The organism is Bartonella sp. PS17NMGDW, from assembly GCF_042193555.1.
Lineage (GTDB): Bacteria > Pseudomonadota > Alphaproteobacteria > Rhizobiales > Rhizobiaceae > Bartonella > Bartonella grahamii.
Map to the genome: position 1 here is coordinate 57,672 of NZ_JBHILY010000006.1, position 57,671 is coordinate 115,342.

Genomic DNA, 57,671 nt, shown 5'->3' on the forward strand with positions numbered 1-57,671 from the left:
ATTGATCGCTCTATCTTTGCAGCTTGTTTAATTTTAATGGGTATTGGCATTATGCTATCTTTTGCTGCCAGCCCTATTATTGCAAAAAAAATCGGAATTGCTGATAGTTTTTATTTTGTTCGGTGGCATATCATTTTTAGCATTTCAGCATTTTTTACGATGGTTACCATTTCTTTTTTTTCGCTTTCTAATATTCGTCGTTTATGTGCTCTTTTGCTCATTGTAACGCTTGCTCTTATGGTTGCAACCTTATTTTTTGGTCCAGAATTAAAGGGAGCACGGAGGTGGATTCAGCTATTTGGTTTTTCTGTACAGGCTTCAGAGTTTATGAAGCCAGCTTTTGTGGTTATGTCTGCTTGGCTTTTTTCAGAACAGATACGCAGGAGGGGAATTCTGGGTTATACGTTAGCGATTCTACTTTATGCCATTTGTTGTGTGCTTCTGGTTTTGCAGCCTGATATTGGACAAACAGTTTTAATAAGTGCAACATGGGGGGGGCTGTTTTTTATTGCTGGTGTACCTCTTACCATTATTTTTCTCTTTCTCATTTTAGGCGTTGTAGGAATTATTTTAGCTTATCTTTTTCTGCATCATGTGCGCGAGCGTATCAATGGTTTTTTGACAGGTGAAGGGGATACGTTTCAAGTGGATGTAGGACGTGAGGCTATTTTGAATGGTGGTTGGTTTGGGCAAGGTCCTGGGGAGGGAACAGTAAAACGTATCATTCCTGATAGCCATACAGATTTTGTGTTTTCCGTCGCTGCTGAAGAATATGGTATTATCCTTTGTTTATTAATTATGATGCTTTTTGGCTTTATCGTTATGCGTTCATTGTATATAGCCATGAATACACGTGATTCCTTTATACGTCTTGGTATTACTGGCATAGCAATGATGATTGGCTTTCAATCAGCGATTAATATGGCCGTTAATCTTCACTTAATTCCTCCAAAAGGCATGACATTGCCTTTTATTTCTTATGGTGGTTCTTCGATGGTGGCGATTGCGTTTTCAATGGGCATTTTGCTCAGTTTAACACGTCGTTGGCCAGAAGCACGCCTTTCAGCTTTTTCTTCCTCTTCTGTCTTGGATACCCCTTATGAATGATAAAAAAGTTATTGTTTTGGTGGCTGGTGGTACAGGTGGACATCTTTTTCCTGCTGAAGCCCTTTCTGTTGAATTAAGGCAGCGTGGATATGATGTTCATTTAATAACAGATGAAAGAGCACGACCTTTTGTTCAGTGTTTTGATGAAGAGCATATTCATATCGTTTCATCGGCAACATTTATACGACGCCATCCTTTTGCTCTGATAAAGACATTTTGGTCTTTGCTAAGGGGTATGGGGCAATCGTTGGCGTTGTTTTATAAATTACGTCCTGCTCTTGTTGGAGGATTTGGGGGGTATCCTAGCTTTCCTCCTCTTTTTATTGCGGCCCTAACGAGGCGTGTAACATTTATTCATGAACAAAATGCTATTATGGGGCGTGCCAATCGGGTGTTGGCAATTTTTGTGCGTGCAATCGCTGGTGGTTTGTTGTCGCCAAATGGCGCTTATGCTCGTAAAATACTTTTGACGGGGAATCCTGTCCGTGAGGCTGTGCTGAAGGCGGCCAAAATTCCTTATCATCCCTCAACTGGTGAAGAGCCATTTCATTTTTTGATTTTTGGAGGTAGCCAAGGGGCTTCTGCTTTTTCACATATTGTTCCAGAAGCTATTGCTTTATTCGATGATAAGAACCGTAAACGTTTACGAATTGTGCAGCAAGTTCGAGGGGAAGCAGAAGGGTTAATCAAAATCTATCGTGATATGGGCGTACAAGCAGAGGTAGCTCCTTTTTTTGATGATATGGCTGAACGTATGGCACATGCCCATTTTATTTTGTCGCGTGCTGGGGCTTCATCTGTTTGTGAGATAGCGGTGATTGGTAGACCTGCTTTGCTTGTTCCCTATCCCCATGCTTTAGATCATGATCAGGCTGCCAATGCAGCTCTGCTTGCTCGTGTAGGTGGTGCGCAAATTGTATCAGAAAAAGATTTAAATGCACAAAAGCTTTTTTCTCTTTTAATGCACGCTTGTTGTGCGCCCCATTTATTGGAAAAACAAGCGCTTGCTGCAAAAAAAGTTGGGCAACCTCATGCAACCCGTTGCCTTGCTGATATGGCTGAATCCTTAATTGCAGGGCGATTGTTGTCAGATATAAAAGAGGAGCTTTTAAATGAAAATGCCACTTGATATAGGCGTTATCCATTTTATCGGAATCGGGGGGATCGGTATGAGTGGAATTGCGGAGGTTTTTTATAATCTTGGCTATAAAGTTCAAGGGTCAGATCAAGTTGAAAGTACAAATGTTGAACGTTTGCGGAAAAAAGGAATTAACGTTCATATAGGTCATTGTGCTGAAAACTTAGGGAATGCAGAGGTTGTTGTTTTTTCTACTGCCGTTAAAAAAACAAATCCTGAGTATATTGCTGCAAAGGAAAGACATTTGCCGCTTGTTAGACGTGCAGAAATGCTGGCGGAGCTGATGCGGTTTCGGCGTGCAATTGCGGTGGGTGGTACACATGGTAAAACAACAACCACATCAATGGTCGCAGCCCTTCTTGATGCCGGTCATTTTGATCCAGTGGTAATTAATGGTGGTATTATTAATGCTTATGGTACGAATTCTCGTACAGGAGATGGCGATTGGATGATTGTTGAAGCTGATGAGAGTGATGGTACATTTTTAAAGCTGCCTGCTGATATTGCTGTTATTACTAATATTGACGCTGAGCATTTGGATCATTATGGAAGTTTTGATGCTGTGCGTGACGCTTTTCGGCAATTCGTAGAAAATGTTCCTTTTTATGGTTTTGCTGTTTTGTGCCTTGATCATCCAGAGGTTCAGTCATTGGCGGGCCGTATTGATGATCGTTGGGTGATCACTTATGGTGCAAATCCACAAGCGGATGTTCGTTTTCTTAATCTTTCGATGGATGGTCAAAAAACGCATTTTGATGTTCTTGTTCGCTCACGCAAAACAGGAAGAAAGATTGAGTTGAAAAATTTGCTTTTGCCCATGGCAGGACAGCATAATGTTGCTAATGCAACGGCGGCTATTGCTATTGCGCATGAACTTGGCATTTCAAATGAAGCTATAAAAAGGGGCTTAGCAGAATTTGGCGGAGTAAAACGGCGTTTTACGCGAACAGGAAGTTGGCGGGGTATTGAAATATTTGATGATTATGGACATCATCCTGTTGAAATAAAGGCTGTTTTGCGTGCAGCACGTGAGAGTGCAAAAGGGCGTGTTATTGCCATTGCACAACCCCATCGGTATTCACGTTTGTATCATTTATTTGATGATTTTGCTGCTTGTTTTAATGATGCAGATACAGTGTTGATTACGCCTGTTTATGCGGCTGGTGAAGAGCCTATTGTAGGATTTGGTTCTCAAGAATTGGTAGAGCATATTAAAATGGTGGGTCATCGTGATGTGCGCTTGATACATAGTCTGGAAGATGTCGTGTCTCTTGTCTCAAAACTTGCTCAGGCAGAGGATTATGTTGTTTTTCTTGGTGCTGGCAATATCACACAATGGGCTTGTGCGTTGCCTCATCAGTTAGCGGTATTGGATGGTCATGATAAATTTTCAGCACATTGATGGTGAGGCGCTATTGGCGCAATTGCAACCGCTGTTGGGTGGCGTGAGAGGCAAACTTACACCTAATGTTGAAATGCGTAAAGTAACGTGGTTTCGCACGGGCGGGTTGGCAGAGCTTTTTTATCAGCCTGTTGATGAGGCAGATTTAGCAGTTTTTCTGCAAAATCTTCCTGAATCTATCCCTGTAACAATTGTGGGAATTGGTTCTAATCTTCTGGTGCGTGATGGGGGCGTTCCTGGTGTTGTGATTCGTCTTTCGCCAAAAAATTTTGGGCAAGTGCAGCAAGTTTCTCCAAAAGGCTTTTTAGTTGGTGCTGGTACGGCGGATAAACATTTAGCTGCTGCCGCTTTAAAGGCAGAAGTTGCAGGTTTTCATTTTTATCATGGTATTCCTGGTGCTCTTGGAGGAGCTCTCAAAATGAACGCGGGTGCGAATGGTGTTGAAACCGCAGCGCGTGTTGTCGAGGTCTATGCGCTGGATCGTAAAGGACAACGTCATATCTTGAGTTTGAAAGATATGCATTATTCCTATCGCCATTGTGATATTCCTAAAGATTTTATTTTTACAGCTGCTTTATTGGAAGGAAAACTTGGTAATAAAGATGATATTCGTGCTGCTATGGATGAAGTTTCCCTCCACAGAGAAACTGTACAACCTATTCGTGAAAAGACAGGAGGATCAACTTTCAAAAATCCTGAGAATGGATCTGCGTGGCGCGTGATTGATGAAGCAGGGTGTCGAGGTTTACGGATTGGTGGCGCTCAAATGAGTGAAATGCACTGTAATTTTATGATTAATACAGGGCAAGCAACAGGATATGATCTTGAAGCATTGGGAGAAACAGTGCGTGCGCGTGTTTTTGCAAATTCAGCCCACCTTTTACAGTGGGAAATAGAGCGTATCGGTCAATTTGAGCGTGGTCGAAGTGTTTCTCCTTTTGATCCATTTCATTGATTTATTGTTCACTAAAAAAGTGCAAATAAAAAATTGAGTCATTTCAAAGAGATAATAAAAAATTTCTATTAAGAATCAATAAATTAACAAAGAATCTCTTGCATCAGGCTTTTGAGTCTGATTCATTATGCAAAATGCTAGGTTATTGATTCGCAAGGATAAACCTTGTTTTTTCTGTATGTGGTGCTGATGTATTTTATATAGACTACATATAGTATGCGAAAGAGGGTGATTTATTATGAGAGATAAACATATAGCTGTGTTAATGGGAGGTTTTTCTTCTGAACGGTCTGTAAGTTTATCTTCAGGGGCGGCTTGTGCTGATGTTCTAGAGCTGCAGGGGTATCGCGTGAGCCGCGTGGATGTTGACGCTCATATTGCTTCTGTTCTTGAAAAGTTGCAGCCCGATATTGTCTTCAATGCATTGCATGGTCCATTTGGTGAAGATGGTCGGATTCAGGGGATTCTTGAATATTTAAAAATTCCTTATACCCATTCTGGTGTGATGGCATCCGCTTTGGCAATGGATAAGGGACGTGCAAAAATTATCGTTGAAAATGTTGGGGTTTGTGTTGCTCCTTCTCGTATCATGAGCCGCTTTGCTTTGGGACAAACACACCCCATGGAGCCTCCTTATGTAATTAAACCTGTGTGTGAAGGATCAAGTTTTGGTGTTGTTATTGTCCAGGAAAATGAAGCTGTACCGCCGCATAATATTGGGGGAGCTGAGTGGGGGTATGCCGATGAGGTGATGATTGAAAAATATATTCCTGGTCGTGAATTGACTTGTGCTGTTTTGGGGAATGAAGTGCTGGATGTGTGTGAAATTCTTCCCGATAAACACTTTCCATTCTACGATTATGACTCGAAATATAAAATGGGTGGTTCTCTTCATATTTGTCCTGCACAACTTTCACTAAATATTTACCAAAGTGTGCAAAGAATGTCTTTAGCAGCCCATCAGGCGATAGGGTGTCGAGGTGTTAGCCGTTCTGATTTTCGTTTTGATGAGAAAACGGGAGAATTGGTTTGGCTTGAAATTAATACGCAACCCGGTATGACATCGACGTCTCTTCTTCCTGATATTGCAAAAGCGAGCGGCCGTACTTACGGCGATATTGTTCAATGGATGGTGGAGGACGCATCATGTATGCGTTGAATGTTAATAAAACAAATGTTCCGATGGAGGTGCTTTCAGTGCCGGCTTTGCCACGTCTTTATCGTCGTTTTCTTCGGTTTATGTTTGAGTTTGTTTTTGTCAATATTCATATTCCACGCCATTTCGGCTCTTTTGCTGTTGTATGGTTTTTCTTGGTTACGGCTTTTTATGGACTTTCATCGAGTGGTCAGATGGCTGTGATCGTAAATACGATCATATTGGATAGTAGTTTTGTGGTCACTCATGTCGATATAAGCGGTAATAAGCGCTTAACAAAGCAGGATATTTTTAAAATTTTAAAACTTGATGTTGCGCCTTCTATATTCACTTTTGATGTTGAAAGAGCACGTTCTCTTTTGGAAAAACAGGCTTGGGTGCAATCGGCTAATGTTCAGAAAATTTATCCCAATAGAATGCGCATTTCCATCGTGGAGCGTGAACCCTATGCCATTTGGCAACATGATAGCATAGTGGATATTGTTGATAATACAGGTCGTGTCATTGTGCCCTTTAAAGGGGAAATTGTTCGGGATTTACCTCTTGTGGTGGGGCAGGGTGCGCAAAATGCTGCTAAAGGATTTATTCAAGCGCTGTCAGTTTATCCAGAAGTATATGATCGTATTCGTGCTTTTGTGCGGGTAGGTAATCGACGTTGGGATCTTGTTTTGGATAATGGAATGCGCGTTATGTTGCCTGAAAATGGTGCACTTGAAAGGCTTTCCTCTCTTATTTCGTCCGGTACAATGCAGGATCTTTTATCGCGCGATATTCTCAGTGTTGATTTACGTCTTGCTGATCGAATTACTGTTTCTTTGTCAGATGAAACGTTGGAGCGTTATAACGCTACTGTAGCAGAAGAAGAACGTATTTTAAAGGCACGAAAGGCAGGAAACCCATGATGTTGCTTAGATCACATCATCTGGGAGGGCGTAAAACACGTTTTTTAACGGTGCTTGATGTCGGTTCAAGTAAGATTGTTTGTCTTATTGCTTGTTTGCGTCCTTTGAAGCATGCGCACTATTTACATGGTCGTACACATTCTACGGAAATTCTAGGCTTTGGAGTGCAGCGTTCACGTGGTATTAAATCTGGTGTTGTCATGGATATGTTTGCAGCAGAACAATCAATAAGATTGGCTGTTGATGCGGCAGAAAAAATGGCAGGTTTGGTGGTGGATTCAGTGATTGTGAATTTTTCCTCAAGTCGATTACAAAGTGCTTTGATTAATGGAAAGGTCCATTTGAATGGTCGTGAAGTCACCAAGCGTGATATGCGTATGGCCTTTTCAGATGTTTCGCGTAAAGCTTTTGATGCTGAACGTCATGTTATGCACTCAGTTCCAGTTTCTTATGTATTGGATGGAGATAAAGGAATTTCTGACCCTGTTGGAATGGCAGGGGAAACATTTGGTGTTGACGTGCATGTGGTAACAGCAGAAACAGCTTCTTTGCGTAATTTAGAAACTTGTATTAATCGTGCACATTTGAGTGTTGAAGCAATGGTTGCTACTCCCTTTGCAAGTGGTCTTGCTGTCTTGATGAATGATGAGGCGCATTTAGGGGCTGCATGTATTGATTTTGGTGGTGGAACAACAACATTTTCAGTGTTTTTTGAGGGAAAATTTATTCATGCGGATGCTCTTGCTGTTGGGGGGCATCATGTCACTCTTGATGTTGCGCGCGGATTTTCTATGTCTTTAACAGAGGCGGAACGTTTAAAAGTTGTTTATGGTTCAGCACTTCTAACAAGCGCTGATGAGCGGCAAATGATTAATGTAGCAGAAATTGGGAATGAACAGCGTGAAACTCAATATCCTCGCGCGGTTCTTGGGCGTATCATTCGTGCGCGTGTTGAAGAAATTTTAGAAATGGTCCGTGATTGTTTAAATCGTTCTGGTTTTGGTCACATCATTGGTAAACGTGTTATTTTGACTGGGGGAGCAAGCCAGTTAACAGGATTGCCAGAAATGGCACGTACTATATTAGGAAGAAATGTTCGTATCGGGCGGCCTTTAGGTATTTCGAGGCTTCCTTCTCTTGCAAAAGGGGCGGCGTTTACATCTGCTGTTGGGTTGTTAATTTATCCGCAATTGGTGGGTTTTGAAGAAAAAACAATGCAGGCGGCAGGAAATCATTTATCGATGGGCACGCGTGGGTATTTTCAGCGTGTTGGTCAGTGGTTGCGTGAGAGTTTTTAGTTAAGTCTAGTTGGATAAATTTCATCGCTTTGGCTTGCGGTGTCTTATGAGAAGGAAAAGAAAATGACGATTAATCTGCATCGGCCAGATATCGCGGAATTGAAGCCACGCATTACCGTTTTTGGTGTTGGAGGTGGTGGCGGGAATGCCGTGAATAATATGATAAATGCTGGTCTTCAGGGAGTTGATTTTGTTGTTGCAAATACGGATGCACAGGCTTTGGCTATGTCAAAGGCTGAACGTGTTATCCAACTTGGAGCAGCTGTGACAGAGGGTTTGGGTGCTGGTGCTTTACCGGAAGTTGGACAAGCGGCGGCAGAGGAATGTATTGATGAAATTATTGATCATCTTGCAGACTCTCATATGGTTTTCATTACTGCTGGTATGGGGGGAGGAACTGGAACAGGGGCTGCTCCTGTTGTTGCTCGCGCAGCACGTGAAAAAGGTATTTTGACTGTTGGTGTTGTGACAAAGCCGTTTCAGTTTGAAGGCGCACGTCGTATGAAAACGGCAGAGGCTGGTATTGAAGAATTACAAAAGTCTGTCGATACATTGATTGTTATTCCCAATCAAAATCTTTTCCGTATTGCAAATGATAAGACAACGTTTGCTGATGCTTTTGCTATGGCTGACCAAGTGCTTTATTCTGGTGTTGCTTCCATTACGGATTTGATGATTAAAGAGGGTTTGATTAACCTTGATTTCGCTGATGTTCGCTCTGTTATGCACGAAATGGGTCGAGCTATGATGGGAACGGGTGAGGCATCTGGTGAAGGACGTGCTTTGGCTGCAGCTGAAGCTGCTATTGCAAACCCATTGTTGGATGATACCTCTATGCGTGGGGCGCGTGGTTTACTGATTTCTATTACGGGTGGTCGTGATATGACTCTTTTTGAGGTTGATGAAGCTGCTAATCGTATTCGTGAAGAAGTGGATGCTGATGCGAATGTGATTTTTGGTGCTATTGATGATGAGTCATTGGAAGGTGTTATTCGTGTTTCTGTGGTTGCCACCGGTATTGATCGTGAAGTTAGTGATGTGGTTCAGTCGTCTCATCCTCAGCTTCAAAGGCCTGCTTCTTCAATGCGCAAGAGCGATCCTGGAACGTCACACAGTTCTTTTCATGTTCAGTCATCGCCTCTGCGTTCTGAGTCAATGGTAGAAGTGATCGAATCACTTGAAATAGAGAAGGGTAAACCAACCGGAGAACAGTTCCGTCCAAAAAGTCAAATTTTTGCACATCCTGCAGAAGCAATGACGACACGAAGTGCGACGAATGCTGTTGCGTATGGTTCAAATGCTGTTCAGGAACAGAGATCAAATGTGCCTCGTATGCAAGTAGGTCGTGGTTCTCAACCGGCTATGACAGCTCCCGTGAGTATGGAGGCAACAGCGCATGTTCTTGATGAGATGACAGGGGTTGTGAAGCAAAAAGAAAAGCTAGTGCAACCAAAACAAATGCAACAAATGCAAGCACGCGCTCCAATGCGTATGCCTGAGTTAAAGGATTTTCCTCCTGTTGCTCATGGACAAAGTCAAAGAACATCTGTGACTGATCAAGGTCCTCGTAATCTTTGGCAGCGTTTGAAACAGAGTTTGACGAATCGTGAAGAAGCCGAGCCAGAAGCGAGGCTGGAGCCTGCTGTCAGATCGTCTCAGCAGGAAGAGTCTCGTGTTTACAATAAAAATTCTCAGGCGCTTTCTCAAGATGCTTCTGTTTATGTTCCACGTCGTTCTGGTGAGCTGCACCCTCAGGTACCACAAGATCAGCGTACTTTTATAAGTGAAGAAGATCAGTTGGAAATACCAGCATTTTTACGTCGTCAGGCAAATTAATTGATGAAAAATGAGGCAAAGTAAGAAAAATTATTACCTCTTTGATGATCAGTCAAAAATTATACAGTAAAATATATTGCTATTTTTTGGATAAAATACTTTGTTTTTAAAAAACCGCTTATAATAAGCGGTTTTTTTTATTATTTACTATGAATATTTTTTATAGTTTTATAAATTTTGTTAAAAGATGTAAAAGTAATTTAATAAAACAATATGATGAATTTGGTGCCAAAATATCAGTCGACTCTTAAAAAAGCAGTAACATTTAAGGGGATTGGCGTTCACAGTGGTTGTTTGTCAGTGGTAAAGGTTTGTCCAGCGGATGTTGGGTGTGGTATTATTTTTAAGCGTTGTGGATTAGACGGAACAGAGAAAATATTTCAAGCCCATGCATCGCAAACAGGAGAAACTGAATTATCAACGGTACTTGGAGATGGAGATATAAGGGTTGAAACAATTGAACATTTGATGGCAGCAATTACTGCTTATAATTTGGATAATCTTATTATTGAAGTGTCACATAATGAGATTCCTATTTTGGATGGTTCAGCGTGGCTATATTGCCAAGCTTTTGAAGATGTTGGCATTGTACAGCAAAATGCGTTACGTTCTTATTTCATTATAAAAAAACCGTTGCGGGTTGAAGGAGCTCATGGTGTTGCAGAGCTTTTGCCATTCGATGGACGTCGTTTTGATATAACGATCTCTTTTCCTTCTTCTGCTATTGGTAAGCAACATTTCAGTTTTGACCTTACCACACGAGGGTTTAGAGATGATTTGTCACGTGCGCGCACTTTTGGTTTTATCAAAGACGTGGAAAAATTAAGGCTTTCTGGAAAGGCGAGAGGCGCTTCTTTGGAAAATTCTCTTGTTATTGACCTTAATGATAAAATTTTAAATCCGGATGGTCCTTATTGGGAGAATGAATGTGTTCGGCACAAGATGCTTGATGCGATTGGTGATACTGCTTTGCTTGGGGCGCCTTTTATTGGATTATTTCGTTCTTATTGTAGTGGACATAGAATTAATGCGCAATTGGTGAAGGCTGTTTTGGCAGACGAATCACATTACGAAAAAAGCTTTTTAGATAAAGAGTAAAAAAATTGACAAGATTTTTTTATCGTTTATTTGATTTTTAAGGGGATGATTGACCTAAACTGCTAAATTGGTTATGTGGATTTTAAAGTGATATGGTATAAGACCTTTTATAACTTGTTTTTGCTACAAGGTGATATTCTGTGGAGGCCGGGAAAACTATGAAAAAATCTCATGTGTGCATTGGAAATATGACATATAGAAAATCTAACATTGTACGCAAGATATTGGGGGTGGTGCTTTTGGGAAGCACCTGTATGTTGGCGGGATGCCTCTTTAAAGAGAAAAATACTCTTGATCCATCTGCTTACGTTTTGAAAATAGAGCCACCAGATGTTTTATATAATCAGGCGCTTGCTAGCCTTGAGAGTGGGAAGCTTGGGGATGCATCGAAGAAGTTTTTGAAGATTGAAAAGCAGTATGCTTATACAGACTGGGGACGTAAATCTTTAGTTATGGGGGCTTTTACTAATTATCGACTCGGAAAGTATGATGATTCAATTAGTATGGCTCAACGCTATATTACTCTTTATCCAGGGTCGACTGACTCGGCTTATGCGTACTATATTATTGGTCTTTCTTCTTTCCGTCGGATTCCTGATGTTACGCGTGATCAACGTGATACGAAACGCGCTATTGCTGCTATGCAGCTCCTTATAGAGCGTTATCCTAATTCTGAATATGTCAAGGATGCTAAGGATAAAATACGTTTTGGGCGCGAGCAGCTGGCTGGCAAAGAAATGCAGATTGGTCGTTATTATGAAGAGGGGCGGCGCTACCTTGCGGCAAGTAGACGGTTTCGTACCGTGGTTGAAGAGTATTCCGATACAAATCAAATTGAAGAAGCGCTTTTCCGCTTGACTGAGGTTAATCTTGCTCTCGGCTTAACGGCGGAAGCACAGACGGCAGCAGCTATTTTAGGACGTAACTATCCCAAAAGTGAGTGGTATAAATTTTCTTATAATCTCTTGCAGAAGAATAAAATATCGCCACGCGAGCATAAATCTTCTTGGATCTCAAATGCTTTAGGTGGTGATAAGAAGAGGGTACGTTGATTCTCTATGCTGGTACAGCTTTCGATTCATAATATTGTTTTGATCGAAACGCTCGATATTCATTTTACGGCGGGGTTGACTGTTTTAACTGGAGAAACAGGTGCGGGGAAGTCCATTCTCCTTGATGCTTTATCACTTGCTCTAGGGGGGCGGGGTGATGCTTCGCTTGTGCGTCATGGTGCTGAGCGCGGGCAGGTCACAGCTGTTTTTGATGTGTCTGTTTCACATCCTGCACGTCAACTTATTCGTGAGAATGGTCTTGATGATGAGGGTGATATTATTTTACGACGTGTGCAATCAAGTGATGGACGCAGCCGTGTTTTTATTAATGATCAGGTGTCTAGTGTTGCATTGATGCGGAGTGTTGGCCGTTTGCTGGTTGAAATTCATGGACAACATGATGATCGTGCGCTTGTTGATGTTGCTACACATCGCCAATTATTAGATGCCTTTGGTGGTCTTGAGGATGAAGTGGAAAATTTGCGTCAGTGTTATTACACATGGCGTGAATTTGAGGAGCGTTTGCAACGGCAGCGTCTTAAAGTAGAGAGCGCTGTACGTGAGGTTGATTATCTTCGTGCGTGTATAGAAGAGCTTGAAAAGCTTGATTTTAAAGTTGGTGAAGAGGAGGCTCTTTCTCTTCGTCGTGCCGATATGCTTAAATTAGAAAAAATAGCGACGGATATTAAAGAAGCGGATGATCTTTTAACGGGTCAAAAATCACCAATCCCAGTGCTTTCTAATTTGGTGAGGCGTTTGGAGCGGAAAATTCCTGAAGCACAAGAGCTTATTGCACCAGTGGTGAAATCTATTGATGAGGCATTGCATGCACTTGCAACAGCACAAGAAGGTATTGAGACGGCAATACGAGCATTAGATTTTGAACCTGATGAATTAGAACGGATAGAAGAGCGTCTTTTTTCTCTTCGGGGTTTTGCTCGTAAATATCAAGTTTCTGCGGATGAATTGGTTCAGTTACGCGATAAGATGGATGCTGAATTGGCTGATTTTGAAGAGGCTCAGATTATATTGACACGTTTTGAAAATGAGGCAAAACAAGCACAAAAAAATTATGATATGTTAGCACAAGCGTTGTCAGTAAAACGTCAAGAGGTTGCAAAGCGCTTGTCTGAAAGCGTGATGACTGAGTTACCGGCATTGAAATTAGAGAGGGCTGAGTTTATTGTTGAAATGCAAAGTGATATCGAAAAGCGGAGTGCAGAGGGATGTGATCGCATTGAATATTGGGTGCGAACAAATCCTGGAACACGTGCTGGACCGATGCTTAGTGTGGCTTCTGGCGGTGAATTGTCTCGTTTTTTGTTGGCATTAAAAGTTGTTTTATCTGATCGAGGATCAGCACCGACGCTGATCTTTGATGAAATTGATACAGGCGTTGGGGGTGCTGTTGCAGCTGCTATTGGGCAACGGTTGCAACGCTTATCAGAACATGTCCAGGTTTTCGCTATTACGCATGCTCCACAGGTTGCATCGAAAGCGCATGGTCATTTTCTTATTTCAAAAATTGAGAGTCATGATAAAGGACGCTTTGTTACTGCTATTCATAAAATGGAAGAGCATGAACGTGCAGAAGAAATTGCTCGTATGTTGGCAGGAGAACAGATTACTGAAGAAGCGCGTGCAGCGGCTCAAAAGCTTCTAGCATGAAGGTAATTAGTCAGCGATAAAAATACTGGAAAGCTTGTATTTATTGAGATTTACTTTATGAGGAGGCGCGGAGATCATCCTTGTGGCAGTGCTCGTAATTTGGAATAGATTTTATGAACAAAGATGCAGATAAAAATCTCACAGCTGTTGAAGCAGAAAGTGAATTAGAGTGGTTGGCAAAAGAGATTGCACGTCATGATGTGCTTTATAATCGTGATGATCAGCCTGAAATTTCTGATGCAGAATATGATGCTTTGCGCCGCCGTAATGCAGAAATTGAAGCTCTTTTTCCAGAGCTTATTCGTGTTGATTCTCCTTCACATAAAATTGGGGCACCAATTTCTGAAAAGTTTGAAAAATCTGTTCATGCACAGCCAATGCTTTCACTGGATAATGCGTTTAGCTTTGAAGATGTTACTGAATTTGTTGAGCGTATTCGTCGTTTTTTACGGCTTCCAGAAACACAGGTGTTGGAAATAACAGCGGAGCCAAAAATTGATGGTTTATCTTTGTCTTTACGCTATGAAAAGGGGCGGCTTGTGGGGGCGGCAACGCGTGGGGATGGAACTGTCGGTGAAAATGTGACGGCAAATGCCCGAACCATTGCTGATATTCCACAAGTTTTGCAAGGTGATTTTCCTAATATAATTGAGGTGCGTGGTGAAGTTTATATGGGGCGGGAAGATTTCCAAGCATTAAATATCAGCCAACAAGAGAAGGGCAAGTTAACCTTTGCCAATCCTCGAAATGCGGCAGCTGGTTCACTCCGTCAGCTTGATTCACGGATAACCGCTAGCAGAAAGCTTCAGTTTTTTGCTTATGCTTGTGGTGAGGTGAGTGAAATATTGGCAGAAAGTCAAATGGAGATGATGAAAAAGCTAAAAGAATATGGCTTTGTTATCAATCCATTAACAAAAGCCTTTAAGACGTTAGAAGAAATTATTTCTTATTATCACGATATCGAAGAATGCCGTCATTCTTTAAGCTATGATATTGATGGTATTGTTTATAAGGTTAATGATTTGATGCTCCAAAAGCGCTTGGGGTTTGTTTCTCGTTCGCCGCGTTGGGCAATCGCGCATAAATTTCCAGCAGAAAAGGCGATAGCGCTTTTGAAAGATATTGACATTCAAGTTGGTCGCACGGGAGCTTTGACACCTGTTGCACGTCTTACGCCTATTACTGTTGGTGGAGTGGTGGTGACCAATGCTAGTTTGCATAATGAAGATTATATTAAGGGAATTGGTCATAAAGGAGAGCCTATTCGTGAAGGACGTGATATCCGTGTAGGCGATAGCGTGATTGTACAACGTGCTGGTGATGTGATCCCTCAAGTTATTGATGTTATTATTGAAAAACGCCCGAAAGATGCTGCTGTCTTTATTTTTCCTCATTTGTGTCCAGCTTGTGGGAGTCATGCTGTTCGTGAAGTGGGAGAAGCTGTGCGTCGCTGTACAGGGGGGCTTATTTGTCCTGCACAGGCGATTGAGCGTATTCGTCATTTTGTTGCGCGCAATGCTTTTGATATTGAGGGCTTGGGTAAAAAACAGGTAGAGTTTTTTTTCTATGCTCAAGATGAAGCGCTTTGTATTCATACACCAGCTGATATTTTTACTTTAGAACGTCGCCAAGAAAAATCTTTGATACGTTTAGAAAATATAGAAGGTTTTGGGACTGTTTCAGTTCGCAAATTGTATGATGCCATTAATGCACGTCGCGAAATTCCTTTAAGCCGTTTTTTGTTTGCATTGGGGATTCGCCATGTTGGAGAGGTGAATGCACGCCGCCTTGCGCGTACTTATAAAAATTATACAGCTTTTGAAACTGCGGCTATGGGAGCACTTATGCCACGTGATGAGATTAATACAGAAGGAAATGAGGCTTGGATAGAGCTTACCAATATCGAAGGAATTGGACCACAGGTAGGGAGCGCAATTGTTGATTTTTATCAAGAAGCGCATAATCGTGAGGTTTTGTCTGTTTTACTTGAAGAAGTAACCCCTCTTGATGAGGAGCCTATCACGACAGCTTCTTCCCCAATAGCAGAGAAGACAATTGTTTTTACAGGAACTTTGGCGCATATGTCACGCGATGAAGCAAAAGCATTGGCAGAGCGATTAGGGGCCAAAACATCTGGTTCACTTTCTAAAAAAACAGATCTTCTTGTTGCAGGACTTGGAGCGGGCTCCAAATTGGCTAAAGCTGAAGAATTAGGTGTTGAGGTTATCGATGAAGAGACTTGGCTACAGTTGATTGAGGAACATGATGTTTAGAGGGCGTTTTCTAGAAGATGCGTATGCTGTTTGTATGGTTATCTCTCTTACATTTTGGGGGGCTGGAATCAAAAAGGGGATAATAGGGGTTGTTTTTTTGCAAAAATAGAGCGCCATATATTTTGATATTTATTAAGTTATTAAAAAAACATTGAATTTAAATATTAAACTTAAACTCTTATAATTAAGAATATACAAGGTTATTGTTAGTAAAAGATATACGTTATCACTGTGAAGCAAGGTAAAAATTGTAACTAAATATGCAGAACTTTTGAATTTAAACGGCGTAATAAGCTGGTTATAATAGGCATTTTAGAAATGAGACGCGGAGGATTACAAAATATAATGAAAATTTCTATATAGCAGAATAAGGCTATAACTCATGTGAAGATGGTGGAGGATAGTTGATAAGCATTATCTGTTACAAGTGTATTCCGTTTTGTTTCAATTTGGAAAGAGCTTTTATCCTATCGGTAAAAAAACTTGAAGTATTTTATAGAAGCATTTTTTGTGATTGCTGATGGTGAATACGCACTTCTCTCTTTAAAAGAGTAGGGTATGGTGTTTTTATAAGAAGCGTTAGAAGATATTTGTGTTGCCTCATTTAAAGGGGTAGTGTTGCCTCTTTTGCCCATTTTTTATCTTCTTCATTTAAGTAAGGTGCATTCATCTGATAAACGCGCGCATGGTAATCATTGAGCCATTGCCGTTCTTCTTGTGTCAAAAGCTCTGGGAGAATGAGTTTTCGATCAATAGGGCAGAGTGTAAGTGTCTCAAACGAAAGCATTTCTATATCCCCGCCATCAATTTTTTGTTCTGGCTTTACAATTATCAAATTTTCAAGACGAATACCAAAAGCACCTTCGCGATAATATCCTGGTTCGTTTGAAAGAATCATACCGGAGATGAGTTCTTGGCATCCTTTGCGGGAAATATTTTGTGGTCCTTCATGAACAGAAAGATAAGACCCAACACCATGACCGGTGCCATGAGCATAATCAAAACCAGCCTTCCACAATGCAATGCGCGCTAGAATATCAATGTCTTGTCCGCGGGTTCCTTTTGGAAAGTAAGCCGTTGAAAGAGCAATCATACCTTTGAGGACAAGCGTGAAACAGCGCTTTTCTTCTTCTCCAATATTCCCAATTGCTACTGTACGTGTGATATCTGTCGTTCCATCACGATATTGTCCGCCTGAATCAACAAGATAAAGTTCACTCGCATTGAGTTGTTTATTTGTTTGTGTCGTTACACGATAATGAATAATGGCGCCATTTTCTCCTGCTGCTGAAATTGTATCAAAAGAAAGATCTTTGAGTTCTTCTCCCATTTCTTTTGCTGTATTTATGCGAAATTCTTCTAATTTTTGAGCAGCAGAAATTTCACTTATTGACCCTGGTGTTTGTTTATCTAACCAGGAAAAAAAACGGGTTAGGGCAACACCATCGCGTAGATGCGCTTTGCGTGCACCATTGAGTTCTGTGTCATTTTTAATGGCACGTGGTAGAGCGGCAGGATCGGTAAGTGTGATGAAAGAGCTATTGTTTTCTTCAATAACAGTTCGTAATTTTTCGCATGTTAGCTGTGGATCTAATGCAAACACTGTCCCTTTTTGAATATACTCTTTGATCTTTGGAATAAGCTGTTCTGGTTCATATAATTTTGCATAACGTTCCAGATATTGTTTCTGTTCTACACCAAGTTTTTTGCTGCTAATGAATAAGGCTGGTGTTTCGTTAAGTGGAATGAGAGCAAAACACAAGATAAAAGGTGTATTGGAAACATCACTGCCCCGTATATTGAATATCCATGCAATAGAGGAGGGATCTGTAAAAATAAAGGCATTTGCATGAGTTTTCTGTATATCTTTGTAAATCAAAGCGAGTTTTTTATCCGTATCGCACCCAGCATATTTGAGAGGGTGAATTGATAAGGCAGATTGTGGAAATGGTGGCTGATCATGCCAGAGCAGGTCAATGGGATTATGTTGAACTGCTACAAGTTTTCCACCGGCTTCTATCTCTAAAGATTTTTTCAACGTTGCTGTAGCGGCAATCGTGTGGAGCCATGGATCAAAACCAATAGAAAGTTTTTGACCATTTTTTTCAAGCCATTGTGAGGGAGGGCAAGTTATGAGATCTTCATAATCAAAAATATCAGGATCAGTTTGTTGGCGAACTTGGAGCTTATATCGCCCGTCTGTAAATATGATGGCTTTGTTTTTTAAAATCACTGCAATCCCAGCTGATCCAGTAAAGCCGGTTAGCCAGCTAAGGCGTTGAGCATGAGGAGGGACATACTCTCCTTGATGTTCATCGCACCGCGGAACAAGAAAACCATCGAGTCCAAGGCGGTCTAGTTCTTTACGAAGAGAGGCAATGCGCTCTAGAGCATAAGCAGGATTTGTTGTTGCCTCAAAAGATTGATACATAACGACGTCCTTTTCTTTTATTTTAGATGTATCGTAACCCATCCTTGCCGGTGGTATGTTTCGATGTGCTTCAGTCCTTGTTTTATATAAGTCTCCAAAACATGGGCATGTTGTTCTTCAAGAATTCCAGAGAGTATAAGTGATCCCCCTTTTTGAAGTGCTTTTACCACTTCTTGCGCAAGTTCAATAAGCGGATTAGCAAGGATATTGGCAACGATGAGATCAAAAGGGGCTCGTGATGCAATCGCATCATGGGCAAAACCTGTTGCTGTAATAGCTGTGATATATTTTTTTACGCCATTGAATTCGATATTGTGTTGTGCAACTTGAATAGCGACAGGATCAATATCGGATGCAAGAACAGTAATTGGTTTGAGCATTGCTATGCCAATGGCTAGTACACCGCTCCCAGTACCGAGATCAAGTGCATTTTGGGGATTTTCGTGTTTCATCACTTTGGCAATCATTTCTAAACAACCTGCTGTTGTTCCATGATGTCCTGTACCGAAGGCTTGATTTGCTTCAATTTCAATAGGCAAAACATTGGATGGAATGTCGCCTCTATTATGGCTTCCATGAAGAAAAAAAGGTCCAGCATGCACAGGTTTTAGTCCTTCAAGGCTTTTTTGTACCCAATCAATGTTGGGTAAAACTTCCATATTAATTTTATCAGGATCTATAGAAAGGATTTGAGCAAAATGTTTCGAAATATGCTCGTAGTTTTCTTGGTCTACATAGAGTGAAAGTTCATATACAGCATTTTGTTCATCTATCTCTGTAAGAGCAAGAGGATAACTTTCTTCGTCAAAGGCTGTGTCTATAAGGGTATAGAACCGTTCTGCTTCATTTTTAGAAGCAGTATAATAGAGGCGAATTTGTTGCGACATACTGTTCTTTCTTTTGATCGGCTTTTTTTAGTTTAAGATGAGTTTTTTTAACCGTTCAATGGCGATTTCATCTTTTAATTCGCTATCGCTTTCTTTCGTGTCATAACGGATAACGCCAGCTAATTTTCCACCTTTTTTGAGTAAAAAAATTGCTGCTGTATGGTTATATGTATAGTTTCCATCTGTTCCAGGGACTTTTTCAGCAACGATGTTAAAGGAATTGACCATTTTATGAACTTTATCAGGATCTCCACTGATCCCAATGATTTTATTGTTAAAATTACTGAGATATTCATGGAGCACTTCTGGTGTATCACGTTCAGGATCAACAGTCACAAACCATATGCCTAATTTATCGGCATTGGGTCCAAGGGCTGTAAGCCATCGATCAAGATTCATCAATGTCGTAGGGCAGATTTCAGGACACATAGTGAAGCCGAAAAAAACTATTGAGGGCTTGCTTCGAATATCAGCCTCAGTGATATTTCTTCCATTAGAATCAGTGAGTGTAAAATTATCACCTAAAGGCTTATTTGTCAGCGCATCATAAATAAAAATACCTGCAAGAAATATGATTGTCAGCCCCAAGATGCGTATTACATTTTTCATAGTTTGACTCTCTTAGATAGATCACGAAATTGTAACATCGGCAGGTTTGTTTTGCAATCTCTGTTTCATGGTTGATTTTATTGGCTTGATTGGTATGTCTTTCCATATCTATTGATGAAACATTGGTGAGGGATGCATGAATATTGAGAACGATCTTCGACTTCATGAAAGTGAGCCTCGTATCCATACGACAGCACGGCTGCATGGTTGTAAATTAGGGCGCTATGTGGAAATTAATGAACGGGTGAGTTTACGGGATGTAACCGTTGGAGATTTTTCTTATTTAGAACGTAATAGTGAGGCTATTTATAGCAATATTGGGCGTTTTTGTTCTATTGCATCTCATGTACGGATGAATGCGTTGGAGCATCCTATGGAACGCGTTTCAACGCATAAAATAACCTATCGTCCTAATGAATATTTTCGTTATATGGCACTTGATCGTTCTTTTCGCGAAAGGCGTTGTGCAAAACGTGTTATTATCGGGCATGATGTGTGGATTGGACATGGCGCGGTTATTATGCCTGGGGTGAAAGTTGGACATGGAGCAATTATTGGTGCTAACGCTGTTATAACGAAAGATGTTATGCCTTATGCGGTTGTCGCTGGTGTTCCTGCTAAACGCTTGCGGATGCGTTTTCCCGATCATGTGATTGAGTGCCTTTTAGAGATGGCTTGGTGGGATTGGTCGCTTGATAAAATTTACGACGCATTGCCTGATATGCAAAATTTACCCATTGAAGTCTTTGTTCGCAAATGGAAATGATAATCAGAATAAAACAAAATGGTCTCTTGAAAAAACTGATGTAGTTTGCTTTTAGTCAAGCTTTGTTTACAAAATTATCCAGTACACGCTTTTCTCCGGCTTTTTCAAACATTATTGTCAATTTATGATCGTCTATTGCTGTAATATGACCATAACCAAATTTTATGTGAAAAATCCGATCATTGATAGAAAAATCTGATGATTCATGAGAGATTGATTGAGTGATAATTTTCCCTTCAACCGTTTTGTTTTTTTGTGAACGCTTTTGTCTTGCTGTTGCATAGTCAGTATAACAGAAGTCGTGATGTTGAAAGGAAGATTTTCCATAACCACCATAGGATGTTTCCATTTCTACAACTTCTATATGTTTTGCTGGTAATTCATCTAGAAAACGGGAGGGGAGAGCAGGTTGCCAAAGTCCATGAATTCTACGATTAGATACAAACCATATATGCAGGTGTTTTTTTGCTCTTGTAAGTCCAACATAAGCAAGACGCCGTTCTTCTTCTAATCCTGAACGTCCACCTTCATCTAATGAGCGCTGATGGGGAAAAAGTCCTTCTTCCCAGCCAGGAAGAAAAACTGTTTCAAATTCAAGCCCTTTGGCTGAATGAAGTGTCATGATGTTGACCGCATCGGTATTTTCATTGTTTTCAGCATCCATAACCAGTGCAACATGTTCCAAAAAACTTTGAAGATTTTCAAATTGTTCCATGGAACGGATCATTTCTTTAAGATTTTCTAGACGTGTAGGAGCCTCTGGTGAGCGATCTTCTAACCACATGGTTGTATAACCAGAATCATCAAGGATAATCTCGGCAAGTTCTTTATGAGGAGTGTCTTGAAGCATATTTTGCCAGCGGCGGAAGTTTTCAATAAGGCTTCGTAACGCACTGCGTGCCTTAGGCTTTAACTCATCTGTTTCAATGATGTCAGCGGCCGCGGAAAAGAGAGGAACAGCACGTGCTCGCGCACTCTCATAAAGAATGCGCAGGGTTGCATCGCCTATGCCGCGTTTCGGTGTATTAATAACACGCTCAAAAGCTAAATCATCAGCAGGTTGGACAACAACGCGTAAATAAGCCATAGCATCACGTATTTCCATTCGTTCATAAAAACGAGGACCACCAATGACGCGGTAGTTAAGACCAAGCGTTACAAAGCGATCTTCAAATTCACGCATTTGGAATGATGCACGCACCAATATAGCCATATGATTTAATGCATGACCTGTTTGTTGTGCTTGTTCAATTTCTTCTCCGATGGCTCGGGCCTCTTCTTGCGAATCCCATGCTGAATGAACTTTTACTTTTTCTTCCTCATTCTTTATTTGTGCAGAAAAAAGGACTTTGCCCAGTCTTTCTTCATTATGAGCAATGAGATGGGAGGCGGTTTTAAGAATATGGGATGTTGAGCGATAATTGCGTTCTAGACGAATAATTTTGGCAGAAGGAAAATCTTTTTCAAAACGTAATATATTCTCGACTTTTGCACCACGCCATCCATAAATGGATTGATCATCATCGCCAACACAACAAAGATTAACATGTTGACCTTGGGGATGTTGTGCCAAAAGGCGAAGCCAAAGATATTGTGCTGTATTTGTATCTTGATATTCATCGACAAGAATATAGCGAAATTGAGAATGATATTCGCGAAGAATATCTGGATTATGTTGGAAGATAGAGATAGAATGAAGCAGAAGATCGCCAAAATCACAAGCATTAAGATCTTTTAATCGATTTTGATAACTGTGATAAAGTTCGCGTCCCATGCCGTTGCCAAAGGAATGAGAATCACTTTTTGAGATATGTTCTGGTGAAAGTCCTTGATTTTTCCAAGAATCAATCATCGTGGCAAGGTTTCGTGCGGGCCAACGCTTATCGTCTAGTCCCTGAGCTTGAATAAGCTGTTTTAAAAGTCGAAGAACATCATCGCTATCAAGAATTGTAAAGTTTCTTTTTAAACCAACAAGCTCTGCGTGACGGCGTAAAATTTTAGCACCAGTGGAGTGAAAAGTTCCAAGCCAAGGCATACCTTCAACAATTTCTCCAATAAGTTCACCAATACGTATTTTCATTTCACGTGCTGCTTTGTTGGTGAAAGTGACAGCAAGTATTTGCTGAGGAGAGGCAAGTCCAGAGCGTAAAATGTGAGAAATACGGGTTGTTAAAACGCGCGTTTTTCCTGTACCTGCACCCGCAAGAACTAAAAGAGCTCCCTCAGTATTCATAACAGCTTGTTGCTGTTCTGGATTGAGTTGTTCTAAATAGTCCGTGTTATATGATTTTTGTTCTTTTAGAGTATGGGAGAAAAAACCAGAGCTCTTCTTATCATGGTCTGGAGGGGAATCTTCTTCAAAGAAAGGTATGTTGTGATCAGAAAAATTACTCATTATATCTCTTTTGTAGTCTTTTTTTCATTGAAGTTCTAGATTAAAAAAACTTCTCTTAAAAAAGTCACAACAGCTTCAGTTGAATAAACAAAAAGAGAACGTAAAAAATAAGCATAAACATTAAAGGCGTTGGGTGAGAACGCTTTGAAGGGCATAAACGCGTAAGGAAGCCGAAAGATTGACTTGTTGTGGTCTTTTGCTATCAATATCAGTGATAATAAAGGCTAAAGATTGTCCTTTTTTGCGGGCTATATCTTTTAGAATATCTAAAAATGGTGGTTCTAAAGAGACGCTTGTTGCGTGTCCATCAACGCGAACAGATATCTTTCGTGGAATGACTTTTGACCAATCGATAGAATTATTTTCGTGCATTTTTCCACCTTTATTCGTCGTTTCGTAAACGATTTTGATCAAGAAATTTTTGCGTTTTTAAAGATTTTTGTTGCTCAAAAAATTTTTCAGTTTTTGTTCGTCCAAAACGATAACGATTTTGCTCAGCACGAAGAGATTTTTCTGTACGTTTTTTTTGTTTTCGAAATTGGCGAAGATTAATCAATTCAGTCATGAAAAAATTTACTTTTTCCGAAAAGAGTCTAAAGAGACAACATCAGCACTTTGTTTTGTATCGTTATTTGAAGATTCTTTATTTGTACTGAAATTTTGTTCTTTTGTAAGCGTATTTTCTTTTTTTTGTGTGTTTGATAAGGTAATGGGCGTAGTTGAGGTATTTTCTGAATTTTCACTTTCTCCAGAGGCAGGATTTGAGGGCAGATCAAATGCTGCTTCAAATGCTGCTATAGGATCATAAAAGACCTGAATGGAAGTAAAAGGAATCACGAGCTTTTCGGTTATTTCCCTGAAGGAGAGGGTTACTTCGAAAGCTGTTTCTGAAACACTGAGATCTCTAAACTGATGTTGTAAAACGATTGTCATTTGCTCGGGATAGCGATTTTTTAGCCGAGGAGAAATTTTAACGCCTGGGGCATTCGTCAAAAAAGTTATAAAAAAATGATGATTTCCCGGAAGACCTGCTTTGCTAACTTCCGATAAAACTTTACGGATAACTCCACGAAGCGCATCCTGAACGAGAATATCGTAACGGATTTGATCTTTAACCATCGAAGTTTATTCCTTTTATTTCACGTAGCAGAACGGGGCGTATTGATATTGTGTGATAGAATACGTTTTAAAATTAGCAATATTTTGTCTACGATGCACCTCAATAAATCGAATAAATACGAAACTCTATGGTAAATAATGTCTGATAATGTCTGAAAGATCAATCAATAACATTTAAAAAAGTGAAGGCTTCTGTTGCCAGGTGCCTCCGAACCCCGCTTAAACCTGCGATGGTTTAAGACTTAAATTGAAACATTCGCACTGCATTAAGCAGCGAGACGTGCTTCCGCATAGTTGTCATTTGCAACTACTCATTTAGTCCGATAACGGTGGTACTATGCCGAGTAAAAGAGCAATCTTTACGCCCTTGTCGATCCTATTTCGCCCCCACCAAAATATAATTTTGGCCTCTTATATTTTGGTGGAGGCGCCGGGTACCGCCCCCGGGTCCAATGAGTTTATTTCATTGTCCATTTATTACCATAGCTGGTAAACCAGCTCTTTAAATATAGATGAAGAACAGTCTTAGGAAAAGGGGGGGTTGTTAATATTTTTAATGCTCTAATTATTTATGGAGCTATATGACGCGGCTGTAAAGTATAGTCCGCTGATTTTTGGAGAGGAGATGATGCAAAATGACAAATAATCTAGCAGATATTAAATTATATGATTCAAATCCCGATGAAGCAGCAATAGAACGACTTAGCCGTCGTTTAGCTTTGGTGATGAAAAAACAAGATGCATCACTTGTTGCTACATCGGATCCAAAAGAGTTAGAGCAGGTTGAAAAATGGGTTCAAGATGTTTTAGAAGCTGATGAGAAGAGTGCTAAAATGGCTGTCTCAAAAGTGGCTGAAATGATGTCTGGAGAGCGTAGAAAAAGTCGTATGACTTTTTATTATCTAGTTGCTAAGCACCTTAATGCACTTCATAAAATTTAAACAATATTAAATTTGTGATAATGATAAAAAAGCCCAATTTCTTGGGCTTTTTCGTTGATAAAAAGGTTTAATGTTTTTCATCCTCTTGGAGGTATCCCCCTTTACGCATACTCGGGACAAAGAGAAGAGCAATGAATGCCATGATCATCACAACGGTTATATAAAAATAAAAGAGTGATTCATGACCATACTTTTTTAATCCAAGCGCAACGTATTCAGCAGAACCACCAAATAAGGCGTTGCCAATGGCATGAGAGATGCTAACGCCTAATGCGCGTATTGAAGAGGGAAACATTGCTGATTTTACGACACCAGAGATGGATGTATACATGCTCATAATGAAGAGCAAGCCAATAATGACGGAAAAGGCAACCCATATACTATGCGTATTACCGATTATCCAGAGTCCAGGAAATGTAAAGATGACAGAGAGTATACTCCAAATGATAAGTAAAGTTTTTGTTCCAATTTTATCGGCTATGATACCAGCTATGGGTTGGAATAGGATAAAAATAAATAGTACAGCTGTCATAATCGTTGTTGCGGTATGTTTATCAAAGCCGGTGGTTGTGATCAGATATTTTTGCATATAAGTTGTAAAGGTGTAAAATGTGAGTGATCCTCCTGATGCAAAGCATGCAATTACGACAACGGCTTTTGTATGCTTGGTGAGAAGTTCCTTAAGACTGCCAGAGTGTTTGTGAGAGCGGCTTTCTTTCGTGGTTGTTTCGTGGAGAGAACGACGCAGATAAATCGCAATCACTGCCCCGAAACCACCAATCACAAAAGGAATGCGCCATCCCCATGCTTTTAACTGATCTTCAGAGAGATAAGATGCTAGAATAAATATAATGAAGCTAGCAAGAAGTTGACCTGTAATAAGGGTGGCAGATTGGAAAGAAGCAAAAAGCCCACGATGTTTTTTGAGGGCAACTTCGCTCATATAAGTGGCTGCTGTACCATATTCACCACCCGCTGAAAGTCCTTGCATCATCCGAGCTAAAAGTAAAAGGATTGCTGATGTTATTCCTAAGGTTTCATAGGTGGGAAGTATGGCGATGAAAAAAGAGCCACCACACATCATAAAAATGGATATAAGCATCGAGCGTTTACGTCCATAACGATCGGCGACAAATCCTAAAAACCAAGCTCCAATAGGGCGCATAAGAAAGCCAATAAAAAAAACACCCGCGGTTTTTAACAGTGGCGTAATCGTATCACCATCGGAGGGAAAGAATTGTGATGCAAAATAAATCGATGCAAATGAGTAAACGTAAAAATCATACCATTCTACGAGATTTCCTGATGCGCTTGCTATAATAGCAAAAACGCGTTTTCTTGCATCCTGTGATGCTGAAGTTGTTTCATTTTTCATGAATTGTTCCCCTTTTGTATTTATAGTTTATATTTTCTAAACCTAATTGTTTATGATTTCCAGAAAAATTCAATTGTATTATAATAATTCTTAGGGAAACTCTTTAAGATGATTTATTAGAGTCAGGTTGTCATTCGTTTTAAGATTTTTACTTGTGTTATAGAATAAAAAGTTATCACGTTGCATTTAAAGGGAGAGAACATTGAAAAGTAGATCAAGATACCTTTAAACTTTATGAGAAGAATGCAATTATTGGCATACGGGAAGATCATAGAAGAGATGGTCTTTATGAGCAGAAAGCCTAAAAACTGAAGACATTGTATAAAGCTTAAATAATGTAAAAGGGCATTTTTGTGTCCTTACTTATCTTGTTGTATCATAACACATCATCATTTAGGAGGGTGAGGTAAGGCTCAGATAAGGTTTTCCGTATAAGGTGTTTTTTAGATATCGTGATAAATATTTAGGATAGGGCTTGCCTATAGAATCTTATCAAGTAAATTACATAAAGAAGGCAGTAACTATAGACAATTTAAGAGAAACTGTGTTGTTTGTAAGACGAATGCGGGGCGGACTTTTCGTTCTTTATTAGGGTGGAGAGGAGATCAAAAAAAGCCCAATTTCTTGGGCTTTTTTATCCAGAAAATAAGTTTAATGAAGTTTATTGTCTTTATCGAGATATCCTCCTTTATCTATATCGGGCATAAGGAGAATAGAGATGAGTGCAATGACCATCATACCAACTATGTAAAAAAAGAAAACAGATTCGTATCCCATATTTTTTAATCCAAGCGCTACATATTCAGCAGAACCGCCAAATAGTGCATTCCCAATGGCAAAAGCAAATCCAACACCAATTGCGCGGATTGAGGCTGGGAACAATTCTGCTTTTATGATACCAGCAATGGACGTATAAAAACTCATAACACAGAGTATTCCAATAATGATTAAGAGTGCTGTCCATGGATTATGGGCATTACCGATCATTTTAAGTACAGGGATGGTGCAGATAATGGATAATACCCCCCAACTAATGAGTGAAGCTCTTGCTCCAATTTTATCGGCTATGGAACCTAAAAGGGGTTGGAGTAGCACAAAAATAAAGAGGGCGGCAGTCATTATCGTTGTTGCGGTTTGTTTATCAAAGCCGGTGGTTGTGATCAGATATTTTTGCATATAAGTAGTGTATGTATAAAATGTGAGTGATCCACCAGCTGTAAAGCCAACAACCAAAAAGAAAGCTTTTTTATGATTGCGAAAAAGTTCTCGAAGACTACCAGCATGTTTTTCAGAGCGGCTTTTGTGGGTTGTTGTTTCATGGAGCAAACTACGCAGATAAATTGCAACGATTGCTCCAAAGCCACCAATCACAAAAGGAATACGCCATCCCCACGCTTTTAACTGATCTTCCGTAAGGTAAAGGGATAAAATAAATATTATAAAACTTGCGAGAAGTTGACCTGTGATCGTTGTTGCATATTGAAAAGATGCAAAGAGCCCACGACGATTTTTGGGTGCAACTTCGCTCATATAAGTTGCTGCTGTACCATATTCACCGCCAACGGAAAGTCCTTGAAACATGCGGACTAAAAGGAGGAGGAATGCTGCTGTTATTCCCAAGGTTTTATAAGTGGGAAGTATGGCAATGAGAAAAGAGCCACCACACATCATAAAAACAGAAATAAGCATTGAGCGTTTACGTCCATAACGATCCGCAATGAATCCAAAGAGCCATGCTCCAATTGGACGCATAAGAAAGCCAATAAAAAAGATTCCTGCAGTTTTTAAAAGTTGTGTAACGATATCTTCATCTTCAGGAAAAAATTGTGATGCAAAATAAACCGATGCAAAGGAGTAAGCATAAAAGTCGTACCATTCTACCAGATTTCCTGATGCACTGGATATGATAGCAAAAATACGTTTCCTTGTATCATGTGGATCTAAAGTTGTTTGATTATTCATGAAGTATTCCCCTTTTAGATCTATAACTTTTCTTCTCTTTAAAGTTGTTTACAGTTTAAGCCATAAAAATTCAATTGTATTGCGATGTTTCTTAAAAAAAGAGGGGGTGGAAGCGGCTTATTTTCATGATGTTTCCAGTTTTTATTTTTGTCATAGAACAAAAACAGTGCTCATATTTATAGGAGGATATGTTTAGATTTTTATTGTGTCTTTAACGGTGTCATCGATCATTCAGATCAGAAAGGGGTGTTGAGAGAGGATTGATTGGTGATAATAGATGCGCTTTAATGTCCATTATTAGACAAATAAGGAAACGATGTTTTGCTTATTTTTGATAAAGAAAAGAGGATATTAATTAAAGCAGATTTGATGTTTTAAAGCTAAGTGTACTGGATTTATTGGTATCATGAAAAATATAGGGTCATGGCATGAGGTACTTTATTCATCATGGTTTATATCAAAGAAGAGGATATCTCTCCTTTATGACACGAGATATGTTTATGATATGAAAGGCATGTCTATAAATTGATTTTACAGTATTATCATAATCAAGAAGCCCGAAAAATCGGGATTCTTGATTTAGTTTAGAAAATTTAATGGATACTATCACCTTGAAGATAACCCTCTTTCCGGGCATCTGGCATTAAGAGAACAGAAATGAATGCAATAATCATCATACCGGTTATATAAAAATAGAAGACAGATTCATATCCAAGATCTTTTAACCCAAGCGCGACATATTCAGCAGAACCGCCAAACAGTGCGTTGGCAATAGCATAAGAGAGCCCAACTCCTATTGCTCGTACTGAAGCGGGAAACATTTCTGATTTTACAATGCCAGAGATGGATGTATAAAAGCTCATAATGCATAGCATTCCAATAATGACTGATAAAGCAATCCATGTACTATCAGTACTACCAATCACATTAAGTCCGGGAATGGTAAAGATAATAGATAAGACACTCCAAATAAGGAGTGAAGTTCTTGTTCCAATTTTATCAGCCATAAAACCAAATGCAGGTTGAAGTAACATGAAAACAAAGAGTGCAGCAGTCATCACAGTTGTGGCTGTATGTTTATCAAAGCCGGTGGTCGTAATCAGATATTTCTGCATGTAAGTCGTATAGGTGTAGAATGTGAGCGATCCTCCAGCGGTAAAGCCGATAACTAGAAAAAAAGCTTTTCGGTGGTTGCTCAAGAGTCCCCTAATACTACCAGCTTGTGCATTAGAACGACTTTCTTTGGTCGTTGTCTCATGGAGCGTGCGGCGTAGATAAATCGCAACAATTGCTCCTAGTCCACCAATGGCAAATGGGATACGCCAGCCCCATGCTTTTAGCTGATCTTCAGTGAGATAAAGCGCTAAAATGAATATAACAAGACTGGCTAGAAGTTGACCACCAATCAGTGTGGTGTATTGGAAAGAGCTAAAAAATCCTCGGCGATTTTTGAGGGCGATTTCACTCATATAAGTTGCTGTTGTACCATATTCACCACCGACAGAAAGCCCTTGAAGCATTCTGAGTAAAAGTAGAAGAATTCCTGCTGCTACTCCAATGGTTTCATAGGTAGGGAGTAGGGCGATTAAGAACGAACCACCACACATCATAAAAACTGAGATAAGCATTGAGCGTTTGCGTCCGTAACGATCGGCAATGAAGCCAAAAAGCCATCCGCCGATTGGGCGCATAAGAAAACCAATAGCAAAGACACCAGCCGCTTTTAAAAGTTGTGTAACGACATTGCCATCTGAGGGAAAAAATTGTGATGCAAAGTAAATGGACGTAAAGGAATAAACATAAAAGTCATACCATTCTACTAGATTACCTGATGCACTGGACACGATAGCCCAGATACGTTTTCTTGTATCATGTGGTGCTAAAGTTGGTTCATTCTCCATAAATTTATCCCTTTTATGATCATACCTAACTTGTTTCTTTTAAAATTTATTTACGATTTGATTCATCAAAATGCAATCGTATAATAATGATTTCCTATAAAAGATGTTTGGGAGGAGGATTTTTTTGAATTGTATTTTTATAAATTTTGAAGTTTCTATTTCCTGTAACGTTAAGAATCAACCATAATATTTATATGAAAATCTATCTTGATCTTTTATCGCATGTTTTAAATAACGGCATTGATCGTACAGATCGAACCGGTGTGGGGACACGATCAATTTTTGGGTATCAAATGCGGTTTGATTTGCAAGCTGGCTTTCCTCTGTTAACAACGAAGAAATTGCATTTGCGCTCGATCATTTATGAGCTTTTGTGGTTTTTGAGGGGTGATACAAATATTGCATGGTTGAAGGAACATGGTGTGTCAATTTGGGATGAGTGGGCTGATGAGAAAGGGAACCTTGGTCCTGTTTATGGTTATCAGTGGCGCTCTTGGCCTGCTCCCGATGGACGGCAGATTGATCAAATCAGTCATCTTTTGACGATGATTAAAGAAACGCCTGATTCTCGTCGCTTAATTGTATCTGCTTGGAACCCCGCACTGATAGAGGAGATGGCTTTGCCTCCTTGTCATTGTTTTTTTCAATTTTATGTTGCTGATGGGAAGCTATCCTGTCAGCTTTATCAGCGTTCAGCAGATATTTTCTTAGGTGTTCCGTTTAATATTGCTTCCTATGCGTTGTTGACGATGATGATTGCCCAAGTAAGCGGACTTAAAGCGGGAGACTTTATTCATACTCTGGGTGACGCTCATCTTTATTCTAACCATTTTGAACAGGCGAGATACCAGCTGTCTCGTATACCAAATGCTTTGCCGTTGATGCTTATAAATTCAGCGGTAACAGATCTTTTTTCTTTTAAATTTGAGGATTTTGAATTGCTTAATTATGAAGCGCAGCCACATATTAAGGCACCGGTAGCAGTATGACTTTTCCAGTTTGTTTAATTGCAGCTGTTGCAGAAAATGGTGTTATAGGTCGTGAAGGTGCGATGCCTTGGCATTTATCCACGGATTTGCAACGCTTTAAAGCTTTGACTTTTGGTAACCCCATTATTATGGGGCGAAAAACATGGGATTCTCTTGGGCGTCCTTTACCAGGGCGTACAAATATTGTTATTACCCGTAATTGCGCATTCACGGCTGAAGGCGCTGTTATTGCTCATTCTTTGTCGCAAGCCTGTTCTATCGCAAAAAGTGTGGCTTCTCAAAATGGTGCAGATGTAGTTTTTATTATTGGGGGTGGTGAAATTTTTCAACAAGGGTTGCATATGGCTGATAAAATATTCCTTACAGAAGTTTTAGCTTCTATAGAAGGGGATAGTTTTTTTCCTGTTTTTGATAAAGAAAAATGGACTATTGTAGAAACACAAGATATTCCAAAAGGAGAAAAAGATAGTCATCCGACACGTTTTGTGGTTTATGAGCGGAAATAATTTTTTGTAATATGAAGTGGAAGGGGTTATCAGTTGTATTGTAATGAGGTAAGAGACACCCTATAAGATCAAGCAAATGGTTGGTGTTCGAGTAGTGGTAATCAGTTAAAGAGGTGATAATGCCCTGGACAAATCAAAATGGTGGTGGCCCGTGGAGTGGCGATAAAAACAGTGGTGACAAAAAAACACCAGCTAAGAATCTCTTTGGTTCTGGTGGCGGTAATGGTGGCGAAAATGGTCCTAATCTTAATGATATTTTGCGCAAAGGGCAGGATCAGTTTAAACAATTCGGGAGAAGCAGTTTTTCTGTTTTATTCCTTCTGCTTATTGTGTTTTTTTGGCTATACCAGTCAATTTATATTGTTCAGCAAAATGAACAAGCGGTAGAGTTGCGCTTTGGCATCCCTAAAGAAGGCATTATTGGTGATGGCTTGCATTTTCATTTTTGGCCAATTGAGACCTATATGAAAGTACCTTTAACGGAAAAAACAATTGCGATTGGTGGGAAGCCTGGTCAGGCGCAACAAAGTGATGGCTTAATGCTTTCAAGTGATCAGAACATTGTTAATGTTAATTTTTCCGTTTACTATCGCATTTCATACCCTAGTCAGTTTTTATTCAATGTGAATGATCAAGAAGGAACAGTTCGCCAAGTTGCTGAGAGTGCAATGCGTGAGGTCATTGGTTCGCGGCCGGTTGATGATGTTTTACGTGACAAGAAAGAAGAAGTTGCTAATGACGTCAGAAAGATTATTCAGTTGACTGTAGATAAATATCAACTTGGTGTTGAAATAAGCCGTGTGTCTATCAGTGAAGCTGCTCCTCCAACAAAGGTTGCTGCTGCGTTTAATTCTGTTCAGCAGGCGGAGCAGGAACGTGGAAGAATGATTGAAGAGGGGAATCGTGTGCGTTTTACGAAAATTGGTTTAGCAAATGGTGAAGCTTCACGCACACGAGAAATCGCAAAAGGTGAAAAGGCACAAATGGTTGAAGAGGCAACAGGGCGTGCGGAACGTTTTCAGGCGATAGCTCGTGAGGCTGCGATTTCACCAGAAGCTGCTCGCTACCGTCTCTATATGGAAACGATGGGGCGTATTCTTTCTTCACCAAATAAGTTGGTTTTTGATCAGGCAAATTCTCCAGCGGTGCCCTATTTACCTTTGAACGAATTGTTGCGTAGCAATTCATCAGAAAAATTGAAGGCAACATCAGCGCGTCCTGCATCGCTTTCGGATTCTCGCATTTCTGGAGGATATTAATTATGCAGCAATCTCGTTTTTTGTTTGTTTTTAGTGCTATAGTGTTTGTTTTGATGATTTTGTGGATGTCCGTTTTTATCGTCTATCCTCGTCAACAAGTAGCAATTAAGCGTTTTGGACAAATTGTTCAGGTAGAATCTAACCCTGGAATCTATTTCAAGGCGCCTTTTATAGATAAGATCATCATTGTGGATAATCGGTTGTTGCGTTACGATGTTCCTACACAATCTGTACAGGTTCGTGGTGGTGCGTATTATGAGGTGGATGCGTTCTTTATTTACCGTATTACAGATCCTAAGTTGTTTTTACAGCGCATTGCTTCTGGGCGTCCACAAATTGCGGCACGTGAAAACCTTGCACCACGGTTTATTGACGCTTTACGTGCTGTTTATGGCAAGCGAGAATTTAAAGCAGCCTTATCGGATGAACGAGGTGCGATGATGGCTGAAGTACAGAAGCAGTTTTCTGTAGATGCAGGTTCGTTGGGTATTACCATTGTTGATGTGCGTATTCGTAAAACCGATTTGACGGATGCTGTTTCAGAAGATGTTTATCGGCAAATGGCAGCTGAACGTGAAGCTGCTGCGGAAAATATCCGTGCTCGTGGTCAGCAGGAGCGAGATCGTATTGTGGCAGAAGCTAATCGTGAATATGAAGAAATCGTAGCAGCTGCAAAGCGTGATGCTGAAATTACCCGTGGTGAAGGTCAGGCTGAAAGTATTCGTCTTTTATTGAATGCGAGGGAGGCTAATCCATCTTTTTACGATTTTTGGTTGGCGATGGAACAATACAAGAATTTAGAGCATACTCCGATGGTGATTTCACCAAATGAGGATTTCTTTTTCTATTTTCGTAATCCGCCGCAGGCAAATAAATCATTCTTACCGACAATGAATACTGGCCTCAGTAAAACGGATTCAAAATCGGGAGAGAATAGATAAAATAATGGATTGCAGATACGAGATTTTGCATGAAAAGAATGATCTGTGACCATTTTCTTTTATGATAAAAGTCGTAGAGAGTATCGAGCCGTGCTGGTTTTACATAGATAAATTTAGTGGGGCTCTTTTCAGCTTTGGTTAAAGGCATGTCATGGATAGAAGTATCGTGAGTAGAAATACGTTTTTGAAGTCTTTTATCACAAGAGTTGTTTTGTGTGTGGTTTTGTTTTTATCAGGATCAGTGAATTTGTCTTGGAGCGCAGAGACAAACAAGACATTGCTTTCTGTTCCTGATTTAGCTTCTGAGCTTTTGGAGACGGTTGTGAATATTTCTACGGCACAGACTGTTGAAGGAACCGAACAGGATGAAAATACTTCGGTACCCGTTATTCCCAAAGATTCATTGCTGGAGGAATATTTTAATGATTTTTTTACACCCAAAGATGGTCAAAAAAATAGTCAATTTCAAAAGGTGCGTTCTTTGGGGTCTGGTTTTGTGATTGATGCGCAAAAAGGGATTATTGTTACAAATTATCATGTTATTGTTGATGCTGATGATATTGAAGTTAATTTTACAGATGGTACAAAACTCAAGGCGAAGCTTCTTGGCAAGGATAGCAAAACTGATTTGGCACTACTTCAAGTGGATGCGGGACGTAAAAAATTAAAAGCTGTGCGTTTTGGTGACTCAGAAAAAGCACGTATTGGTGACTGGGTTATGGCTATTGGTAATCCTTATGGTTTTGGTGGAAGTGTAACGGTTGGTATTATTTCTGCACGTAACCGTGATCTTAATGCTGGTCCCTATGATAATTTTATTCAAACAGATGCAGCAATTAATCGGGGCAATTCTGGTGGTCCGTTATTTGATAGAAATGGTGAAGTCATTGGCATTAATACAGCAATTGTTTCACCTTCTGGAGGATCTATCGGTATTGGGTTTGCTATTCCATCGGATATGGCCCTTGCTGTTATTAATCAATTGCGTGATTTTGGAGAAATAAGGCGTGGTTGGTTGGCTATTCGTATTCAGCCGGTAACAGAGGATATTGCAAAAAGTTTAAAATTGGACAATGCTGTAGGAGCATTAGTGGCTGGTAAAATAGAACAGACGGAAGAAAATAATGTAGATAATAGCCAGTTACAAACTGGAGATGTTATTCTTTCCTTTGGTAATGCAAAAATTAAGCATGCACGTGATTTGCCGCGTTTAGTTGCAGAAAGTTCAGAAGGAAAAGTGGTGGATGTTACTGTTTTACGGAATGGGCAAGAAAAAACAGTAAAAGTTAAGCTTGGACGTTTGATTGAAACAGATGCAAATGAAGATATAGAAGAAGAAGTTGATGATAAAAAAGACAATGATCTGTCGAAAAGCGTGACAATGCAATTTATGGGAATGACGCTATCTGAATTGACAGAGGATTTGCGTCATCGTTATTCAATTTCAGATAAACTTCGAGGACTAGTGGTAACATCTGTTGCACAAAATAGCGCAGCGGATAAAAAGCGTATTCGCGTTGGTGAAGTCATTATTGATATTAATCAGAGTGCTATCACAACAATCGATGAGGCTAAAAAACGTATTCATAAATTACGTGAAGCTGGACGCAAAAATGCTCTATTCATCGTAGCGCGTCCAGATGGAGAGTTACGGTTCCTAACGCTCCTAATGGATTGATACCCCAATGGATTGAGGCTTAAAAATTAATTTTTTGTTTTTTATCAGCCTTGGTATGTGGCTACTTTGTAGCTCAACCATGTGATGTCCAATATTTCTCAAGCTCATTTCATGACAAAAAGGCATGGATTGTATAATATAAAATCCGTTGGGCAGCTCTATTTTTGCATTAAATAAAAGTACAAGTTGGTACCATAATAGATTTGCTAGTTCCCAATATTGCAACAGCCTAGGCTTTGAAGTGCTGCATAAAAGATCTATGTCTTGTGTTTAAGTCAAATTTTTATCTCTGCTTTTGATGCACAAGTGAATGGTATTGATATGGCACTTTATGAGAAGGATAAAAATGAGAAAATCTTATGATATTGGGAGCTCTTATTCAGGTTGCAAAACGCTCAACTATTATAAATAAAGGGTGCAATTATTATAAATCATGTTTTCTTTAGTGAGACTTTTAGAACTTTGTGATTGTACTTTGTGTGCTATAGAGAACGTTTTTTTACTTCATTTTGAAAAAAGTTATCCTAGAGAAAAATGATATTAGACTAAATTAGTTATATATATTTATACCTTTCTTGGTGATGGATGAAAAAATAGTTATAAGAAAGAGAGCGTACAGAAGACAATTTCTGAATCTCTTATTATAAACCAGAGTAACATGCTGTTTTTATAGGAAAAAATAAAGCTGTTTGATTGTATAGGTTAAGCTCAGTATTATTTTCATAAATGATGACAAAGAATATGTTTATTTTTAATGGACTAACGGACAGAATGATTATGGCTGTAATTTATTATTGAATTATGATAGCAAAAATGCTTGGAAATTCCTTTGGTGTCGTTATTAAGTCAATTTTTTCTTTTTTTATAAGTTTCATAGGGGGCTTTGGGGGCTGTGTGTTGCAATAAGTTATTGATTGGGAGAAATTGCTATTCATGACACAGAGAACAGTTACATTAATAGCGGGACCAACGGCAAGTGGGAAGTCAGAACTTGCCTTGAAAATGGCTCAAGAAAAAAATGCTCTCATTATTAACACTGATTCAATGCAGGTTTATGATGTTTTAAATATTTTAACGGCACGGCCTACAGAGGCTGATACTGCGATTGTTCCACATTATCTTTATGGTCATGTGAGTCCTACTTTGAATTATTCAGTAGGGCAATGGTTGTGTGATGTCGAGAAGCTATTGGCTACTTTTTCTTTAAGATCAGTTATTTTTGTTGGTGGAACAGGACTTTATTTTCGTGCTCTTTTAGAGGGGATTTCGGAAATCCCTCATGTTCCAGATGTTGTGCGGCAGAAGTGGCGACTTCGGCTTGATAAAGAGGGCGTTGCAAATCTTTATCGCCAGTTGTTGCAGATTGATGCTGTTGTTGCTGAAAAAATTTCTTCGCACGATGGTCAACGTATTGTCCGTGCTTTGGAAGTTTATGATGCAACCGGTAAGACGCTCAGTTGGTGGCAGAAACAAAAAACAACACCTCTCATAGCGCCGAATTTCATCAAAAAAATTCTTCTCATGCCACCACGTCTTCTGCTTTATGAACGTATTCATAAACGCTTGGATTCTATGATTGAAAGAGGAGCTTTAGAAGAGGTGATGATTATGAAGAATCTTAAGCTTTCCCCTTCATTACCAGCAATGAAGGCTATTGGTATACCTGAATTTATGGCTTATTTGGATGGATATAGAAGCTTTGAGAATGCTCTTGAAGCGGTGAAAACACAAACGAGGAGATACGCAAAAAGACAAATGACATGGTTTCGTAATCAATTTGATGAAGAATGGATGCTTACTTTTTGATAAAAGAGCTAGAGCTTTGCAAAGAAACTTATCGAAAGATAAAAGATAATTCGTGAGAAAGAATTTTTTAGAAAATATAATTTTTTATTGACGAATGGTATCAATGGAATTAGAAATCTTTCTACAAGGAAATTTTTATATATTTTATACGTTGGAATAATGGGGGTGATCATACAGTATGTGTTGTGTAATGGGCTCCTTTGGGGTCTTTTTTTATGGGCTCCGTTAGGGGCTTTTTTATTGTCCTATCAAGTAGGTGAGTGGGAAAAATGAGAAATGATCCAAGAAAGCAAGAGAGTGCAGATGGAAAAATAATGTCGGGGGCTGAAATAGTGATTCAGGCTCTTATAGATCAAGGGGTTAAACATATTTTTGGTTATCCTGGTGGGGCTGTTCTGCCTATTTTTGATGTGCTCTATCACCAAGATACACTCCAGCATATTTTGGTGCGCCATGAACAAGCTGCAGGGCATGCTGCTGAAGGTTATGCACGCAGTACTGGAAAGGTAGGCGTTATGCTTGTGACTTCTGGTCCAGGCGCAACGAATGCTGTTACACCTTTGCAAGATGCTCTTATGGATTCTATACCTCTTGTTTGTTTTTCTGGTCAGGTAGCGACAACGATCATCGGAACAAATGGCTTTCAAGAAGCTGATACGGTTGGAATTACAAAGCCCTGTACGAAGCGTAATTGGCTGGTTAAAAACGTCAATGATCTTGCGGCTATTATTCATGAAGCTTTTTCTCTTGCTCAATCAGGTCGTCCTGGACCGGTTTTGATTGATATTCCTAAGGATGTTCAATTTGCTTCAGGAATTTATAGAGCACCTCAAGCGCCGACATTTATGCGTTCTTATTCAAAGCCGAAAGGGAATGCGCAGGCTATTGAAGAGGCTGTTTCTCTCTTAGTAGAAGCAAAGCGTCCTGTTATTTATTCTGGTGGTGGTGTTATTTCATCAGGGATGGAAGCTGTAAAGCTTTTGCGCGATTTAGTTCAACTGGGTGATTTTCCGATTACATCAACGCTCATGGGGCTTGGTGCTTATCCCGCTTCTGGCAAAAATTGGCTTGGAATGCTTGGGATGCATGGAACCTATGAGGCTAATATGGCCATGCATGATTGTGATGTTATGTTGGCTGTTGGTGCGCGCTTTGATGATCGTATCACAGGGCGATTGGATGCATTTGCACCTCATGCGCGTATTATCCATATTGATATTGATCCTTCTTCTATTAATAAGATCGTAAAAGTGAAAGTGCCCCTTATTGGTGATGTGGCTTGTGTTTTAGGAGATATGACGCAACTCTTAAAGATACAGAAACCAGCGTTTAACAGTGAAGTCCGTGAGGCGTGGTGGACGCAAATTAATCGCTGGAAAGCTCGTAATTCATTGGCATATATGGAAAAAAAAGATGTTATCATGCCACAATATGCTCTTGAACGACTTTATGCTCTTACTAAAGATGCATGTGCTTATATCACAACGGATGTCGGACAGCATCAGATGTGGGCAGCACAGTATTATCATTTTGATGAACCAAAACATTGGATGACTTCTGGTGGTCTTGGAACGATGGGGTATGGTCTTCCGGCGGCTATCGGTGTTCAAATAGCACATCCTGATGCGCTTGTTGTGTGTATTTCTGGTGATGCCTCCATTCAGATGAATATTCAAGAACTTGCAACAGCTATTCAGCATGATACACCAGTGAAAATTTTTATTTTAAATAATCAGTATATGGGGATGGTTCGCCAGTGGCAGCAATTGCTACATGGTAATCGTCTTTCTCATTCTTATACGGAATCTATGCCTGACTTTGTGAAATTGGCACAAGCTTATGGAGCCGTGGGAATTCATTGTTCAAAACCCGATGAACTTGATAATAAAATTCAGCAGATGATTGACTGTGATAAGCCAGTTCTTTTCGATTGTCGTGTTTATCATTTAGAAAACTGTTTTCCTATGATCCCATCGGGATGTGCTCATAATGAGATGTTATTACCCGATGAGGCAAGCGAGGAAGCTGTTGCAAATGCTGTTTCTTCCGAGGGAAAGATTCTTGTATAAAATGAATATGTTAACAAAATAGTAAAGGATGGTGATGAAGTCTTTGGAGTCTTCATCTCTGTCTCTTCTTTGTGGAGAGTTCCTATTATCCTTAGAGCTCATTTTATGATTTTCATTCTTTGTTTAAAGACATGGGGTGTATTATTATTTGTATGCGATGTTTGTTTTTTTAATTCATATGTTCACATTAATAGCTATTTCGTTGCATTTTTTAGATAATATATTGAATTGTCTGTTATAAATTAATTATGTTGTCTCATATATGAAAGATTCCATTGTGCAAGAAAAAAGCCACCGTGCTTGAAGGGGGCAACCATGCAAACCGTCATACTTGTGAAAACAATAGAAAAGTTTGTCACTATGTTTTGGTTTCGCATTATGAAATTACTCCAAATCGCTCTTTCAAGGGATTGATAGGAAAATCCCCCTAGCGGCTTGAAAGGAAGGGCAAATATAACAAAGATCAAACGCAGCCATAGAAAATCAATTGGCCACCATAGCTTATAATCAGGTAGTAATCTCACCTGATTATGCGGGGGAAATCTATATATATGAGATGTGTAGTCAATATATATAAACCGGAATAATACTCAACATCGTATCATTATCAGGACATTAACATTGAAAATCAAATATTCTTTCTTTTATTTGTTCTACATATTTATGATTCCATAAATCTGCAGACACAAACACTCTTTGAATCCACCGCATTGGATTTTCATAACTATCAAATGATCCAAAAAATTTACCTCCAGAGTGTAGAGCCATTCTGTTATCAATGTATAATAATCTTCCTAGTTGTACATCAATTCCAAAAGATACAGTCTTCATAGCTTCATAAAAATGATTTAAAGCTTCCTTAGCTTTTTTTGACTGTGGCTCTAACATGCCCAGATAAAAAACAGCGCTGATATCTGGGAATTCACCGTCCTCTCGAACTAGGAGGCACTTTACTTGTAGAGGTTACCCAATTTATCCTCTATAGAGAAAATTAATTATATATAAATTATCCCTTAAGCTACTCAAATCCTTCTCACTTAAAAGTTTTAAAGCTAGATGTGCACCAGATATTCTCGTTAACGGGCCATCAACATCATTGCGAACACCAGAAAAATATCCCTTTAGGAGATAAATTTAAACTCGTTATAAATTTTAGTGCAGTATTTTCTATATGAAAATCTAACTCAACTTCAGATCCTAATCCTGTATAATCTTTTTTATTATCCTCTAAAGGAACTAGGTTGTTTACTATATGTTCGCCTTCAAATTTAATTGAATAAGGCTCTCCGATTAATAAAGAAAACATCATAATTAAATTTTCGCTAATATAGCCACTTTTACAAGACGCATCTAAATTATAAGGATTAGGTGACGTATTAATTTGTCTATCAATTGGAAGGTTTTCAAAGCTTAAATATGCTCTAGGGGTAATAGACATCTTTTGATTCATAAGAATTGTCAATATTCTATGGGGTAGCAGCGAAAATGCTATTTTTTTAGCTTAACCGAATATTCAATACCACCGTATGGATCATAAATAACATGGTCTAAAGCCTCCCAAAGTTTGTCTCTTTCGCCATTGCTCAACTCAAAGTTAGTAAATAAGTGTCTGTAAAATCTTGGATTAATCCAAATAATGGTGGAGCAGTAATAATTGCGATTTGATTTACATACATTGCTAAACCCAGAGAAAGTCCAACGCTTTCTTTCGACGAAGAGTCTACAATATAAGCAACCCAAGGGCCATACCATCCTAATCCAAAAAAACCTAACCAAGCAGATAAAATAGTTAAATAAATTATCGATCCACTAATACCCAAAATTAATATTAAAAATCCAAAAACGACTGCAATCATGCAAAAGAAGACAGGAAAAAATCGTCCTTTTCTACAATGATCACTCCACGCTGCTAAAATAATTCTTCCTAAGGCACCAGAAGCCTGTGAAACAAAGAACAAATAAGCACTTTTATCTAAAGACAGGTGATAGATTCTATAAAAATAAATCATTATAAAAATGGTTAAAACATATTAAACTATCACAAGTGAAACGCCTGAAAAAATAATAATATACATCCACCTAAAAAAGAAACTATGCCCCCTCCAATTAAAGTGTATTCCAATAAAGTAGCCTTTTTTTAATAATGCTTGCAACAATAAATTAGGTATTTTATGCTGATTACATAAAAATCTGTCAATACGATTGGTCTTAATATGAAAGCTAAGGAATATGCTTAATTTAAGGAAATAAGCTATTATGTGTCGTGCAAATTTGATACGCTAGCGATATAAGATAAATTTTACAAACATTGGCTCATCCGGCATTAAGCGCTCTTCATAAAAGACGCTATATTTTGGCAAGCTTTTTCAAAATAATTCTCAAAGCTTTCTTCAGTCACATAGCCCAGATGCGGTGTGCAAAGAACTCTATCTGATTGCAATAATTTGCTCTCATATACCGGCTCGCTGTCATAAACATCCAGTGCAAAGTAAGTTGAATTTTCCAAACTTAGTATTTTTTCTATCGCCCCTTTTTCAACCAAAGCTGAACGCGCTGTGTTGACAAAAATAGCATGAGGTTTCATGCTCAATAGGTCATCTAATTGAATGATTTCTCTGGTTTTATCGCTTAAACGTAAATGTACGGATATAATGTCAGGACGTGTAAAAAATTCATCTTTTGAATGCGTAAAATGATAACCTAAATTTTTTGCTTCTTGCGTTGAACGTTCGCTCCCATAAACCAAAATGGACATGCCAAAAGCTTGAGCATATTGAGCAACCATTTTACCAATACGCCCAAACCCGAATATTCCAAGAGTAGCCCCTTTCATTTGGTTGCCAAATGTTGTTTGCCATCGTCCTTTTTTCATATCAGACACAGATTTACAGAGTTTTCTACGCGCAGACATAATTAAGAGCCACGCAAATTCAGCAGCAGAAGTTGGATCTCCACCACCGTCTAATATTTCAATTCCTAAGTCTCTACAAGCTTCTATATCAATATGTGAACCTATGGGGCCTGTTTGGCAGATTAATTTTAAATTTGGCAGTTTCAGGAGAAGATTTCTATCAACCATGGTCCGCTCTCTGATTAAGATAAGAATATCTATCTCTTTGAGCTTATCTTCTAAATCACATTCTTTAGCTAAATTATTTATAACAAGCACTTCATGCGATTTCATTAATTTTGTAATAGACTGTAATGTTAGGGTAGCTTTTTGATAGTCATCTGGAATTAATATTTTCAATTTAAATCTCCCGTTTCATTCATCAATATTTGAGCTCATTATTTCATTTCTAAAACAACCAAAAAGCAATCTCATCGCTGATATTTTGACATAACGCCAAGCCTATTAACAAATTATACCCCTTGATTTCATTGTTGTTTCTAGCAATAAGAATAGCATTAATCAGTTAGTTTTTATAAACTTTAAAACATTGCGACAAAAAGTTTGACTCAGTAGATGGAGAATTGCGCTTTTCTCATATTCTAGAGGACGGACCTGAAGTGCTACGCTGGACTGAAACCCATGTCCCAGTTTTCTTATAATAGACTACCAAGAAGGCCATACTTACGAACCAGATTTTATTGTCGAAACAGAAAACGCTACATATTTGTGCAAGATAAAGCGGGCTTTATATAAGCGTGATGTCTCTCTTTATTCGTTGAGATATAACTTATTTGTAGCATGAAGAGTAAATTTATTAAAATCGTGATAAGAGGGAAATAGGAAATATATAGGTGTATCATCATAGGGTTAAGTCGTTTTGTTGAGAGCTATTTCTATTTCTGCCAAAAGGTTTTTGATATATTTAATTATTATTTCGTAATAGTGGATGTACTTTATTTTTATGTGCAAGAAAGCTGAGTGATTGTGTAAAATAGTATTCATAAAATTACATTATTCTTATCCTGTTAAGGACATTTTTTCTAGCGAGGGTTTTGCAATTGCAATGCTCTTTTTCTCATTCTAAATTTTGGTTAGAAAAAGCGTATATAGGTATTATTTTAAATTTAAGACATGCATATTCCATTGTTGGTGTTACTGTTGTAAAAAATGATATTTTATTTGATAAGTATAAGGTGTTACCAAGAAGATCGATGTATAGATAAAATTTAGATTGCTACAATATCTTGAAAAAGCAATGGGTAAATAATTGATAATTGTGCTATGAAAGTTGTTAGATGGGCGTGTGTCAGCAATTCTTAATAAAAAAGTTTTTCTTGATAGTTGGTTTTTTTCAAAATAGTGCTCTTTTTATGCAAATTTTATGTTGGTAAGTCATGCAGTTTTCACCGGAACAGGATAATGCATTGAAGGCTGTTGCTGCGTGGTTGAAAGAGGGGCGTTCTCCACTTTTTCGCCTCTTTGGCTATGCGGGGACGGGTAAGACAACGCTGGCACGCTATTTTGCTGAAACAGTTGATGGTTCTGTTCAGTTTGCGGCGTTTACAGGCAAAGCGGCACAGGTTTTGCGCTCTAAAGGTGCCAGTAATGCTTGTACTATTCATTCGTTGATTTATTGTCCGCGTGGGGAAGAAGAAGTTTCCGATGAAGTTACGGGAAAGAAGTCTATTGCACCGACATTTGCATTAAATCGGAGGAGTGCAGCTGCACAAGCTAAGCTCATTATTGTCGATGAGTGCTCGATGGTAGATGAAAAATTGGCGCGTGATTTAATGAGCTTTCGGACGCCAATTCTTGTTCTTGGTGATCCAGGTCAATTGCCTCCTATATCAGGTGGAGGATTTTTTTCTAATGGAGAACCAGATTTTCTTCTTTCAGAAATTCATCGGCAAGCGCGGGATAATCCGATTATACGTCTTGCTATGGATGTGCGTGAAGGACGCGATATTGCTTATGGTGACTATGGAGAAGCGCGCGTTGTTACACGTAAAGAGGTCAATCAACAATTGGTTTTGGATGCTGATCAGGTATTGGTAGGGGTTAATCGTACGCGCTACCTTTATAATCAGCGTTTGCGTGTGTTAAAAGGATTTACAGCAGATTATCCGCAAGCAGGAGACAAGCTTGTGTGCTTGCGAAATGATCCTACTAAAGGTTTGTTGAATGGCTCTTTATGGAAGGTGATGACTTCACAGAAGGAAACAGTTAAACCAAGTATTAATCTTCTTGTGAAACCAGAAGAAAGTGAGCGTGGGGTAGCAAAGATTAAACTGTTAAAAGCAGCGTTTGAAAACCCTGATCAAGAAATTTCATGGCAATTAAAAAAGCGATATGATGATTTTGATTATGGGTATGCATTAACGGTTCATAAAGCGCAAGGTTCTCAATGGAATAACGTCGTTTTGTTTGATGAAAGTTTTGCATTTCGTGATATGTATGCGCGCTGGCTTTATACGGGAATTACGCGCGCAGCAGAACGTTTAATGATTGTTCGATAGAAAAAATATGTATATTATCTAAGTTTCAGATGGAAAATGCCTTTTTTCTATCTTGTTACACACTATAGAAAAATGGAAATGGGCATGGCGGTAAAACTTTCGGTTAATCTTAATGCTGTTGCTGTTTTGCGTAATCGACGGAATCTTCCGTGGCCAAATATCACGCATATTGGGCATATAGCGCTTGCTGCTGGAGCAGCAGGTTTGACTGTTCATCCACGCCCCGATGAAAGGCATATTCGTTTTGCGGATTTGCCAGATATATACTGTTTAATCAAGAACAATTTTCCTGCGGCTGAGTTTAATATTGAAGGTTATCCCAGTGATCAATTTTTGGATATTGCTGAAAACTACGCGGATCAGATTACCCTTGTTCCTGATGATCCAAATCAGCCAACGTCTGATCATGGTTGGAATTTTTCTCATGATGCGGAATTTTTGGCACCCGTTGTTAAGCGTTTGAAAAAAAGAAAGATTCGTGTATCACTTTTTGCTAATCCTACTATCGACGGTCTTGATATTGCTAAAGCAATAGGGGCTGATCGTGTGGAATTTTATACGGGACCTTACGGTGGTGCATTTCAGGAAAAAATAAAACAGGATCAGGAGCTCAATAAACTTGTTTTAGCAGCAAAAAAAGCCAAAGAACTGCAATTAGGTATCAATGCAGGTCACGATTTGACGATTGCTAATCTTCCTGCTCTTATCAATCGTATTCCTTGGCTTGATGAAGTTTCTATTGGCCATGGGCTCATTGCCGATGCATTAGAGTATGGAATGCGTGATACTGTTCAGCGTTTTGTTCGGTTATTATCGTAATCTTTTTCTCTCTATGAAATTGAAAGAGAAATTTTTATAAAGCTTTGCCAATTTATCTTAAAAAATAATATATGTTTAGATAACTAGCACTATTAGCGTGCATTATAAATATTCTATTGTTGCTCTGTTTATTGGTTGCTTTCTATCTTTTGTTTTTGAGTGTATGCGATGTTTTTTATTTGTACTATCTATTAGGGAGAAGAAATAGGGATTGGAAGGTATTTTCCTTGTAAAAGAGTGCGTAGGGTTTTTATGGATCAATACACAAATTTTCTTGATGTTTGAGCTCATTTTACGGGTTATCTGTAAATAGTATAATGTAAAATCATCCATGGATGATATGAAGTCTATTGCTATCATCATTTTATTGGCTAATTCAATGTTGTGGCAGTTTTTGGCATAGTGGCAGTTTTTGGCATATAAGGGTTTTGATGATATTGACTTGTAGCTTTATGAAGTAAAGAGAGTGGTGTGCAATAAATCTTAGGCGATTATAGGGGGCCTAGAAAAGGGCTCGAGCACATTAAAAGTTCTTTATAAGGCGCCATAAATGAATAACATAATGGCAGTATGGGGGTGTTCTTTTTCGCGTGAGAAGCGTGGATATTAAAGAACGTAAAAATTAAAATGTTCTCTTTATTATTCTAAAAATATTGTTGTATATGCTTTTGAATATTGTATTAAAACAATACTTGTTATTTTGTAATTTTTCTTGCTATCCGTATTGATTTGGTTCATGTTAAAAATTGTATATTTTATCTTAATTTTTAGAATATAGTTTTTTGTTGCACGATAGAAGAGTAAAATATTAGCAAATATATTTTCTTTAGAAATCTTGTTTTGCGTAATTATTCTTTTTGTAGAATAGTAGTTGAAGTTGATTTGGGGATCTGTATATGTTTTGGGTATGTTTGGGGACTACAGTTTTTTTTATGCAATATGTAAACTTTAAAAATTATTCAATTGCTATGTTCTTATAAGCGGTGTTTTTTGTCTTTATAAGTGTGTGATGCACTGAAGATAATGTTTCTTATTTAATAAAAATAATCTGAAATCCAGTTTAAATAGAAAAAGAAGGAAGTTTTTATGCTTGTTTATTATGATCGTGATGCGGATGTTAATCTTATTAAAGGGAAAAAAGTAGCCATTGTTGGTTATGGTTCTCAAGGGCGTGCGCACGCTTTAAATTTGAAAGATTCCGGTGTAAAAAATGTGCAAATAGCTTTGCGTTCAGGGTCGGAAACAGTTAAGAAAGCTATGGCAGATGGTTTTGAAGTGGTGAGTGTTGCAGAAGCAGCAAAATGGGCAGATCTCATCATGATGGCAACACCAGATGAATTGCAAGCTGATATTTACAAAGAGCATATTCATGATCATTTACGTGATGGGGCAGTGATTGCTTTTGCGCATGGTTTGAGCATTCATTTTGGCTTGATTGAACCTAAAAAACACGTTGATATCGTGATGATTGCTCCTAAAGGTCCAGGGCATACAGTTCGTCATGAATACCAACGTGGTCGTGGTGTTCCTTGCTTAATAGCGGTGGCACAAGATGCTTCAGGGCATGCTCATGATGTAGCATTGTCTTATGCATGTGGTCTTGGTGGTGGACGTGCTGGGGTGATTGAAACAACATTTAAAGAAGAGTGCGAAACTGATCTTTTTGGTGAACAAGCGGTTCTCTGTGGAGGTCTTGTTGAACTGATTCGAGCAGGTTATGAAACATTAACACAAGCAGGTTATGCACCGGAAATGGCTTATTTCGAGTGTTTACATGAAGTTAAACTGATTGTTGATCTCATGTATGAAGGGGGCATTGCAAATATGAATTATTCGATTTCTAATACAGCTGAATGGGGCGAATATATGTCTGGTCCACGCGTAATTACGGATGAAACCAGAGCAGAAATGAAACGTATATTGAAAGATATCCAAACAGGTAAATTTACATCAAATTGGATTCAAGAATATAAAGCTGGTGCTGCTCATTTTAAAAGTATGCGGCGTTTAAATGATAATCACCCTATTGAAGAAGTTGGTAAAAAACTTCGTTCTATGATGCCTTGGATAAAATCTAACGCTTTGGTTGATAAAGAGCGTAATTGAAGCTTCTATAGAGATGTTTTGTCAATAGCTTTTATAATTTTATAGATAAATATCAAAAAAGGGTAGCTTTAGTTACCCTTTTTTATATGTTTTGTGCGACATAAGCTTTATTTTTTATTTTTTTGCATAATTCTTTTTTCCAAAAAGAAAGTATAGAATTCCTAGAAATATGAACCACGCTGGAGTGTATTTTAAAGCTATGGCAGTATCAGCTTCTAATGACAATAAATAAATAATGAATGCAAAGAAGATTAGAAGAGTCCAACACATAAAAATACCTCCAGGCATTTTATAAGGAGATACGGCATGTTGGAGAGGACGGTTGCGACGATAGACAATATAGCTGATTAAAATTATAGACCATACAAATATAAACAAAATTGCTGCGATTGTGGTTACAATTGTAAAAGCACTTATGATTGTTGGTGATAGCGATAAAACTGCATAACCTAATAAGATGCATAAGCAGGAAAAGAGTAATGCATTGGCTGGAACGCGGTTGCTAGAAAGTTTTCCTAAAAATTTAGGTGCTCCCTTTTGCGCTGCGAGACCGTATATCATGCGGCTGGTAGAAAAAATACCACTATTGGCTGAAGATGCGGCAGCTGTTAGAACAACAAAGTTCATCAAACCAGCAGCGGTTGGAATACCAATAAGTGCATACATCGTTACAAATGGGCTTTTTTCTGGAATGATTTGATTCCAAGGAGTGACGGACATAATCACAATGAGAGAGAAAATATAAAAGAAAATAATACGGATTGGTATCGAATTGACAGCTTTGGGCAAAACTTCTTGTGGTTCTTTGACTTCAGCTGCAGCTGTTCCAGCGAGTTCAATGCCAACAAAAGCAAAAATAACAATTTGAAATCCGGCAAAAAATCCTGTAATGCCTCGAGGAAAGATATTTCCGCCGTTCCATATGTTGCCAAGGGAGGCAACGGTGCCGTTCGGGGAGATAAAGCCAGTAAAGATCATGTAAAATCCTACAATAATTAATACTAAAATTGCTAGGATTTTGATAAGGCCAAACCAAAATTCGAGTTCGCCAAATAGTTTTACGGCTACGAGGTTAAATATTAAAAAGGAAAGGATACCTATGAGAACAGGAATCCACGAATTGAGTTCAGGCCACCAAAAGTGCGTATAACTAACAATAGCAATAATTTCAGCAGTTCCGGTTACAATCCAGCACAACCAATATGTCCAGCCGATAAAAAATCCAACACTTGGACCAAGAAGATCGGTTGAAAAATCAATAAAAGATCGATATTGCGTATTAGAAAGCAGTAATTCTCCCATAGCACGCATTACGAAGTATATAGCGCAACCAATAATAGCATAAACTAATAAGATTGAAGGACCAGCGACGCTAATTGTTTTTCCTGATCCCATGAAGAGACCTGTTCCAATAGCTCCACCCAGGGCTATAAGTTGGATGTGGCGATTATCTAGCCCACGTTGCAATTTTTTCTTAGGTTTTTTTTCTAAATTTTGTTCATTCATTTTTGGGAAGTTCCCCTTAAGTTATTTTTAAATAAAAATTATCCTAAAAAAGGTAATCCATTCTATCGGAACACACTATGGTTAAGGAGTAAAGGAATTTTTTTCTATGACTATATGTGAACAAAGAAAAACATTATGAATTAATGGAATAATTACTTTATAAACAAGAACTAAAATATAAATTATATTATACTTTTTATGTTTTATACATATATTATAAATATTTATTATAAATAGAAAAATATTTTCATAGAATATATTTTATTGTAGATAGCTACTAAGATATATCCTGTTTAGAGCTGTATTTTTAATTTTGATAAAAAATTGAATATAAATTTTAGGAGGGCGGTTTTAGATAAAATCTTATGTTTTATTAGTAAACAATGTCAGTGAAGTTTATAGAGAATTCTTTACAGAATAGCGCGTTTCTTATCCTATAATGCAGTAAAATACTGTTGTTTAGGGTAGTGATATAAAGCATATAAAATTTTACACATTAAGTATTTTTAGAATGTAGGGGGGTATTTAGGGCGGGGTTAGCCCGTAGAGCCTTATGTAGGTGAACCATATAAAGTGGTTAGCAGCATCCCCCTTAACAAAGTTGGATTGTTTACAAACCCAGACTTGCGAGGAACCCTCGTCTTTTGATGTGTGAGGAGGAGGTTAAGTAGAAAAAGGGTAACTTTAGTTACCCTTTTTTGAGATGTTTTGTATAGATTTTATTTGTTCTTTGGAGCGATTTTTTTTCTTATAAATATAAAATACATTATACCTAAGAAAATAAACCAAAAGATACTGTATTTTAAAGCTGTTAGGGTATCATGTTCTAATGTCAACAAATAGAGCATGAAAGCAAAAAAAACTAACACGATTCCGCACATAATAACACCTCCCGGCATTTTGTAGACGGATTCAGCATGTAGATGAGGGTGATTGCGACGATATACAATATAGCTAATCAAAATGACGGACCATACGAATAAAAATGCAATCGCTGAAATGCTCGTCACAATTGTAAAAGCACTTATGATGCTTGGAGATGATGATGCAATTGTGTATCCTACTAAAATACATAGGCAGGAAAAGAACAGAGCATTGGCTGGAACATGGTATTTGGAAAGCTTCCCTAAAATTGGAGGAGCACCTTTTTGTGTTGCAAGCCCGTATATCATGCGGCTAGTCGAAAAAATACCACTATTTGCTGAAGAGGCAGCGGAGGTGAGAACAACAAAATTGACCAAACCAGCAGCTATTGGAATGCCTGCAAGCCAAAACATGGAGACAAAGGGACTTTTTTCTGGAACGATTTGATTCCAAGGTGTAACGGACATAATCACAGCGAGAGAAAGGATGTAAAAGAGTACAATACGCACTGGTATTGCATTAATTGCTTTAGGGAGAACTTTTTTAGGCTCTTTAACTTCAGCTGCCGTTGTTCCAGCAATTTCTATACCAACAAAAGAAAAAATGGCAATTTGAAATCCAGCAAAAAAACCTGTAATTCCTCGCGGGAAGATATTTCCATCGTTCCATACATGGTTAAGAGAGGCAACAGTACCATTTGGAGAGGTAAAGCCTGTAGCGATCATATAGAATCCAACAATAACTAATGCCAAAATTGCTACGACTTTGATAAGACCAAACCAGAATTCAAGTTCACCGAAAAATTTTACGGCAAGGAGGTTAAGGATTAAAAAGAAACCAATGCAAGCAAAAACAACAATCCATGGATTAAGTGTTGGCCACCAGAAATGCATATAGTTAATGATAGCAATAATATCTGCAGCTCCAGTTACAACCCAGCTTAACCAATAGTTCCAGCCCACAAAGAAAGCGACTCCCGGTCCTAGCATATCGGTTGAAAAATCAATAAGGGACCGGTATTGTGAATTAGAAAGCAATAATTCTCCCATAGCACGCATTACAAAGTATAGGGCACATCCAATAATCGCATAAACGAGTATGATGGAAGGTCCTGCCACACTAATTGTTTTTCCTGATCCCATGAAGAGACCTGTTCCAATAGCTCCACCGAGGGCTATAAGTTGTACGTGACGGTTATCCAAGCCACGTTGTAGTTTTATCTTAGGACCATCTTTTAAATTTTGTTTACAGTTCATTTTTTGGGGGTTCCCTTTAATTATTTTGAGGTTAAATTACACTAAAAAATGCATCATTCTGTATCGAAGCATGATATAAATGAGGTGTAAAGGAAAAAAACGTTTTTTATAATTTTGTGTGGATAAAGACAAGAATATGGTTTTGAAAAAAGAGGATGTTTTCCTCTTAAATAACGTAACAGATATTTGAATAGGGAGTTTTTAATTGTTATTATTCATAATGGTGAGAGTTTTAATTTTGGCTCAAATAGCGCTCAAAGGTTCTCATCTTAGTTTAAGAAACAGTTCTTAATGATAGAAATTTAAAATGATTTTTAAAATCACTTTTTTGTTTCATAAACGAAAAGAGGAATATCATAGCTTATTTTTTCTAAAGTGATGAATAAGGATTTTGTTTAGATAGTGATAACATTTTATAAAAGGTTGCGAGAAATTCACATCGTTTACACAAAAATCCTTGAGACTATGATAAAGAAATGCAGCGAATTCAGTTATACAAAGAAAAAAACTGGGGATTGTATAAGCTCTGTTAGAGGTTGAGCTATTCATCGTGAGAGACAGAATCAGGAAAAGATTGCTCTATTAGCTTTGCAATTTGTTATCAAAAGATAAAATTGTTCCTGTCGCTATATTAATCGCGCCTTTTATCCGCCGCTTTTTAAAGCGGAGCTGGCAAATGATATAAAAATGGTCGTTAAAGTAAACCATGCAAAGATGTTGAAAGAATGTATTGTGACAAGTTCAAAGCCTTTTTTAATTCCACCGCCAGAAGACAAAAATTTCGGGAAGTCCGTTATATAAAATATTGATACTTTGGGATTTAGTATTTGTGTCAAAAAACCGTCCATATAGCTGGTGAAAAGTTTTGTTTTACCAATAGCACTCTTTTCATTCGTTGATATTGTTTTGAATTTAAGCTGTGTTTTCCAGATTTAATCGATTTAAAGCCCATGTATAATAAAGTGCTGCCACCCATGAATTTTACTAAAAAAATAGTGTTTTGTTGTTGAGAATGAGCGCTGATACACTTAGGTATGGAAAATGTCTCATGCACATATGTTGCTGTACACAATCCTAAAACGTTTACAAATGCGTTCTTTCTTCCTAATCTCGTTGTCTTAGTGATGATAAGGGCCATATTCGGCCCCAGTAAGATGACTAAAATTAAGTGAGATGACTAAAAAAAATGAAACAATGAAAAAGGTCAGTATTTGATGATTCATTTTACCTTTAGCTCTGAAATTAATTGATCTTTGAGATATAATTCTATTCTGTCAAACTGAGAAAGTTTTCCTACACCCTGTGGAGTACCTGTGTATATGAGATCACCACGTCTTAGCTGAATGTAGTGACTCAAAAATGATATTATCTTCTCAAAGCTAAAGATCATATTTTGCGTATTGCCAACTTGTCTTGTTTCGCCATTCAGCTTCATTGCAAAGGTTATTGGGTTGTTTATTTTTTCCTTGTTTATGAAGTCAGAGACGTATGCGGCGCTTTTAAATCCTTTAGATAAAAGCCAAGGCAGCTTTTTTTCTTTCAGTTTTGTTTGCAAATCCCGCGCTGTGAGATCAAGACCTATTGCTATGGCATCATAGCATTCTTCTGCTTCTGCCTCCGTGACCATGAAAGCATCCTTTGAGATTTTGAGCACAATTTCAGTTTCAAAATGTATTTCTTTTGAAAAATCAGGGAGATAAATTTCATTGTCTAAAACGAGTGAACTGTTTGGCTTGCTAAAGATAACGGGTTCATCTTCAACAACATTGCCTAGTTCATGAACATGTTCAACATAATTGCGTCCAACACAGTAAATGTCATTTATCATAGGAGCCCTCCAAATTTTTTATTTTCTTTTTGTATAGGTAAGAGAGAACTTTGCAAACAACATTTTTTCTTATCTCGTGTTGTGCGTTTTCTGAACAAGAGGTATTGTGTGGGTTGATAACTAACCACGATGACAGTTCTTGGCATTATCTCTCTTTTGAAGAGTGCCCAATCTTACAGTCTTTAAGAGATAAGAAACACTGCTTTCATTTTGGTTGCTAATCGCGTGAAATTCCTTCAATACTTTAAAGGTGTTTTTGGTCGTCTACGCAGCGATCAGTAGGGGCTGAAAACCCTAAAGTTCGATCATAAAATGAGCCCACTCTGTGGGTGTCTCAGAATTCTGGGAGATTTTGCTATGTCCAAGTTCGATGAGCACTAAAAGCGAAAAAAGCTGATTCAAACTCAGTACTTTTAGGCTTCAGGAATATGAATGAGAGGGCGATCGCACCTGCACAAGCCCCCTTGTGTTTCTTTGCGGTATGTTCTGATACATAAGTTGGCAAGCGTCGTAAAACACAAGATGATGCTGTCGAGCTCGATGTCTCAGATCTCGCTCTACCAGCTACCAACTGATGCTCAAAAGCTTTGAGAAAAAGCAAGCCAATGAGATCAATGCCGTTGTGGCATCTATGGACGAAGAAGAGCTCTATGGAAAAGAGCTTTATTACCTATACATTCTCCAAAGCCGTTAAGAATGAACTTTTAGCTCCTTATAAGATTATTATTTGGGGTGTTGATGAAGAGGAAGTCAGTTAATCCATTCAACATCTGATAACAGATGAGAATTATAAACTTATTCTTGATGATAAAATCAAGATCATAGGCTGTCATCAAGCCTTTGCTAAAATAGATCTGAAGGTTGACTTGAGTGATGACCCAAATCTCATGCGTCGGGCTTTTGAAACGATAGCATAATTTTGAGAAGTAATGGGTGAAGGGGTAGGGGATGTCGATAAATCTTTCTTTGCATTAAGTAAATATAATTCGCCTTTAAATTGTGGTAAGATAATCTCTGTTGAGTAACGGTCATGCCCATTTTTATCTTACCATTTGCGTGTCTGTAATTTGCCTTCTACGTAAATCTTTGAACCTTTGTTTAGATATTGAAGTGCAATTTTTGCCAAATATGGATTAAAAATCACAACTGAATGCCATTCTGTTTTCTCTACTTTTTGATTGGTCTTTTATCTATATAGGTCTTAGAAGTTGCCATACGAAAATTGACTACCTCGGCTCTAGAATTCATTGTTTTGCTTTTGGTATTAGCAGCTAAATAGTCAATTAACATCACTTTATTTAGCATATTTGTAGCCCCATTAAATTAGCAATTTAATATGTAAAAATCTTAACATAATTCGTACTTTTTCAATCGTTTAAGTTTATTAATAATATTTTTAAAGTATTACATTACAATATTATTTGACAAATCATGCATCAAAAGACCATGTCACATAAATGGTACGGCTTTCTTGTTTCTGCTTTTAACTTTTCAGTAAATATCCTTTCATTAAGAGTCTGTATTAAACTTTTTTGTTCGATCTTCATTTTATGAAGAAATGGTGAGGCTAAATGAAACGAGAAGTGCTGCTTAGGGAATTACGTAAAGAAGCCAGAAAAAGAGGCATTCATTACAGTAAAGCTCCTGATGCAGGCAAAGGGTCACATTATTTGGTAACTTTTGGAGACAAGACAACCGTTATAAAATCTGATGACTTGACTCCACTTTATGTGAAAATAATAAAAAAGTAGTTGGGGGTATGAGCTGTTTTCTCAAAGGCTTAAATTTTTTGTTTCAAAAGTATTTTGATTATGACGAGGAGACATAAACATGGAATATACTTATCAAGCAAAACTGGAATCTGATTCAGATGGTAGTTTTATTGTAACCTTTCCAGGTGTACCAGAAGCAATAACAGCTGGAGAAAATAGAACTGAGGCATTAGAGAATGCTGTTGAATCTTTAGGGTTAGCATTACGGAGCTTGTCCTATGCGTGGTCTGCCTTTACCAATGCCACAACAGTATAAAGACCTTGTAGAGGTTAGGGTAGATGCGTGGAATGCTCTTAAACTTGCAGTAGTAGAAGCCTTTAATGAAGCGAATATCACAAAAACAGAATTGGCAATTGTTTGGGTAAAGACGCATTCTTGATCTAAATTATCCAACTAAGCTTCAAACACTAGAGAAAGCACTGAGTCTTCTTGGCAAGCAAGTCATTATTACAATCAAAGATGCAGCTTGAACTTTCTCTTCACCTAGAAAATTAGTCTCTGAAGCTAAGCAGCCCCCGATAGTTTTTTATCTCCTTGTTGATTTTATCTATGAACGTTGAGAAGAGACAACGCCATTTAATCTGAACAGTTTTATAAAATCGGAATTTTACTATGGCTTTTTAATGGAGCACTGTAGTGTGTAAATAGATATATTTATTAAACTGCGTGTACGTAACATAAGAAATAATACACAGACTAAAAGAGAATACCAAACAGCAATATCTGAGTATTAAAAAAGTACAGTATCCAATGAAAATAAAACTTGTACTCCACGTACTTAGAAATGACAGGTAAAGAAACCATTTCTTTATAACTACTTGGGAAAATTAAAACGACAAGCGCTAAACTTATTAGCTTTAAGAGTCTGTGCATGTACTGTTGTAAATCACGTGTTAATGTCTTCCAACCTGTTGTATTGCCGCATTTGTATTTTGGGTTGCTCTGTAATTCAGAAGGAATATTAGAATTGCATAAAATTGCAAAAACCGTTGTGACTATTACCAAAGAAACAAACGCAAATGTCAAAATATTCTGAATAAAGTCAATTTTTATTCCTGAAAAACATAAAAAATATAAAAGTTATAATACCAAACAAGGCTCTTAGCTGCTTATCTGTAAACATATTAATTTCCTGCGGTTTTCGATAATTTTTGATCTCTCTGTTGATCTCGTCTATAAGAGGTTTGTAATTGAGAACGCTTTTCGGAATAGACCACCATAAGCTCATGCTTTTACTTGCGCTTTGGTACTAAATCCGCATTACTTAGGTGCTTTGTAATACTGATCAGTATCAAATTTTTCACACTCTCTTGTACCGTCTTCATATTCGTAGAGGTTGTAAAAATACTCCTCTGCTCCGTTTCCTCCATGGTGCATATCCCACCGCCGTTGCAACAAACCTCTTTCGCATGGGCTGTTTACGGTTTTTTAAGAACAGATGTTTTAAAATGGATATGCTTTAATTCTAATTTTACAAATTTGTCTATTTGCCTCAAATTTGACCGTACAGAGCGTTTTATATTATAAATTTTTTATCATAAAATCTTGAATCGCTTTGTACGGTGCTTTTATGTCGATTTAAACGCACATCTAATCACAAAACGATCAGCATTTTTACTAGTTTGCTAACCTGCAATGTTTTTCATTGTTCCTCCAAGATCATTAAAATCCCTTCAAGCTTTTGCTTTTCAACCAACGTGAGTGGTCTTGAATTCTCTCTCATTGCCTTTTCTTTCAGATTTTTTTCACGGGTGTTCAAAACAGCCTTGCGTACAAGATTGGCTTTCGCCCAAAGATTGTTTTCTAAGTGATCTTGTAGCGCATGTCCTTTTGCACATGCCGCGTTAATCATTTCTCCTTTTGAGGCATTGCTTTCAAAACGATAGGATTCAAAATTGACAGTGCCACTCGTTATATTGCTGTCTACACGAGAAATTGTCCAGCCTGTCTTGGTATCTAGATCAAGGCAGAGAATGGTTTGTGTATTGATGATCATGTTCCCCCCATTAAGGCTGTTGCGTAATTTATATGTGAGCTATGACAGAGCGTGTTGTGATTGCCTGTCTTGAAAAATGTTTGTGAGAAAATACTTAAAACTACTTTTTGGCCAAATTTTTAACTGCCATTCAAGGAAAAATAAGCTTGGAAGCAGTTAATCTTCGAATTGATTCTTCTTGTTTTTGATTTATATCTTTTTGTGCATGTACTATTTCAGCTTCTTTATCTATTATTTTGTCTTTTTCATCTATCTCCATTCTATACCTCACTTACTTTTCTTCGTATTATCTTACTCCTGTTAAGAGCGTGAATGATGCTGCTGGTGTTGGAGAAATCTTAGGATTATTGATGAGGCGTTTGTTAGATGCAAATGACCTTGAAGAAGAGTTTAAGCATTACAAATCAGTTACAACAGAAGCTAAGTGAATTTTATCGAGCCCTGTTGTGAAAGCTGCTTAACGTTAAAAACATGACTCATTTCCTCATCCTTAAGGATGAGAAAATCAAGATTGACTGCCTCTCCACCCTAAAAGATGAGGAGGAGTTCAAAGTGCTAAAAAGGTACTTCAAAAAGCAGCAATGATTCGTATTTT

The 57,671-nt window shown here is 38.4% G+C and carries 47 protein-coding genes, 1 other RNA gene and 4 pseudogenes (1 of these 52 only partly in view); 28 read left to right on the forward strand and 24 right to left on the reverse strand.

The window, feature by feature from the left end; translation table 11 throughout:
- The 12 genes from ACFIJK_RS05510 to ligA all read left to right on the forward strand — a co-directional run.
- Positions 1 to 1,107 carry the 3' portion of an FtsW/RodA/SpoVE family cell cycle protein gene (locus ACFIJK_RS05510; protein WP_375626128.1) on the forward strand. Its footprint begins 48 nt before the window's first position, so 1,107 of the gene's 1,155 nt are visible here — the last part of the coding sequence; the start codon falls outside the window, past its left edge; the stop codon is at positions 1,105 to 1,107.
- Positions 1,100 to 2,236, forward strand: a complete 1,137-nt coding sequence (gene murG / locus ACFIJK_RS05515) for an undecaprenyldiphospho-muramoylpentapeptide beta-N-acetylglucosaminyltransferase (protein ID WP_375626126.1) — start codon at positions 1,100 to 1,102, stop codon at positions 2,234 to 2,236. The genes ACFIJK_RS05510 and murG overlap by 8 nt, the downstream gene beginning before the upstream one ends.
- On the forward strand, positions 2,220 to 3,647 hold the full coding sequence (gene murC / locus ACFIJK_RS05520; RefSeq protein WP_375627071.1) for a UDP-N-acetylmuramate--L-alanine ligase: 1,428 nt from the start codon (positions 2,220 to 2,222) through the stop codon (positions 3,645 to 3,647). Before murG ends, murC begins: the two co-directional genes overlap by 17 nt.
- Positions 3,625 to 4,602 carry a UDP-N-acetylmuramate dehydrogenase gene (gene murB / locus ACFIJK_RS05525; protein ID WP_375627073.1) on the forward strand — a complete coding sequence of 326 codons (978 nt, stop codon included), beginning with the start codon at positions 3,625 to 3,627 and terminating at the stop codon, positions 4,600 to 4,602. Before murC ends, murB begins: the two co-directional genes overlap by 23 nt.
- 238 nt (positions 4,603 to 4,840) lie before the next feature.
- On the forward strand, positions 4,841 to 5,761 hold the full coding sequence (locus ACFIJK_RS05530) for a D-alanine--D-alanine ligase (RefSeq protein ID WP_375627075.1): 921 nt from the start codon (positions 4,841 to 4,843) through the stop codon (positions 5,759 to 5,761).
- Complete coding sequence (locus tag ACFIJK_RS05535; RefSeq protein ID WP_375626119.1) at positions 5,749 to 6,660, forward strand: cell division protein FtsQ/DivIB; 912 nt, start codon at positions 5,749 to 5,751, stop codon at positions 6,658 to 6,660. Before ACFIJK_RS05530 ends, ACFIJK_RS05535 begins: the two co-directional genes overlap by 13 nt.
- Positions 6,657 to 7,958 (forward strand): cell division protein FtsA, encoded by a 1,302-nt coding sequence (gene ftsA / locus ACFIJK_RS05540; protein ID WP_375627078.1) that lies wholly within the window; start codon positions 6,657 to 6,659, stop codon positions 7,956 to 7,958. Before ACFIJK_RS05535 ends, ftsA begins: the two co-directional genes overlap by 4 nt.
- Positions 7,959 to 8,021: 63 nt before the next feature.
- Entirely contained in the window at positions 8,022 to 9,794 is a 1,773-nt protein-coding gene (ftsZ, locus tag ACFIJK_RS05545; RefSeq protein ID WP_375627080.1) for a cell division protein FtsZ, read from the forward strand.
- A gap of 213 nt (positions 9,795 to 10,007) precedes the next feature.
- Positions 10,008 to 10,892, forward strand: coding sequence for a UDP-3-O-acyl-N-acetylglucosamine deacetylase (gene lpxC / locus ACFIJK_RS05550; protein ID WP_375627082.1), 885 nt, complete (start codon positions 10,008 to 10,010; stop codon positions 10,890 to 10,892).
- Positions 10,893 to 11,050: 158 nt separating this feature from the next.
- Complete coding sequence (locus tag ACFIJK_RS05555) at positions 11,051 to 11,944, forward strand: outer membrane protein assembly factor BamD (RefSeq protein WP_375619631.1); 894 nt, start codon at positions 11,051 to 11,053, stop codon at positions 11,942 to 11,944.
- Between the two features lie 6 nt (positions 11,945 to 11,950).
- Positions 11,951 to 13,612, forward strand: a complete 1,662-nt coding sequence (recN, locus tag ACFIJK_RS05560; protein WP_375627085.1) for a DNA repair protein RecN — start codon at positions 11,951 to 11,953, stop codon at positions 13,610 to 13,612.
- 113 nt (positions 13,613 to 13,725) lie between these two features.
- A complete protein-coding gene (gene ligA, locus ACFIJK_RS05565; RefSeq protein WP_375627087.1) occupies positions 13,726 to 15,885 on the forward strand; it encodes an NAD-dependent DNA ligase LigA in 2,160 nt (719 codons plus the stop codon).
- Positions 15,886 to 16,489: 604 nt separating this feature from the next.
- Here ligA and ACFIJK_RS05570 read toward each other — a convergent pair.
- Genes ACFIJK_RS05570 through ACFIJK_RS05580 form a run of 3 tightly spaced genes read right to left on the reverse strand, consistent with a single transcriptional unit; the run spans position 16,490 to position 19,812 of the window.
- On the reverse strand, positions 16,490 to 18,316 hold the full coding sequence (locus ACFIJK_RS05570) for an aminopeptidase P family protein (RefSeq protein ID WP_375627089.1): 1,827 nt from the start codon (positions 18,314 to 18,316) through the stop codon (positions 16,490 to 16,492).
- Between the two features lie 17 nt (positions 18,317 to 18,333).
- Positions 18,334 to 19,203 carry a 50S ribosomal protein L11 methyltransferase gene (locus ACFIJK_RS05575; protein ID WP_375626105.1) on the reverse strand — a complete coding sequence of 290 codons (870 nt, stop codon included), beginning with the start codon at positions 19,201 to 19,203 and terminating at the stop codon, positions 18,334 to 18,336.
- Positions 19,204 to 19,230: 27 nt separating this feature from the next.
- Positions 19,231 to 19,812 carry an SCO family protein gene (locus ACFIJK_RS05580; protein WP_375626103.1) on the reverse strand — a complete coding sequence of 194 codons (582 nt, stop codon included), beginning with the start codon at positions 19,810 to 19,812 and terminating at the stop codon, positions 19,231 to 19,233.
- 136 nt (positions 19,813 to 19,948) lie between these two features.
- Here ACFIJK_RS05580 and ACFIJK_RS05585 point away from each other — a divergent pair, with 136 nt between their 5' ends.
- Positions 19,949 to 20,578 (forward strand): DapH/DapD/GlmU-related protein, encoded by a 630-nt coding sequence (locus ACFIJK_RS05585; protein ID WP_375627092.1) that lies wholly within the window; start codon positions 19,949 to 19,951, stop codon positions 20,576 to 20,578.
- Between the two features lie 55 nt (positions 20,579 to 20,633).
- Here ACFIJK_RS05585 and ACFIJK_RS05590 read toward each other — a convergent pair whose 3' ends face one another.
- The 5 genes from ACFIJK_RS05590 to ssrA all read right to left on the reverse strand — a co-directional run bounded on the left by ACFIJK_RS05590 (position 20,634) and on the right by ssrA (position 24,630).
- Positions 20,634 to 22,973, reverse strand: coding sequence for an ATP-dependent helicase (locus ACFIJK_RS05590; protein ID WP_375627094.1), 2,340 nt, complete (start codon positions 22,971 to 22,973; stop codon positions 20,634 to 20,636).
- Between the two features lie 120 nt (positions 22,974 to 23,093).
- On the reverse strand, positions 23,094 to 23,345 hold the full coding sequence (locus ACFIJK_RS05595) for a ribbon-helix-helix domain-containing protein (protein ID WP_273788067.1): 252 nt from the start codon (positions 23,343 to 23,345) through the stop codon (positions 23,094 to 23,096).
- 10 nt (positions 23,346 to 23,355) lie between these two features.
- Positions 23,356 to 23,538 (reverse strand): DUF4169 family protein, encoded by a 183-nt coding sequence (locus ACFIJK_RS05600; protein WP_273788068.1) that lies wholly within the window; start codon positions 23,536 to 23,538, stop codon positions 23,356 to 23,358.
- Between the two features lie 8 nt (positions 23,539 to 23,546).
- Positions 23,547 to 24,092, reverse strand: coding sequence for an SspB family protein (locus ACFIJK_RS05605; protein ID WP_375626097.1), 546 nt, complete (start codon positions 24,090 to 24,092; stop codon positions 23,547 to 23,549).
- Between the two features lie 181 nt (positions 24,093 to 24,273).
- Positions 24,274 to 24,630: a transfer-messenger RNA gene (ssrA, locus tag ACFIJK_RS05610) on the reverse strand.
- 97 nt (positions 24,631 to 24,727) lie between these two features.
- Here ssrA and ACFIJK_RS05615 point away from each other — a divergent pair.
- Positions 24,728 to 25,033 carry a DUF2853 family protein gene (locus ACFIJK_RS05615; RefSeq protein WP_375627097.1) on the forward strand — a complete coding sequence of 102 codons (306 nt, stop codon included), beginning with the start codon at positions 24,728 to 24,730 and terminating at the stop codon, positions 25,031 to 25,033.
- Positions 25,034 to 25,100: 67 nt separating this feature from the next.
- Here ACFIJK_RS05615 and ACFIJK_RS05620 read toward each other — a convergent pair whose 3' ends face one another.
- The 3 genes from ACFIJK_RS05620 to ACFIJK_RS05630 form a co-directional block, all read right to left on the reverse strand.
- On the reverse strand, positions 25,101 to 26,408 hold the full coding sequence (locus ACFIJK_RS05620) for an MFS transporter (RefSeq protein WP_273790760.1): 1,308 nt from the start codon (positions 26,406 to 26,408) through the stop codon (positions 25,101 to 25,103).
- A gap of 651 nt (positions 26,409 to 27,059) precedes the next feature.
- The gene (locus tag ACFIJK_RS05625; RefSeq protein WP_375627100.1) at positions 27,060 to 28,370 is read right to left on the reverse strand and encodes an MFS family transporter; all 1,311 of its coding nucleotides are present in this window, start codon (positions 28,368 to 28,370) and stop codon (positions 27,060 to 27,062) included.
- Positions 28,371 to 28,963: 593 nt separating this feature from the next.
- Positions 28,964 to 30,271, reverse strand: a complete 1,308-nt coding sequence (locus ACFIJK_RS05630) for an MFS family transporter (RefSeq protein ID WP_375626091.1) — start codon at positions 30,269 to 30,271, stop codon at positions 28,964 to 28,966.
- Between the two features lie 194 nt (positions 30,272 to 30,465).
- On the opposite strand from ACFIJK_RS05630, the gene ACFIJK_RS05635 reads away from it, so the two are divergent.
- The 7 genes from ACFIJK_RS05635 to ACFIJK_RS05665 all read left to right on the forward strand — a co-directional run bounded on the left by ACFIJK_RS05635 (position 30,466) and on the right by ACFIJK_RS05665 (position 39,519).
- Positions 30,466 to 31,260 (forward strand): thymidylate synthase, encoded by a 795-nt coding sequence (locus ACFIJK_RS05635; protein ID WP_375627102.1) that lies wholly within the window; start codon positions 30,466 to 30,468, stop codon positions 31,258 to 31,260.
- The gene (locus ACFIJK_RS05640) at positions 31,257 to 31,766 is read left to right on the forward strand and encodes a dihydrofolate reductase (protein ID WP_375626087.1); all 510 of its coding nucleotides are present in this window, start codon (positions 31,257 to 31,259) and stop codon (positions 31,764 to 31,766) included. The genes ACFIJK_RS05635 and ACFIJK_RS05640 overlap by 4 nt, the downstream gene beginning before the upstream one ends.
- 119 nt (positions 31,767 to 31,885) lie before the next feature.
- Positions 31,886 to 33,025, forward strand: a complete 1,140-nt coding sequence (gene hflK, locus ACFIJK_RS05645; protein WP_375626085.1) for an FtsH protease activity modulator HflK — start codon at positions 31,886 to 31,888, stop codon at positions 33,023 to 33,025.
- 2 nt (positions 33,026 to 33,027) lie between these two features.
- The gene (gene hflC, locus ACFIJK_RS05650) at positions 33,028 to 33,966 is read left to right on the forward strand and encodes a protease modulator HflC (protein WP_375627105.1); all 939 of its coding nucleotides are present in this window, start codon (positions 33,028 to 33,030) and stop codon (positions 33,964 to 33,966) included.
- Positions 33,967 to 34,117: 151 nt separating this feature from the next.
- Positions 34,118 to 35,644 (forward strand): Do family serine endopeptidase, encoded by a 1,527-nt coding sequence (locus ACFIJK_RS05655; RefSeq protein WP_375627107.1) that lies wholly within the window; start codon positions 34,118 to 34,120, stop codon positions 35,642 to 35,644.
- 933 nt (positions 35,645 to 36,577) lie between these two features.
- On the forward strand, positions 36,578 to 37,450 hold the full coding sequence (gene miaA, locus ACFIJK_RS05660; protein ID WP_375627109.1) for a tRNA (adenosine(37)-N6)-dimethylallyltransferase MiaA: 873 nt from the start codon (positions 36,578 to 36,580) through the stop codon (positions 37,448 to 37,450).
- A gap of 269 nt (positions 37,451 to 37,719) precedes the next feature.
- Positions 37,720 to 39,519 (forward strand): acetolactate synthase 3 large subunit, encoded by a 1,800-nt coding sequence (locus tag ACFIJK_RS05665; protein WP_375627111.1) that lies wholly within the window; start codon positions 37,720 to 37,722, stop codon positions 39,517 to 39,519.
- 615 nt (positions 39,520 to 40,134) lie between these two features.
- On the opposite strand, the gene ACFIJK_RS05670 is transcribed toward ACFIJK_RS05665, so the two are convergent.
- The 4 genes from ACFIJK_RS05670 to ACFIJK_RS05685 all read right to left on the reverse strand — a co-directional run bounded on the left by ACFIJK_RS05670 (position 40,135) and on the right by ACFIJK_RS05685 (position 42,769).
- Positions 40,135 to 40,407, reverse strand: coding sequence for a hypothetical protein (locus ACFIJK_RS05670; protein WP_375627113.1), 273 nt, complete (start codon positions 40,405 to 40,407; stop codon positions 40,135 to 40,137).
- Between the two features lie 205 nt (positions 40,408 to 40,612).
- Positions 40,613 to 40,969, reverse strand: coding sequence for a hypothetical protein (locus ACFIJK_RS05675; protein ID WP_375627115.1), 357 nt, complete (start codon positions 40,967 to 40,969; stop codon positions 40,613 to 40,615).
- Between the two features lie 133 nt (positions 40,970 to 41,102).
- Complete coding sequence (locus tag ACFIJK_RS05680; RefSeq protein WP_375627152.1) at positions 41,103 to 41,537, reverse strand: MFS transporter; 435 nt, start codon at positions 41,535 to 41,537, stop codon at positions 41,103 to 41,105.
- A 305-nt stretch (positions 41,538 to 41,842) separates the two neighbouring features.
- A complete protein-coding gene (locus ACFIJK_RS05685) occupies positions 41,843 to 42,769 on the reverse strand; it encodes a D-2-hydroxyacid dehydrogenase family protein (RefSeq protein ID WP_375627117.1) in 927 nt (308 codons plus the stop codon).
- A 1,037-nt stretch (positions 42,770 to 43,806) separates the two neighbouring features.
- On the opposite strand from ACFIJK_RS05685, the gene ACFIJK_RS05690 reads away from it, so the two are divergent.
- The 3 genes from ACFIJK_RS05690 to ilvC all read left to right on the forward strand — a co-directional run bounded on the left by ACFIJK_RS05690 (position 43,807) and on the right by ilvC (position 47,853).
- A complete protein-coding gene (locus ACFIJK_RS05690; protein ID WP_375627119.1) occupies positions 43,807 to 44,928 on the forward strand; it encodes an ATP-dependent RecD-like DNA helicase in 1,122 nt (373 codons plus the stop codon).
- A gap of 84 nt (positions 44,929 to 45,012) precedes the next feature.
- The gene (locus ACFIJK_RS05695) at positions 45,013 to 45,747 is read left to right on the forward strand and encodes a pyridoxine 5'-phosphate synthase (RefSeq protein ID WP_375626555.1); all 735 of its coding nucleotides are present in this window, start codon (positions 45,013 to 45,015) and stop codon (positions 45,745 to 45,747) included.
- Between the two features lie 1,086 nt (positions 45,748 to 46,833).
- The gene (ilvC, locus tag ACFIJK_RS05700; protein WP_375627121.1) at positions 46,834 to 47,853 is read left to right on the forward strand and encodes a ketol-acid reductoisomerase; all 1,020 of its coding nucleotides are present in this window, start codon (positions 46,834 to 46,836) and stop codon (positions 47,851 to 47,853) included.
- A gap of 114 nt (positions 47,854 to 47,967) precedes the next feature.
- Here the strand turns inward: ilvC and ACFIJK_RS05705 are convergent, their stop codons facing one another.
- From ACFIJK_RS05705 to ACFIJK_RS05720, 4 genes are all read right to left on the reverse strand, one after another.
- Positions 47,968 to 49,359, reverse strand: a complete 1,392-nt coding sequence (locus ACFIJK_RS05705) for an amino acid permease (protein WP_375627123.1) — start codon at positions 49,357 to 49,359, stop codon at positions 47,968 to 47,970.
- 719 nt (positions 49,360 to 50,078) lie between these two features.
- On the reverse strand, positions 50,079 to 51,479 hold the full coding sequence (locus ACFIJK_RS05710) for an amino acid permease (RefSeq protein WP_375627125.1): 1,401 nt from the start codon (positions 51,477 to 51,479) through the stop codon (positions 50,079 to 50,081).
- Positions 51,480 to 52,311: 832 nt separating this feature from the next.
- Complete coding sequence (locus ACFIJK_RS05715) at positions 52,312 to 52,617, reverse strand: hypothetical protein (protein WP_375627127.1); 306 nt, start codon at positions 52,615 to 52,617, stop codon at positions 52,312 to 52,314.
- Positions 52,618 to 52,698: 81 nt separating this feature from the next.
- Positions 52,699 to 53,307 carry a fumarylacetoacetate hydrolase family protein gene (locus ACFIJK_RS05720; RefSeq protein ID WP_375627129.1) on the reverse strand — a complete coding sequence of 203 codons (609 nt, stop codon included), beginning with the start codon at positions 53,305 to 53,307 and terminating at the stop codon, positions 52,699 to 52,701.
- Between the two features lie 592 nt (positions 53,308 to 53,899).
- On the opposite strand from ACFIJK_RS05720, the pseudogene ACFIJK_RS05725 reads away from it, so the two are divergent.
- Positions 53,900 to 54,206 (forward strand): annotated as a pseudogene (locus ACFIJK_RS05725) (hypothetical protein); the annotation flags it as partial.
- On the opposite strand, the pseudogene ssb reads toward ACFIJK_RS05725, so the two are convergent.
- Positions 54,140 to 54,612: pseudogene (ssb, locus tag ACFIJK_RS05730) on the reverse strand (single-stranded DNA-binding protein). The pseudogenes ACFIJK_RS05725 and ssb sit on opposite strands and share 67 nt — an antisense overlap.
- A gap of 266 nt (positions 54,613 to 54,878) precedes the next feature.
- Here ssb and ACFIJK_RS05735 point away from each other — a divergent pair.
- The 3 genes from ACFIJK_RS05735 (at position 54,879) to ACFIJK_RS05745 (ending at position 55,459) form a co-directional block, all read left to right on the forward strand.
- Complete coding sequence (locus ACFIJK_RS05735) at positions 54,879 to 55,058, forward strand: hypothetical protein (protein ID WP_375626563.1); 180 nt, start codon at positions 54,879 to 54,881, stop codon at positions 55,056 to 55,058.
- A gap of 79 nt (positions 55,059 to 55,137) precedes the next feature.
- On the forward strand, positions 55,138 to 55,335 hold the full coding sequence (locus tag ACFIJK_RS05740) for a type II toxin-antitoxin system HicB family antitoxin (RefSeq protein WP_375627132.1): 198 nt from the start codon (positions 55,138 to 55,140) through the stop codon (positions 55,333 to 55,335).
- A complete protein-coding gene (locus tag ACFIJK_RS05745; RefSeq protein WP_375627134.1) occupies positions 55,298 to 55,459 on the forward strand; it encodes a hypothetical protein in 162 nt (53 codons plus the stop codon). The genes ACFIJK_RS05740 and ACFIJK_RS05745 overlap by 38 nt, the downstream gene beginning before the upstream one ends.
- Before the next feature lie 231 nt (positions 55,460 to 55,690).
- On the opposite strand, the pseudogene ACFIJK_RS05750 reads toward ACFIJK_RS05745, so the two are convergent.
- The 4 genes and pseudogenes from ACFIJK_RS05750 to ACFIJK_RS05765 all read right to left on the reverse strand — a co-directional run bounded on the left by ACFIJK_RS05750 (position 55,691) and on the right by ACFIJK_RS05765 (position 57,335).
- Positions 55,691 to 56,203: pseudogene (locus ACFIJK_RS05750) on the reverse strand (hypothetical protein).
- Between the two features lie 12 nt (positions 56,204 to 56,215).
- Positions 56,216 to 56,536 (reverse strand): annotated as a pseudogene (locus ACFIJK_RS05755) (hypothetical protein); the annotation flags it as partial.
- A gap of 186 nt (positions 56,537 to 56,722) precedes the next feature.
- On the reverse strand, positions 56,723 to 57,076 hold the full coding sequence (locus ACFIJK_RS05760; RefSeq protein ID WP_375626565.1) for a hypothetical protein: 354 nt from the start codon (positions 57,074 to 57,076) through the stop codon (positions 56,723 to 56,725).
- A 130-nt stretch (positions 57,077 to 57,206) separates the two neighbouring features.
- Complete coding sequence (locus ACFIJK_RS05765) at positions 57,207 to 57,335, reverse strand: hypothetical protein (protein ID WP_375627136.1); 129 nt, start codon at positions 57,333 to 57,335, stop codon at positions 57,207 to 57,209.
- Positions 57,336 to 57,671 lie beyond the last annotated feature (336 nt).

Bases quoted from the DNA above. Each gene is read 5' to 3' on its own strand.
- miaA (WP_375627109.1), top strand. From the start codon at position 36,578: ATGACACAGAGAACAGTTACATTAATAGCGGGACCAACGGCAAGTGGG.
- ftsZ (WP_375627080.1), top strand. From the start codon at position 8,022: ATGACGATTAATCTGCATCGGCCAGATATCGCGGAATTGAAGCCACGC.
- hflK (WP_375626085.1), top strand. From the start codon at position 31,886: ATGCCCTGGACAAATCAAAATGGTGGTGGCCCGTGGAGTGGCGATAAA.
- ACFIJK_RS05655 (WP_375627107.1), top strand. From the start codon at position 34,118: ATGGATAGAAGTATCGTGAGTAGAAATACGTTTTTGAAGTCTTTTATC.
- murC (WP_375627071.1), top strand. From the start codon at position 2,220: ATGAAAATGCCACTTGATATAGGCGTTATCCATTTTATCGGAATCGGG.
- ACFIJK_RS05570 (WP_375627089.1), bottom strand. From the start codon at position 18,316: ATGTATCAATCTTTTGAGGCAACAACAAATCCTGCTTATGCTCTAGAG.
- ACFIJK_RS05765 (WP_375627136.1), bottom strand. From the start codon at position 57,335: ATGGAGATAGATGAAAAAGACAAAATAATAGATAAAGAAGCTGAAATA.
- ACFIJK_RS05695 (WP_375626555.1), top strand. From the start codon at position 45,013: ATGGCGGTAAAACTTTCGGTTAATCTTAATGCTGTTGCTGTTTTGCGT.
- ACFIJK_RS05690 (WP_375627119.1), top strand. From the start codon at position 43,807: ATGCAGTTTTCACCGGAACAGGATAATGCATTGAAGGCTGTTGCTGCG.
- murB (WP_375627073.1), top strand. From the start codon at position 3,625: ATGATAAATTTTCAGCACATTGATGGTGAGGCGCTATTGGCGCAATTG.
- ACFIJK_RS05670 (WP_375627113.1), bottom strand. From the start codon at position 40,407: ATGTTAGAGCCACAGTCAAAAAAAGCTAAGGAAGCTTTAAATCATTTT.
- ACFIJK_RS05585 (WP_375627092.1), top strand. From the start codon at position 19,949: ATGAATATTGAGAACGATCTTCGACTTCATGAAAGTGAGCCTCGTATC.
- hflC (WP_375627105.1), top strand. From the start codon at position 33,028: ATGCAGCAATCTCGTTTTTTGTTTGTTTTTAGTGCTATAGTGTTTGTT.
- ACFIJK_RS05620 (WP_273790760.1), bottom strand. From the start codon at position 26,408: ATGAAAAATGAAACAACTTCAGCATCACAGGATGCAAGAAAACGCGTT.
- ACFIJK_RS05735 (WP_375626563.1), top strand. From the start codon at position 54,879: ATGAAACGAGAAGTGCTGCTTAGGGAATTACGTAAAGAAGCCAGAAAA.
- ACFIJK_RS05710 (WP_375627125.1), bottom strand. From the start codon at position 51,479: ATGAACTGTAAACAAAATTTAAAAGATGGTCCTAAGATAAAACTACAA.
- ACFIJK_RS05740 (WP_375627132.1), top strand. From the start codon at position 55,138: ATGGAATATACTTATCAAGCAAAACTGGAATCTGATTCAGATGGTAGT.
- ACFIJK_RS05625 (WP_375627100.1), bottom strand. From the start codon at position 28,370: ATGAATAATCAAACAACTTTAGATCCACATGATACAAGGAAACGTATT.
- ACFIJK_RS05535 (WP_375626119.1), top strand. From the start codon at position 5,749: ATGTATGCGTTGAATGTTAATAAAACAAATGTTCCGATGGAGGTGCTT.
- ACFIJK_RS05665 (WP_375627111.1), top strand. From the start codon at position 37,720: ATGAGAAATGATCCAAGAAAGCAAGAGAGTGCAGATGGAAAAATAATG.
- murG (WP_375626126.1), top strand. From the start codon at position 1,100: ATGAATGATAAAAAAGTTATTGTTTTGGTGGCTGGTGGTACAGGTGGA.
- ACFIJK_RS05760 (WP_375626565.1), bottom strand. From the start codon at position 57,076: ATGATCATCAATACACAAACCATTCTCTGCCTTGATCTAGATACCAAG.
- ACFIJK_RS05530 (WP_375627075.1), top strand. From the start codon at position 4,841: ATGAGAGATAAACATATAGCTGTGTTAATGGGAGGTTTTTCTTCTGAA.
- ACFIJK_RS05605 (WP_375626097.1), bottom strand. From the start codon at position 24,092: ATGGTTAAAGATCAAATCCGTTACGATATTCTCGTTCAGGATGCGCTT.
- ACFIJK_RS05595 (WP_273788067.1), bottom strand. From the start codon at position 23,345: ATGCACGAAAATAATTCTATCGATTGGTCAAAAGTCATTCCACGAAAG.
- ACFIJK_RS05635 (WP_375627102.1), top strand. From the start codon at position 30,466: ATGAAAATCTATCTTGATCTTTTATCGCATGTTTTAAATAACGGCATT.
- ACFIJK_RS05630 (WP_375626091.1), bottom strand. From the start codon at position 30,271: ATGGAGAATGAACCAACTTTAGCACCACATGATACAAGAAAACGTATC.
- ACFIJK_RS05615 (WP_375627097.1), top strand. From the start codon at position 24,728: ATGACAAATAATCTAGCAGATATTAAATTATATGATTCAAATCCCGAT.
- lpxC (WP_375627082.1), top strand. From the start codon at position 10,008: ATGATGAATTTGGTGCCAAAATATCAGTCGACTCTTAAAAAAGCAGTA.
- ligA (WP_375627087.1), top strand. From the start codon at position 13,726: ATGAACAAAGATGCAGATAAAAATCTCACAGCTGTTGAAGCAGAAAGT.
- ACFIJK_RS05600 (WP_273788068.1), bottom strand. From the start codon at position 23,538: ATGACTGAATTGATTAATCTTCGCCAATTTCGAAAACAAAAAAAACGT.
- ACFIJK_RS05720 (WP_375627129.1), bottom strand. From the start codon at position 53,307: ATGATAAATGACATTTACTGTGTTGGACGCAATTATGTTGAACATGTT.
- ilvC (WP_375627121.1), top strand. From the start codon at position 46,834: ATGCTTGTTTATTATGATCGTGATGCGGATGTTAATCTTATTAAAGGG.
- ACFIJK_RS05555 (WP_375619631.1), top strand. From the start codon at position 11,051: ATGAAAAAATCTCATGTGTGCATTGGAAATATGACATATAGAAAATCT.
- ACFIJK_RS05575 (WP_375626105.1), bottom strand. From the start codon at position 19,203: ATGTCGCAACAAATTCGCCTCTATTATACTGCTTCTAAAAATGAAGCA.
- ACFIJK_RS05675 (WP_375627115.1), bottom strand. From the start codon at position 40,969: ATGAATCAAAAGATGTCTATTACCCCTAGAGCATATTTAAGCTTTGAA.
- recN (WP_375627085.1), top strand. From the start codon at position 11,951: ATGCTGGTACAGCTTTCGATTCATAATATTGTTTTGATCGAAACGCTC.
- ftsA (WP_375627078.1), top strand. From the start codon at position 6,657: ATGATGTTGCTTAGATCACATCATCTGGGAGGGCGTAAAACACGTTTT.
- ACFIJK_RS05705 (WP_375627123.1), bottom strand. From the start codon at position 49,359: ATGAATGAACAAAATTTAGAAAAAAAACCTAAGAAAAAATTGCAACGT.
- ACFIJK_RS05715 (WP_375627127.1), bottom strand. From the start codon at position 52,617: ATGGCCCTTATCATCACTAAGACAACGAGATTAGGAAGAAAGAACGCA.
- ACFIJK_RS05580 (WP_375626103.1), bottom strand. From the start codon at position 19,812: ATGAAAAATGTAATACGCATCTTGGGGCTGACAATCATATTTCTTGCA.
- ACFIJK_RS05745 (WP_375627134.1), top strand. From the start codon at position 55,298: ATGCGTGGTCTGCCTTTACCAATGCCACAACAGTATAAAGACCTTGTA.
- ACFIJK_RS05640 (WP_375626087.1), top strand. From the start codon at position 31,257: ATGACTTTTCCAGTTTGTTTAATTGCAGCTGTTGCAGAAAATGGTGTT.
- ACFIJK_RS05590 (WP_375627094.1), bottom strand. From the start codon at position 22,973: ATGAGTAATTTTTCTGATCACAACATACCTTTCTTTGAAGAAGATTCC.